This is a genomic window from Pseudomonas sp. zjy_15 (genome assembly GCF_043101865.1).
GTDB classification, from domain to species: domain Bacteria; phylum Pseudomonadota; class Gammaproteobacteria; order Pseudomonadales; family Pseudomonadaceae; genus Aquipseudomonas; species Aquipseudomonas putida_Y.
Map to the genome: position 1 here is coordinate 1 of NZ_JBICII010000007.1, position 43,078 is coordinate 43,078.

Genomic DNA, 43,078 nt, shown 5'->3' on the forward strand with positions numbered 1-43,078 from the left:
AATTCCTGCAGATTTTTACCGAATGTTTAGCCTATCCAACCCTGAGAAAGTGCTAACCAGCTAATTATTGGTGCTTTTTTCTTTATCTCTCAAGAATTGTAGGAATCGACCTTCTAGTCTTAGTAAAAAATCCTACATTAACTTTCCTCAACAAATCCCGAGAAGATCTTGAACCCCAAAAAAAACAAGTGCTACAACAGTGACGCGCTGAAAGGCACACTCAAACCAACTCTATAGGAGCACTAGCCACGGGACGTCGTCGTTCTGAAATCCACACTCTGCAGATCTCACGCGTGATGAACGACACATTCACCGATTCCGAGGTTGAATTTCTCAACCTTCTGTAAAGACAAACCAGAAGGGCCTTAGCTCCTTCTGGCTCTACCAAGGATCAGTACCCGCTTTTCACCCTCCGCATACCGATCTCAGCGTGCGCGGGCAAGTCAAGCGAACACTGATCAACTTGGAAAAACATAACAAGATCGCATTCTATCGCACACTTTATGAGCACCCGAATCTCGCTACAGTTGTTCAGGTGTTCATAACCGGACTTGAACGCTTCCACCTGATCAGATCAGGTATTCCAATCGCGCCACAGAGTGCACTCAAAGTGCATAAGGCAATGACATGCAAATCTATAGAGGAATGCTCGCCGCCCTCGGCGCGACACTGTTCCTGAAAATCGCGACCGTCGTACCTGCTCTAGTCTTGGCCGACATCATTGACAACCTGGCCACCTCAGCCGCGTCTTCCCAGCTTCTGCTAGGAGCCTTCATATGCCTTGTCGCATTACAAGCCTCTATGACCCCTCTACAAGCCTGGTGCCTGGCGCGGCTTTGCCAGGAACGCGTGAAGCAACTTTCCATCCGCTGGTGCCGCGAATTGCTGGACAAGCGCTTCGAGGCCTATGGACAACTCCATGGCGGAACACTGGTAAAAGTACTGGATAGGGGCATTACCGCACAGGAGCGGTGGTTGGGCTTTCTGATTGGCTCGGCATGGCCGGTGCTAGCCGAAGCTGCAGTGCTGATAACGCTCTTCGCTTACCTGGGGGCTACTTCGGTATTGATCGGCCTCATCCCTTTGAGCCTGGCCTACCTGTGGGCCAACGATCGCCTGGTGCGCTGGCGCCGGCCACATATCGAGGCAGTGAACGCGCGCGAGGATGAACTGGCGGAACAATGGGTGGATACCTTCGCCAGCGCGGCAACGGTCAAACTGGAAAAGGCCGAGGATGCTGCAATGCTCCCGGTCAACCAGACACTTTCGCACTATGCCGACTCAGCAGTGCAGGTAGCTCACAGTGGGGGTTGGATTCAGAGCCTGCGCACCCTGTTCATAGGCCTGGGCAGTGGCGGTTTGCTCATGTGGGGTATCCATGATCAGGCTCTGGCAACACCGCAATTGAGCCTGGGCGAGCTGGTTGCTCTCTTCACCTTGGTGAGCGGATTGCTGGCAGGGGTTGCGCAACTTGCTGAGGCCTGGCGATTGCTAGACCAGTTTCGGCTAGACAAACGCAAACTCGAACACTGGCTCCAGTTCCCCTCGTTCGGCCCAGCATGCACTACTGAGGCGAAGTCCCAAGACAAGGACGCTGGCCTAAGCATCGCCCCGTGCCAGTTGAGCGCTCGAGATACTGTACAACTTCACATCGAAGAACCCTTGGTACTGCACAAAGGAGAACGGGTCGCACTGATCGGGCCCAGCGGATGTGGTAAGTCGACACTTCTGCATACGCTGGCGGGAACGATATTCCCGTTGCGCAAGGATGTGCACCTGCACGGCAGGTGCCTGGCGTCGCTCGACGCTAGTGAACAATTCAGTCGATTACGACTCTGCCCTCAGGATGCGCATTTCATACCCGGCCCCCTGCCCCGCGCGGTGCTGTTCGAGCAAGCTCATGATCGCGCTCAAATCGAACGATGGCTTGAACGGTTGGGCCTGAGCAAAGACTGGTACGAACTTGATCTGGATGCACGCGCAGAATCGATATCGGGCGGCGAAGCACGCAGGCTGACGCTGCTACGCCTTCTTAATCAGCCTGGGGAATTCAATTTCTTTGACGAGCCCACAGCAGGGCTCGATGCCGCGTCGGCAGAGCGTACCTGGGACCTGTTGTTCGAAGCATTTAAAGGGCGAGGGCTGATTTGCGTGACGCATGATCAGAGCGCACTGTCGCGGTTTGACCGGGTGATCACCCTGAGCGAGGGGCGGATCATCAGCCAAGGGCAAACGAACATCGCTCAGATTTCAGAGCTAGCAGGCGCACCGCAAACCTCGTAGGAGCGGCCTTGCTAGCTCAATGGGTTATTCATCATCATCAAAGTTGTACATCCCCGGCGCCAAGTTCTCGAACCGGGTGTACTTGCCGATAAACGCCAAACGCACGAAACCGATGGGGCCGTTACGCTGTTTACCGATGATGATTTCCGCCACGCCCTTGTGCTCGGTTTCAGGGTGGTACACCTCGTCGCGGTACACGAACATGATCACGTCGGCGTCCTGCTCGATTGCACCGGATTCACGCAAGTCGGAGTTGACCGGGCGTTTGTTCGGGCGCTGTTCCAGCGAGCGGTTCAGCTGCGAAAGGGCAATGACCGGGCAGTTGAATTCCTTGGCCAGGGCCTTGAGCGAGCGGGAAATCTCGGAAATTTCGTTGGTACGGTTGTCACCGGCCGACCCCGGGATCTGCATCAGCTGCAGGTAGTCGACCATGATCATGGCGATTTCGCCATGCTCACGGGCCAGGCGGCGGGTTCGCGCGCGCATTTCCGAGGGGCTGATACCCGCCGTATCGTCGATGAACAATTTGCGGTCGTTGAGCAGGTTCACTGCCGAGGTCAGGCGCGGCCAGTCGTCGTCGTCCAGCTGGCCGGAACGGACCTTGGTCTGGTCGATACGCCCCAGGGACGAGAGCATACGCATGATCAGCGACTCACCTGGCATCTCGAGGGAGAACACCAGCACCGCCTTGTCGGTACGCAGTACGGCGTTTTCCACCAGGTTCATGGCGAAGGTGGTCTTACCCATCGACGGACGACCCGCAACGATGATCAGGTCGGCTGCCTGCAGGCCGCTGGTCTTCTCGTCCAGGTCGGTGTAACCGGTGGAGATACCGGTGATGTCGCTGTCGGAGTTGAACAGCGTATCGATACGGTCGATGGCCATGGTCAACAGTTCGTTGACACCCACCGGGCCGCCGGTTTTTGGCCGGGCCTCGGCGATCTGGAAGATCTGCCGCTCGGCGTCGTCGAGGATTTCTTCGGCGTTGCGCCCTTGCGGGTTGAAGGCGTTGTCGGCGATGTCGGTACTGATGCTGATCAGTTGGCGCAACGTGGCCCGCTCGCGAATGATCGCGGCGTAGGCCTTGATGTTGGCTACCGAGGGAGTGTTCTTGGCCAGCTCAGCCAGGTAGGCCAGGCCGCCGACTTGCGAAGACAGGCCTTCCTTGTCCAGTTGCTCGTGCAGGGTCACCACGTCGAATGGCTGGTTGGCGTCGGCCAACTTGTGCACGGCACGGAAGATCAGCCGGTGGTCATGCCGGTAGAAATCGCCATCCGACACTTGGTCCAGCACCCGCTCCCAGGCGTTGTTGTCCAGCATCAGGCCACCGAGTACGGCCTGTTCGGCCTCGATGGAATGCGGCGGCACCTTCAGGGCTGCGGTTTGCAGGTCTAGCTGTTCGGAAGTGGTGATCTCGTTCATGGCCACGAAAGAATTCTGGAGGACGAAAAAGACAAAGGGCACGGCCTGTCGAAAACAGGACCGTGCCCGATGTTAACCGCCTGACTCGCAAGGAGCCAGCCAGTTAGCGCAGCTTAGGCAGCTACGACGACCACGCGTACGGTGGCTTCAACGTCGCTGTGCAGGTGCACGGCTACGTCGTATTCGCCAACCTGACGGATGGTGCCGTTCGGCAGACGAACTTCAGCTTTGGCCACTTCAACGCCGGAGGCGGTCAGGGCGTCAGCGATGTCGTGGGTGCCGATCGAACCGAACAGCTTGCCTTCGTCGCCAGCGGTGGCAGTGATGGTCACTTCCAGCTCGGCCAGTTGGGCAGCGCGGCTTTCAGCCGAAGCTTTCTTGTCAGCGGCTGCTTTTTCCAGCTCGGCACGACGCTCTTCGAACGCAGCCAGGTTGGCGGCGTTGGCAACGGTGGCCTTGCCGAATGGCAGCAGGAAGTTACGGCCGTAACCAGCCTTAACTTTTACTTTGTCGCCCAGGTTGCCCAGGTTAGCGACTTTTTCCAGCAGGATCAGTTCCATTTGGTAAAACCTCTTAACTTTTAACCTTCACCGTTCGCGGAGTCTTTCCCCGGAGGGGACTTGCGACCGCGAAAATCAATCAGGCTGTCGACAATGGCCAAAACCATCAGCAACGGATAAATCAGCTGCATGATCAGCGGCAGCGTCACGTACATCCCCACTAGCCAGAAACCGGCCAGTCGGCCCTGTGCCACCAGCCCGTGCATCAAGGCGATGCCGGCCAGCACCAGTACCAGGCTCGAGGCAGATGCCAGGATGATGAACTGCGGCCCGATAAACGGAGCCACCACCATCACTGCCACCAAGGCCGCCGTGGCCTGTTTCGGCAACTTCAGCGCGCGAAACTCGCGACCGAAGCCTCCAGGGTTGTACAACGCTGCCTGCCAATAGCGCGCCAGCACCAAGGCCAACACACTGAACAATTGCACCGTCACTGCAGTAGAAGCGACCAGCACAGGGCGGATCAGCTCATCGGAGAGTACCGGTTGCCCCTCGATTTTCGGCATGGCTTCGGCAAACGCCTTGGCCAGCACGTCGAAGGTTTGCGCCAGCGCCAGATCGAGCACGAGGCTGAAAGCCACGGCGAACACGGCACTGAGCAGCAACACCCGGCTCCACGGATGCTCGGCACGCAACATGGCGGCCAGGGCCAGGGCACCCGCAATCACCAGAAAGGTGATGGGATCGCCCATGACCCACACGGCCAGCCCGGCCAGCAGGCCGCCAGCGATGACCGTTGTAGCATCCTTGAACCCACGCCGCAGCAGCACAAGGCTGCACGCAGCGGCACTCAACCAGAACAGCAGCGGCAGTACCGCACTGATGACCACCACCAGGGTGGCCTGCACACGACCGCGCATGATGAAACTTGCTAACGCTCGCATGCTAACCCCTTACTGCTTGTCGACGACCCGGTCTCAGCGGCCGTGGCTGTCGGTGTAGGGCAGCAGGGCCAGGAAGCGGGCGCGCTTGATAGCGGTAGCCAGCTGACGCTGATAACGAGCTTTGGTACCGGTGATACGGCTTGGAACGATCTTGCCGGTTTCGGATACGTAAGCTTTCAGGGTGTTGAGATCTTTGAAGTCGATCTCTTTCACGTCTTCAGCAGTGAAGCGGCAGAATTTACGACGACGGAAGAAACGTGCCATTTAATAGGCTCCTCTAAAGGTCCGTGGATTACTCGTCAGCGTTATCGCTGGAGTCGCTGTCATTGCTGTCATCGCCTTCGGCGGATTCAGCATGCTCAGGACGCTCACGACGCTCACGGCGCTCGCTGCGGTTTTCTTCAGCCTTCAGCATCTCGGACTGGCCGGTAACGGCTTCGTCGCGACGGATGACCAGGTTACGGATAACGGCATCGTTGTAGCGGAAGTTGTCTTCCAGCTCGGCCAGGGCCTTGCCGGTGCACTCAACGTTCAGCATCACGTAGTGAGCCTTGTGAACATTGTTGATTGCGTAGGCCAGTTGACGACGGCCCCAGTCTTCCAGGCGGTGGATCTTGCCACCATCTTCTTCGATCAGCTTGGTGTAACGCTCAACCATGCCGCCGACTTGCTCGCTCTGGTCCGGGTGAACCAGGAAGATGATTTCGTAATGACGCATGAATGCTCCTTACGGGTTAGTAGTCTGCCAGCGAATCTGGTCAGACAAGGAGTGAATGACACTGTATGTCTTGCACGGAGGGGAGGCACATGAGCGCCTGCCAGCTCGGCAAGGGGCGCAATTGTAGAGAAGGCGTGCCGCACACGCAAGGCAATTGGCGAATATTTGAACAGCCTGAGATATTCAGAATGTGTCAGCCCCTATTCGCGGGCACGCCCGCTCCCACAGGCTCACTGCTGCCTCTGGCATTGCAGATTACCTGTGGGAGCGGGCGCGCCCGCGAATAGGCCGATACAGGCTGAAGATCAGCGCTTGGCCTGACGCTGACGCACGGCTTCGAACAGGCAAACCCCGGTCGCCACCGACACGTTGAGACTGCTGACACTACCCGCCATCGGCAACTTCACCAGGAAGTCGCAATGCTCGCGGGTGAGCCGGCGCATGCCCTTGCCTTCCGCCCCCATGATCATCACCAGTGGCCCGGTCAGGTCTTGCTGGTAGATCTCCTGCTCGGCCTCGCCAGCGGTACCCACGACCCACAGGCCACGCTGCTGCAACTTCTCAAGCGTACGCGCCAGGTTGGTCACAGCCACCAGCGGAATGACTTCTGCCGCGCCACAAGCCACCTTTCGCACAACCGGCGTCAGCGTTGCGGACTTGTCCTTGGGCACGATCACTGCCGTGGCACCGGCCGCATCGGCGGTACGCAGGCAGGCGCCGAGGTTGTGCGGGTCGGTCACGCCGTCCAGCACCAGGATCAGCGGCGGGGTTTCTGTGCGCTCAAGCAGCTCTTCGAGCATCAGCTCGCCCCACACCTGGCTCGGGCTGACCTCGGCAACAACACCTTGGTGCACGCCTTCGACCCAGGCATCCATCTCACGGCGCTCGGCCTGGCCGACCGGCACGCGGTTTTCCGCGGCCAGCGCCAGCAAGGTCTCGAGGCGTGGCTCGCTGCGCCCTTCCGACAGCCAGATCTGCTTGACCCGCTTTGGATGGTGCTGCAGCAATGCCTGCACGGCGTGTACGCCGTAGATCTTTTCCAGCTGACTCATGAATTGCTCTTGCTTTTGCGTGGCGCGCCGGACTTCGGCGGGCCTTTACGGTGCTTGGTCGGTTTGCCGGACGGCTTGCCACCTTTCTCGGATTTGCTGCCAGCACTGCTGCGCGCGTCGGTCATCAACGCTTTCTTCATCTCGCGGCTTTTACGCACTTCAGCGTTACGCTGCACAGCATCCTTGGGGAAGTACGCTTCGGACGCTTCGCTTTTGCGGCTGCGCGGCTTGGGCGTGGCTTTCGCTTCAGTTACCGGCTGCTGCTCGGCTTTTTCGGCAGCCGGCGCGGCGCCACGCTGCTTGCGGCCAATCGGTGCGGCGAGGGTCTTTTCCGACACTTCGAAGTCGATCTTGCGCTCATCCAGATCAACACGCATGACCTTGACTTCGATGGTGTCGCCCAAGCGGAAGGTGCGACCGGTACGCTCGCCGGACAGGCGATGGTGTACCGGGTCGAAGTGGTAGTAGTCCCCCGGCAACGCACTGACGTGCACCAGGCCCTCTACATAGATATCGGTCAGCTCGACGAACAGGCCGAAACCGGTCACTGCCGTGATCACACCCGGGAAGGTCTCGCCAACGCGGTCTTTCATGAACTCGCACTTGAGCCAGTTGACCACGTCACGGGTGGCTTCGTCAGCCCGGCGCTCGGTCATCGAGCACTGCTCGCCGAGTTGCTCCAGGGTGTTTTCGTCGTACGGGTAGATACGCGCCTTGGGGATGCTCATGGCGCCGGCACGCTTGACGTGCGGGGTATCGACCTTGGAGCGGATGATGCTGCGGATGGCGCGATGCACCAGCAGGTCCGGGTAACGACGAATCGGCGAGGTGAAGTGGGTGTACGCCTCGTAGTTCAGGCCGAAGTGGCCGTTGTTCTCGGTGCTGTACACGGCCTGGCTCAGCGAGCGCAGCATCACCGTCTGGATCAGGTGGAAGTCCGGGCGACCGGCGATGCTCGCCAGCAGGGCCTGGTAATCCTTCGGCGACGGGTCCTTGCCCTTGTGCAGGCTCAAGCCCAACTCCCCAAGGAAGGCACGCAGCTTTTCCAGGCGCTCCGGTGGAGGGCCGTCGTGCACGCGGTACAACGCCGGTACACCGTGCTTCTGCAGGAATTCGGCAGTGGCCACGTTGGCCGCCAGCATGCATTCCTCGATCAGCTTGTGGGCGTCGTTGCGCACGGTCGGGCGGATTTCAGCGATCTTGCGCTGATCACCGAAAATGATGCGGGTTTCCTGGGTTTCGAAGTCGATGGCGCCCCGCGTGTGACGCGCGTCCACCAGCACCTTGTACAGGTTGTACAGGTTCTTCAGGTCCGGCACGACGTCCTTGTACTCTTCGCGCAGCGCCTTGCCCTCACGGGTACGCGAGTGCTCGAGCATGCTGCTGACCTTGTTGTAGGTCAGGCGGGCATGGGAGTGGATCACGCCTTCGTAGAACTGATAGTCGACCATCTGGCCGGCTTTGTTCATGGTCATTTCACAGACCATGGCCAACCGATCGACGTGCGGGTTCAGCGAGCACAGGCCGTTGGACAGCTCTTCGGGGAGCATCGGCACCACGCGCTCGGGGAAGTACACCGAGTTGCCGCGCTGCTGGGCTTCGACATCCAGGGCAGAGCCCAGACGCACGTAGCTGGACACGTCAGCAATGGCCACGTACAGGCGCCAGCCACCGGAGAACAGACGCAGCTTGCCCAGCGGTTCGCAATAAACGGCATCGTCGAAGTCGCGGGCGTCTTCACCGTCGATGGTGACGAACGGCAGGTGGCGCAGGTCGACACGCTTCTCTTTGTCCTTCTCCTCGACTTCGGAGCGGAACTTGCGCGCTTCCTTGACCACCTCATTGGGCCACACATGCGGAATGTCGTAGCTGCGCAGGGCAACGTCGATTTCCATGCCCGGCGCCATGTAGTTGCCGATGACCTCGACCACATCGCCTTGCGGCTGGAAGCGCGGCGTTGGCCAGTGGGTGATCTTGATCTCGACGAACTGGCCGATCTTGGCACCGCCGTTACGTCCGGCAGTCACCAGCACTTCCTGCTGGATCTTCGGGTTGTCCGGGGTTACGTAACCGATGCCGCCTTCTTCGAAATAGCGGCCGACCACGCTTTCGTGGGCACGGGAGATGACTTCGACCAGCACGCCTTCACGGCGGCCACGGCGGTCGACACCGGAGACGCGGGCCAGGCCACGGTCGCCGTCGAACACCAGTCGCATCTGCGACGGACTGAGGAACAGGTCTTCGCTGCCGTCATCGGGAATAAGGAAGCCGAAGCCGTCGCGGTGGCCGGAGACTCGACCGCAGATCAGGTCCAGCTTGTCTACCGGGGCATAAGTGCCGCGCCGGGTATAGATAAGCTGGCCATCGCGCTCCATGGCACGCAGGCGGCGGCGCAGGGCTTCGATCTGGTCTTCTTCATACAGACCGAACTCTTTTGCCAGCTCCTCGCGGGCAGCAGGTTCGCCTCGGTCGGCGAGACGCTGCAGGATCAGCTCACGGCTGGGAATGGGGTTGTCGTATTTTTCCGCTTCGCGAGCGGCCTCGGGATCGAGGGATTGCCAATCGGCCATCAGAAGGGGTTCACCTTGGGGTATATAGATAGGAATTCTGGCATAGGCGTATTGAAACCGGAAATGTCTGCCTTGGACAGCCCCCGCTGCAATGCATAAACAGCAGAAATAGGCTCGTGGAATCAACGAGTTGAATTTTTTGAATTTTTTTTCGATTGGGGGCTTTACAGCCCTGGGTAGCGTCCGTATAGTGCGCACCACAACGACGGACAACCCCGAAGTTGTAGTAGAGATGAACGACGCTGTAAAGCATCAAGTAACCTCGAATGTGTGCCCAGGTGGCGGAATTGGTAGACGCGCTGGTTTCAGGTATCAGTGACCGCAAGGTCGTGGAAGTTCGAGTCTTCTCCTGGGCACCAAGTATTTTCAAGTAACAGATGACCAAGGATCTGTTACTACTGCGTGAAAGCGAACGATAGTCGCCTTCTGCAGATGATGTAAAGCTTTGCCCAGGTGGCGGAATTGGTAGACGCGCTGGTTTCAGGTATCAGTGACTTAACGGTCGTGGAAGTTCGAGTCTTCTCCTGGGCACCATACAAAAACCCACTAGCTTGCTAGTGGGTTTTTTCTTGCCTGCGATTTTTGTGCCTCCCCCTCCCCGATACGCGCACGTTGCAGGAGCGGGTTCACCCGCGAAGAGGCCCCTGCAGGCAACCCCTCCCAACCCCTTGCACCATGGTCTGACCATGAATTTCTCGTCACCCGGCCACTTGAGAAACAATTTCGTTTACCATTGTTTCCAAATATGTAGCCGTAAGCGAGGAAGTACCCGCATGACGATCCGCCCGCAACCGCTGATGCGTACCCTGGCCGCCGCAGTGCTGAGCCTGGTCATCGGCGCTCCGGCCGCCATGGCAGACGCACCGGTCGCGCTGACCATGTACAACGGTCAGCACAAGGAAATCGGCGAAGCCATTGCCAAGGCCTATGAGGCCAAGACCGGCATTCACATCGACATCCGTAAAGGCAGCAGCAACCAGCTGGCCAGCCAGATCATCGAGGAAGGCGACCGCTCGCCGGCCGACATCATCTACACCGAAGAGTCCCCGCCTCTGAACAACCTGGGCGAACTGGGCCTGCTGGCCAAGATTGACGACGCTACGTTGAACATGATGCCCAAGGAGTACGCTGGCGCCAACGGCACCTGGATGGGTATCACCGCCCGTACGCGCATCGTGGTGTACAACCCGAAGAAAGTCGACGAGAAAGACCTGCCGACCACGGTGATGGACTTCGCCAACCCTGAGTGGGAAGGCCGCGTCGGCTACGTACCCACCAGCGGTGCGTTCCAGGAGCAGGCCGTGGCCATTCTGAAGATGCACGGGCGCGAAGCCACCGAAGAATGGTTGACCGGTCTGAAAGCCTTCGGCAAGACCTACACCAACAACATGGTCGCCCTCAAAGCCGTGGAAAAAGGTGAAGTGGCTGCGGTACTGGTGAACAACTACTACTGGTACGCGCTTGAACGCGAACGCGGCAAGCTGGACACCAAGCTCTATTACCTGGCCGACGGCGATGCTGGCAACCTGGTCACTATCTCCGGCGCGGCCGTGGTCAAGGCCAGCAAACACCCGAAAGAAGCCCAGGCCCTGCTCAACTGGATGGCCAGCGAAGAAGGCCAGCGCGTGATCACCCAGACCACCGCCGAGTACCCGCTGCACAAGGGTATGGTTTCTGACCGCGGCCTGAAGCCGTTCGACGAACTGCGCCCGCCGAAGATCTCGCCAGCTGACTTGGGCAATGCCGAGGAAGCCATCGAACTTGAGCGTGAGGTCGGCCTGCTCTGATGACTGCCGCCCTGTCCGAACCGGTGCCGGTACGCTTCGTACCGCGCCGCAAGCGCCCTTCCATCTGGGTAGTGCTGCCTGTGCTGTTCCTTGTGGCAATGAGCTTGCTGCCACTGGCTTATGTTGCCATCAAAGCCTGGGAGGCCGGCTGGCGCGAAGCTTTGCACCTGTTGTGGCGGCCCTTTGTCTGGGGGCTGATGCGCAACACCCTGATGCTGATGGTCGGGGTGACGCTGACCTGCATGGTGGTCGGCCTGGCACTGGCCTGGCTGCTGGAGCGCAGCAACCTGGCCGGCCGCCGGTTGTGGGGCGTGGTGCTGTGCCTGCCATTCGCCGTGCCGTCGTTCGTCAGCAGCTTCACCTGGGTGTCGCTAAGTTCGGACTTTGAAGGCCTGGGCGGCGCGATCATGGTCATGGCCCTGTCCAAGTACCCGCTGGTGTTCCTGCCCGTTGCCGCGACCCTGCGCAACCTCGACACGTCGCTGGAGGAGTCGGCACGCACCCTGGGTTGCAGCCGCTGGGGGGTGTTCAGCAAAGTCACCCTGCCGCTGCTGTGGCCGTCGATGCTCGGCGGTGCGCTACTGATTGCCCTGCATATGCTGGTAGAGTTTGGCGCATTGTCGATCCTCGGCCTGCAAACCTTTACCACGGCGATCTACCAGCAGTTCGAACTGGAGTTCAGCAACGCCAACGCGGCCATGCTGTCTGCCGTGCTGCTGGCGATGTGCCTGGCAATGCTGTGGCTGGAACTGCGGGTGCGCGGCAAAGCCCGCCATGTACGTATCGGCCAGGGCGTAGCGCGCCGTGCGCAACCGGTGCGGCTGCGCGGCTGGGCGGTACTGGCGCAACTGTTCTGCGTGGGCCTGGCGGTGCTGGGCAGCGGCATTCCGCTGGCGATGCTCGGTTACTGGCTGAGCGTGGGTTCGTCGGCGGCATTCCCGGTGGCGGCCATCTCGAAGGCGTTGTTCACCTCGCTGTCGGTGTCGCTGGGCGGTGCCGGCTTTTGTGTGCTGCTGGCTCTGCCTATCAGCTTCCTGGTGGTGCGCTACAAGGGCCGCCTGGCGATTTGGGCTGAGCGTCTGCCCTACCTCCTGCACGCCCTGCCCGGCCTGGTGATTGCCCTGACCCTGGTGTTCTTCGCCCTGCACTACGTGCCGGCGCTGTACCAGACCACGGCGCTGCTGCTGCTGGCCTACGCGCTGCTGTTCCTGCCGCTGGCCCAGTCGCCGGTGCGCACCGCGCTTAACAAGGCTTCGCCGACGCTGGAAGAAGCCGCACGCACCCTGGGCGCCAGCAGCTTTGCCGCATTCTGCCGGGTGACCTTGCCGATCATCTTCCCGGCCATGGCGGCGGCCTTCGCCCTGGTGTTTCTGGATGCCATGAAGGAGCTGACGGCTACCCTGCTGCTCAGCCCGACCGGCATGACCACCCTGGCCACCGAAGTGTGGGCGCACACAGCCAATGTCGAGTTCGCGGCAGCGGCGCCGTATGCGGCGTTGTTGATTGTGGTGTCAGGGTTGCCGGTGTATTTGCTGACTACGCGGATGTATTTGAACAAGGCTTGAAAGCTTGCCCAGGCCGCCATGTGGCCTGGGCACAAGCCTGAGTGCCTAGACTTCATCACAAGTTCACTTTAAAACTCCCACTAGCCAGTTGAAAGCAAAGAACAAGGTCGTAGATACTACAAGCCCCACCCAAGAGGGTAACAAAACTCTTTCCATAGACCTTGGGAAACTCTCGAGATCTGAAATATCTGCCACACCTTTTCGAACAAACAACCCTGGAATCATGAGCATATTTGCCGCCAGGCAAGTGCGCATTAATTTTCCAGCAAGGCCAGCCGCTAAAAAGCCCCCTATTATCCTGAATATACTTGCATTTCGCTAAAGCTTTTTCGATAGTTTCTATAGATCGACAAGAAAAGTAAATCATCACACACACGCTGATTGACATACAAGCGAGCAGGATAGATGCGATTATCGTCAATGCTTCGGTACTCATTTTCGCACTCTCATAAATCACTGCGCATCAGTTGGTACGTCTGGTGTACAGCCTGTTAACCAAGAAGCAGGCTTATGTTGAACAAGGTCTTGAAGAGTTCGGAACCGAGACCGGCAGGTCAGGGCTTTGCTTCGCAAAGCCCGAAAACTGGGGTATCAGTTGGTGACTGCTTGAGTGCTTAAAAAGCAATGGGTTGCATTCTGTTTGACCAGAGCTTACCTCAAGCACTCTATCCAAACAAAAAAAGAACAATCAGTGCAATCAGCAAAATTTGTACAGTCCACAAGCGCACTAACAGCCTTTGCAGGTCGGCGGAAACCTTAGCAATATCATTGCGATCTAATAGGCCCTTTCGAACGCTAAAATATTTCATAGACAGCATTGCAGAAATTGATCCTAGCCGCATGACTTTCCCAAGCAGCCCAGCATGAGAATATATTTCTCTGTTCACAGCCACCATTCGGCTATTTGACAAGATTGATTCGATACGATCCAGATATCGATACGCAACGAATACCCACACACCAAACATCAAAAACGGCGAGATAATTACAAACACACCAAGCACTGCCAGGTGCAAGTTACTCATCGCACTGCCTCATACAAAATCTCCCCCACGCTTTCTCCCAATACCTCACCAAACTCACCGCCAGCAATACCTCCAGCCGCTCCCCCCAATACCGCACATGCGAAAGTTGCCGTTCCACCGGTGGGAATACCTACAGCAACACATGCTATTGGCCCCAATAGGCCCCCGACATGTCCACCCATTCCTCCTAGCCCCAAGCTCGCAACTAGCGAACTCCTCTCGACATACTCAGCCTTTCTGCACTCCTCCTCCCGCCCAAGCACGCAAGCGTTACGAATTGACAGTTCGGTTGACGCCACATCAAGCGCCATCCCTAAATACGTCCCTTTTTTATCCAATTAGCCGCCTTCGCTACGCCAGATATTTTTTCTGTATACCCTTCAATCTCACCACCGTGAAGAAATCTTTTGGTGGATATATCCAGCGCATGCTTGATTTTACCCCCATTGTGCAGCCCCGCCCCATACGCAGCCATACTATCAAGCTGCGCCTCCAACTTTAAAAACAGCGCTGTGCGCTTCGAGTAGAATTCATCACGAGCTTTCAACGTACCTTTAAGCAAATAATCTCGATGTAGCTGCTCTATCTCCTCTAACGTTTTCTTGATAGCTTCAAGATGCTTACTCCAAGCGTCACTAGCAGTACCAGCCCCGATGGAAGCACGGGCCAGTAAGCTCTGCAGCAGCTCAAAATTCTCCAGAAGGAACCCGTCAAACCCACCGCCGTTCAATTCGATGTCAAGGTGTATACCTAACGCCTTACCCATGAGAAATGCCTCATGAGCAGTACAGGACGGCGTGCTTGGGTCACCCACAATTATCAGCTCGCCAGGGAATACGACAGTGTTGACGACATGCGCATTCAGCACATCAAACTTGGCCCGCTGATTCGCGTTCATGGGTGTACCGGCCTTCAGCGACTCATACGACTGCGCATGCGGATTAATGAAGCTGCGCGCCTCGGACATGGTAGTACCTCACGCATACTTCTTGTTGTTGATGCGGTCCCATCCGCCCGTGACGTTGCCGCCAGCGCTGCCGTCGAGGCGTTTCTGCAGCGTGTAGGTTGTCTTGATGCGCCCGTAGTTCAGCTGCACGACTTCCACTGGCACCCCAGCGCTGGCGCTTTGGGCGTAATCGGCAATGATCACTTCTTCCAGGACGACTTCGTAGTACTTGAGCTTGTCGCCACCCGCACGACACAGCACGAGCTTCACTTCCTTCAGGTGCTGCCCGGCACAGTTCGCCTACAGCAGCTTGCAGCTGGCACTGTCCAGGTACTAAGTGAAGGTGAAGTTGGTGAGTGTGGTGCGGCCTGACGATGCGCCGCCCGCGGAGCTTGCGGTGGCAGAGGTGCTCTGGTTGGCACCGAACTTGTAGCCGATGATTTCGATCCAGTTGGCGTACTGCTCATCCAGTGCTTCGCCAGTGATTTCCGCGATATGAACATAAGCATCGAAAGCCATGCTTACCTCTCCCTGGTAAAGGTTCGGCTGATAACGACGATGTTCAGACATCGTCATCCTGAGGTTGCTCCCGAAGTAAAACGGCGGCCGGTACCGACCGCCTTCAGGCTCAATACAACACTAACCCCCGTGTCAGCCCTTGCAACAGCAAATGCCCTATCAAGGAATATTTGGGAAATCTCCTACAGATTCGACGATGATGACGATTTGGTCAGTTTCGATGCTGCTTAAAGCTTCTCCAGCATTTTCCTTACGATCAGGCCATGCACCATGCCGACCGGCAGCATGTACAACCGGCCAAAAGTATTGAGGCACAGCACCGATGTGGTCATGCTTAAGCTTTGCCCGTACACATCCATGCAGACCATCACCGCCAAGTGCGTGTCGCGCGAAGTCAGCACCAGCTGCTGGTCGCTGATGGTCTCGACAGTGAAGAAGTCCAGGCGCTCACCGACGGCTGGCACATGCGTTGGATCGCCGCGAGTGAAGCCGTGGATATCGGCGACATTGAAACGGCGTGAGATGAAGTCGCGAATGCGGAAGGCCCGGGCCAGCCAGCAGGGGACGTCCGAGGTCATAGCGCAGTAGGCTTGCAGGGCGGTCATCGGGTCAGTGAGCTGTACGCTGTCACTGTGCAGGAAATTCAGGTCGGCCTGGGCGGCGATTAGCTGGGCGGACATTAGCAACTCCTTTTGCCATGTGTCGCCGACAGCATAGCAACACCGCTCAGGTGTGGGAGCGGCCTTGTGTCGCGAAAGGGCCGCATAGCGGCCCCGGCAATTTCCGCATTTATGCAACAAACCTGGGGCTGCTATGCAGCCCTTTCGCGACACAAGGCCGCCCCCGCAAGGGACCGCGCAGGATTCAGGCCCGGAACTGGCCCAGGCTGGCGCGCAGCTGAGCCGCCAGATCATCCAGCACCTTGCTACTGGCCGTGGTCTGCATCACCACCTCAGCCGAGCGTTCGGCCTGGGCATGGATGTTCTCCACCCGCCCCCGCACCGCCTGTGCGCCATGGGCCTGTTGTTCGGCAGCGCGAGTCGCCAAACCAATGGCCGCATGCACCTGCTCCACGGCCGCCTGCACCGACTGCTGGCGGCGCTCGTTGTCACGCAGCACCAACAACCCTTCACTGGCCTTGAGCCCAGCCTGACTGATGGTGGCCACTGCTTCCTTGGCACCTTTTTGCAGCGCGGTAATGTGCGCCTGAATGTCGCCGGTAGAGCTTTGCGTCTTGCTCGCCAGCGCCCGCACTTCATCGGCCACTACAGCGAATCCGCGGCCAGTCTCACCAGCGCGTGCGGCTTCGATTGCAGCGTTGAGGGCCAGCAGATTGGTCTGCTCGGCAATGCCATGGATAACGGTCAGCACCACTTCAATCTGTTCGCTCTGCTTGGCCAGGCGCTCGATCACCTGAGAGCCCGTTTCGACCTGCCCGGCAAGGTTCTCGATCAGGCTCGCCAGTTGCGTCGAGGAACGACTGTTCTCATCGGTCGCCTGGCGAATGTCCACCACCTGCTGCAACGCCGCCTGCATAGCATGGCTTTCAGCCTGAGCCTCGTCAGCCATGCTCGACAGGTCGCGCAGGCTGGCGGCCACTTCGTCACGCTGCAACGCCGCCGCGGCATCGGCACCGGCATTGCGCTGGGCCATGGTGCCGATCTCGACGCCGGTACGCTGGGCCACCTCGCCAGCCTCGCGGACGATGGGCTGCAGCTTGTCGACAAAGCGATTGACCGCCGACGCCATGTCGCCGATCTCGTCGCGGCTGTCGAGGGTCACGCGCTTGGTCAGGTCGCCTTCGCCAGCGGCAAGGTCGTTGAGCGCTGCGATCAGCAGGCGCAGTTTGCTGAGCACGCGGCGGCCTAACACCAAAGCGACCACCAGCAGCACACCCAGGCCCACCACCACCAGGCCCAGACCAATCCGCCAGCGCAGCTCGGCAGCCGCATCGCGCACGGTCTGTGCAGTGTTGGCCTGCATCGCGGTGGCGCTAGCCTGCGCGACTTCCAGGCGCTCGCGCAGGGCCTTGCCACTGTCGGCAGCCGCCGCGCCCAGGCTATCGCCAACCAGTTGCTCGCCACTGGCGATCAGGGCACTGAAGCGCTGGTCGAGCGCCTTGAGTTCCTGGTCAATGCCGGCTGTAGAAACCCCCATCAGGACTTTGCCGATCTCGGCGCCATTGGGGTTGATGGAGGCTTCGACGAAATACACCGACGGATCACGACGCGCGGCATCAAGCACCTTGTCCAGCGCACGCTCGCCCTGGCCTTTTTCCAACAAGGCCTGGTTGATCGGGTTTTGCCGGTTGAGATAGCGAGTCAGGTGCTGACCCTGAGCGTCGTCGTACACCACGAACAACACGTTCGGGTTACGCTGAGCGCGTCGCGCGAAATCCGAGAGCACCGGCACGTCGTTGTCCCAGATCGCCCGCGGCGCAACCGAAGCCAGCAGTTCAGCCATGTCGTTGGCGGAATCCTTGAGGTTTTTTTCCAAGGTGCTGCGCAGTTGCTGCTGTTCGCTTTGCAGGCGCTCCGACAACCCTGCACTCAGGCGCTGGCGGGTACTGCTGGACAGGCCGTCGAGCCCAGAGCGTACATCTTGTCCGGCTTGCTCCAGTTCGCTTGCCAGTTGGCGACTGTCATTACCCAGTCGCTCGCCAAGATCAGCCTCCAGGGCGGTGACTGTGCTTCGGGTGAGCGCAACGGCAACCAGCACCTGCACCAAAAGAGCGATACCAAGGGCAACAAACACAGGCCGCAAGAGGCGGCTTCGTAACAGTGAGAGGATGGCAGACACGGTGTAACCCTCGTGTTTTCTGGCGCCACTATATTGATGGCATCTACAGAAACTTCTTACAGCAAGGGTTGTGCCGTAGGCAGCGGGGAAATGCGCCAAGGTCTAGCAATGAGGTTTCGTGTGCCGGCCCTTTCGCGGGTGAACCCGCTCCAACAACGGCCTTGGCCCAACCGCCGTTGTGTACCCACACCCAATCAGTGTAGGAGCGGGTTTACCCGCGAATACGGTAGCGGCGGCAACGGTGGATTGCCGGTGGATTGGCCAGCCCCAGCATACCCACAAATGAAAACGCCGCAGCCCTTTTCAGGGCCACGGCGTCAGATCAGCCTGCCGGGCAGATCAGGCGAACGGATGACGCAGCACGATGGTCTCGTTGCGGTCCGGGCCGGTCGAAATGATGTCGATCGGCGCGCCAACCAGCTCTTCGATGCGCTTGATGTAGTCACGCGCAGCTTGCGGCAGCTCTTCCAGGGTTTTCACACCCAGAGTCGACTCGCTCCAGCCTGGCATCTCTTCGTACACCGGCTCCAGGCCGATGTAGCTGTCGGCATCGGAAGGCGCGTCGATGACGGCACCGTTCTCGTTCTTGTAGCCAACGCAGATGTTGATGGTTTCCAGGCCGTCCAGTACGTCCAGCTTGGTCAGGCAGATGCCCGAGATGCTGTTGACGTCGATGGCGCGACGCAGGATGACGGCGTCGAACCAGCCGCAACGACGGGCACGGCCAGTGGTGGAACCGAACTCGTGACCACGCTTGGCCAGGGTAGCGCCGGTCTCGTCGAACAGTTCGGTCGGGAACGGACCGGAACCCACGCGAGTGGTGTAGGCCTTGGTGATACCCAGGATGTAGTCCAGGTACATCGGGCCAACGCCGGAACCGGTGGAAATACCGCCAGCAGTGGTGTTGGAGCTGGTGACGTACGGGTAGGTGCCGTGGTCGATGTCCAGCAGCGAGCCCTGGGCACCTTCGAACATGATGTCCTTGCCGGCGCGACGCAGGTTGTGCAGCTCGGCGGTGACGTCGAGCATCATCGGCTTGAGCTGTTCGGCGTAAGCCATGCACTCGTCCAGCGTCTGCTGGAAGTCGATGGCTGGCTCTTTGTAGTAGTTCACCAGCTGGAAGTTGTGGTAATCCAGCAGCTCACCCAGCTTGGCAGCAAAACGCTCGCGATGGAACAAATCACCCACGCGCAGGCCGCGACGTGCCACCTTGTCTTCGTAGGCTGGGCCGATACCACGGCCGGTGGTGCCGATCTTGGCTTCGCCACGGGCTTTTTCGCGGGCCTGGTCCAGGGCCACATGGTACGACAGGATCAGCGGCGCAGCCGGGGAAATACGCAGACGCTCGCGCACCGGTACGCCTTTCTCTTCCAGCTTGGTGATTTCACGCATCAGTGCATCCGGGGCAACGACCACGCCGTTACCGATCAGGCACTGTACGCCTTCACGCAGGATGCCGGACGGAATCAGGTGCAGAACGGTTTTTTCACCGTTGATCACCAGGGTGTGACCCGCATTGTGGCCACCTTGGTAGCGCACTACGGCGGCAGCATGTTCGGTCAGCAGATCGACGATCTTGCCTTTGCCCTCATCACCCCACTGGGTGCCCAGGACGACGACATTCTTACCCATTACATTGGTCCTCATTCACGCAAACTTGGTTGCCGGCCTGTTGCCGACGCAGAAACTCACTGGGCCAGCGGCAGAACCTGCCAGCGCCCGTCTTGCTGAATCAATTGCCGATCACAATCCGCCTCGAGAGCAGCACTCAACGGCTGGCCAGGCAGAGCCTGAACCACACGCTGGCCCTCGTTGCGCAACTGGCAGACTTGCTGCCAGAGGGCCGCGTCGCCACTGTCCGGCATCCAGATGCCGCCAGTTGGCAATACGACCTCCGCTCGCCCCAGTGTGACCAGGGTCTTCAAATCCGTGGAGAAACCAGTGGCCGGGCGCGCCCGGCCAAAATCGGCGCCAATATCGTCGTAGCGCCCGCCTTGGGCGATCGATTGGCCTTCGCCCGGCACGAACACGGCGAACACCACGCCGGTGTGATAGTGGTAACCACGCAGCTCGCCGAGGTCGAAGTACAGCGGCAGGTCCGGGTAGCGAGACGCCAGGCGATCAGCGATCGCCAGCAGGTCGTCCAGCGCCGCCAGTACGCTGGCCGGGGCGCGACCGAGGCGCACGCGGGCTTCAGCCAGTACTTCACGACCACCGCACAGTTCGACCAGGGCGCGCAGCATGCTGCCCAGGTCTTTCGGCAGGTCGGCGGTCAGCGTCTGCACTTCATCGACAGCCTTGCGCTGCATGGCGTCGAACAGCTGCTGTTCGACCGCGCCAGACAGGCCGGCGGCACGGGCCAGGCCGCGGTAAATACCGACATGGCCCAGGTCCATGTGCACATCCGGCACATCGGTCAGCTGCAGCGTGGCGAGCATCAGGCTGATGACCTCGACGTCACTGGTAGGGCTGGCATCGCCGTACAGCTCGGCACCCAACTGGATCGGGCTGCGCGAGGTGGACAGGGCACGCGGCTGGGCGTGCAGCACGCTGCCGGCATAGCACAGGCGGCTCGGGCCTTCACGGCGCAGTGTGTGCGCATCGATACGCGCCACCTGCGGGGTGAAGTCGGCGCGGAAGCCCATCAGGCGGCCGGACTGCGGGTCCACTACCTTGAAGGTACGCTGATCCAGGTCCTGGCCGGCGCCGGTAAGCAGCGACTCCAGGTACTCGATATGCGGGGTGACGACCAGTTCGTAGCCCCAACTCTGGAACAGGTCCAACACCTGGCGACGCGCGATCTCGATGCGCGCAGCCTCAGGTGGCAGTACTTCCTCGATGCCATCTGGCAGCAGCCAGCGGTCTACCGTTGCCATTACGCCATTTCCCCTCTGGTCCGGGCGGCTTGCCAGCAGGCAAGCCGTCAGAAAAGCCGGTATCGCGCACAGCAGCGGGCAGCACTGATCCCAGCGCAGCCACCGTACCCGACACCCTCAAATTGCCTTGCGAGCTGACCAAACTGTCGACCGGCGCTGTGCCAATCAACCTTGCAGACGCAAAAAAGCCGGGAAATTTCCCGGCTGCCTCATCATACACCCCTTTTCATTCAGGATGCACCCCGCCTGGTGCATTAGCTGCCAGGCGGGGTGCCGCTGCATGAAAATCAGGGCCTGAGCATCAAGGCCTGCTCTTGTCCAGGTAACGGAAGAACTCGTTCTTCGGATCCAGGACCATCACGTCGCTCTTGCTCGAGAAGCTCTCGCGGTATGCCTGCAGGCTACGGTGGAACGCATAGAAATCAGCGTCCTGGCTGTAGGCCTTGGCATAGATAGCGGCCGCCTGGGCGTCACCATCACCGCGGGTTTCTTCTGCTTCGCGATAAGCCTCGGCCAGCAGCACACGGCGCTGACGGTCGGCATCGGCACGGATACCTTCGGCCAGCTCGTTACCCTTGGCACGGTGCTCGCGGGCTTCACGCTCACGCTCGGTGCTCATGCGATCGAACACGCTGCGGTTGACTTCCTTCGGCAGGTCGATGGCCTTGACGCGCACGTCGACCACCTCGATGCCCAGCTCCTTGCTCGCCATGCGGTTCAGCGATGCAGTGATGTCAGCCATCAGCGCGTCACGTTCACCGGACACCACTTCGTGCAGGGTACGTTTACCGAACTGGTCGCGCAGGCCACTTTCCAGACGGCGCGACAGACGCTCGTCGGCGATCTGCTTCATGCCGGACGTGGCGGTGTAGAAGCGTTCAGCGTCCTTGACGCGCCACTTGGCGTAGGCGTCGACCATCACCGCTTTCTTTTCCAGGGTCAGGAACCGCTGGGTAGGAGCATCGAGGGTCATCAGTCGGGCGTCGAACCTGCGCACCTGGTTCACGTACGGAATCTTCACGTGCAGGCCGGGCTGAACATCCGCCTCGACCACCTTACCGAAGCGCAGCAGTACCGCACGCTCGGTCTGGGACACGATGTAGAAGCTGTTCCAGGCCACGATGGCCAGGACCACGGCGGCGATCAGGGCGATCAGCGATCTATTGCTCATCAGCGGCTCTCCCTAGTACGCAGTTGCTGCTGTTGCTGTTGCATGTCCTGCGCGGCACGGGCGGCCGCATCGTTGGCCGATGGCGACACGCTGGTGGTTGGCATGGACGGCCTGCGGCTGCCTTCGACCATCTTGTCCAGCGGCAGGTAGAGCAGGTTGTTCTGCCCGTCCTTGGTTGCCACCATGACCTTGCTCGAGTTGCTGTAGACCTCTTGCATGGTCTCCAGGTACAGACGCTCACGGGTTACGTCAGGTGCCTTGCGGTATTCGACAAGCAGCTTGGTAAAGCGGTCTGCCTCACCCTTGGCGCGGGCGATGACTTCGTCGCGGTAACCATTGGCGTCCTCGATGATGCGCTGCGCCTGACCACGGGCTTCCGGCACCACGCCGTTGGCATAGGACTCGGCCTGGTTGCGGGCACGCTGCTCGTCTTCGCGGGCTCGGATCACGTCGTCGAAGGCTTCCTGCACTTCACGCGGGGCTGCCGCGCTCTGTACGTTGACCTGGGTAACGGTGATACCGGTGCGGTAGTTGTCGAGGAAGCGCTGCAGGCGTTCGCGAATATCCACGGCCATCTGCTCACGACCCTCGGTCAACACCTGGTCCATCGAAGTGGAACCGACCACGTGGCGCAGAGCACTCTCGGTGGCGTGCTGCAAGCTCACCTCAGGCTGGTCGACGTTGAGCACGAAGTCCTGCAGGTTGCTGATCTTGTACTGGACGGTCAGCGGCACCTCGACGATGTTCTCGTCTTCGGTCAGCATCTGGCCCTGCTTGGTGTAGGCACGCTCACGCGTGACGTTTTCCATGTACTTGCGATCAATCGGCGGGAAGTAGATGTTCAGGCCGGGACCGACCGTCTCATAGTACTTGCCGAAGCGCAGCACAACCGCCTGCTCCTGCTCGTCGACCACATACACGGCGTTGTACAGCCAGATTGCAGCCAGCACCGCCAGGCCGATGCCCAGCAGGCCCAGGCCACCGCCCTTGCCGACATTGCGGTCACCGCCGCCACGTTTCTTGCTGCCGCCGAACATGCCATTCAGGCTGTCCTGCAGTTTGCGGAAGGCCTCGTCCAGATCCGGTGGACCTTTCTTGTCACCACCGCCGCCACCGCCACCACGGCGGCCGCCCCAGGGATCCTGATTGTTCGAGTTGCCACCCGGCTCGTTCCAAGCCATAGCGCTCTCCATCTGATAAAGCAAAGACGCGCCCACGGCGCGCCGTCCAATGCTACAGAATGCCTGTCACTGCTGCCCGGCGACCTCGACGAGCATTTATTGCAAAGTGTGTTGCTCGACAAACACTTGCGGCTCCATGCCTTCGCGGCTGACCAGGCGATTCAGTTCGACCATGGGCAGTCGCACGCTCAGCAGGCTGCGCCCTTCTTCATCATGCTCTTCACTCTGCACGGCCCCCAAGGCAAAGAATTGCGCGCGCAAGCGGGCAAAACGCTGCTCCAGACACAGGGTACCGACAAACAGATCATCCCCCAGCAACTCGGCAACCGCCTGGCCAACCAGCTCCAGGCCACGCCCATCGCGTGCCGATACCCAGACCCGTTCCGGCTTGCCATCGGCATTGCGCTGGATCTGTGGCTCGACATCTTCGAGCAAGTCGAGTTTGTTGTACACCTCAAGGATCGGCAACCCCTCGGCACCAATCTCGCCCAACACCGCCAGCACCTGCTCGATCTGCTCCATGCGCTCAGGCTCATGGGCGTCGATCACATGCAGCAACAGGTCGGAGTTGCTCGACTCTTCGAGCGTAGCCCGAAATGCCTCGACCAGCTTGTGCGGCAGGTGGCGAATGAAGCCTACGGTATCGGCCAGCACGATCGGCCCCAGGTCGTTGAGCTCGAGCCGGCGCAGGGTCGGGTCGAGTGTGGCGAACAGCTGGTCCGCGGCATACACCTCGGACTCGGTCAGGGCGTTGAACAGCGTGGACTTGCCGGCGTTGGTATAACCCACCAGCGACACCGACGGAATATCCGCGCGCTTGCGCCCGCGACGCGCCTGCTCGCGCTGGCTGCGCACTTTCTCCAGGCGTGACTTGATCTGGCGTATCCGCACCCGCAACAGGCGGCGGTCGGTTTCCAGCTGGGTTTCACCCGGGCCGCGCAGGCCAATACCACCTTTTTGTCGCTCAAGGTGAGTCCAGCCGCGCACCAGCCGCGTGCTCATGTGCTCCAGCTGGGCCAGTTCGACCTGCAGCTTGCCTTCATGGGTACGCGCCCGCTGGGCGAAGATATCGAGGATCAGCCCGGTACGGTCGAGCACACGACACTCGAACACACGTTCAAGGTTGCGCTCCTGACTGGGCGTAAGGGTGTGATTGAAAATCACCAGATCTACCTGTTCGGCATGGACCAGGTCGTGCAACTCTTCGACCTTGCCACTGCCAATCAGGTATTTGGCGGAAGGCTGATGCCTTGTCACCGTGACCAGCGAGACGATGTCGGCCCCGGCCGACAATGCCAACTCCTGAAACTCCTGCGGGTCTTCGCGCGCCTCAGGGTTCTGACCTTCCAAGTGAACGAGCAACGCCCGCTCACCACCACCGTGGCGCTCAAAGAACAATGCAGGCTCCTATCAGGCGTTGCCTGGCTCGCTGTCGCCGTGCTCGCTGTCGGTCGGGCTTGGCAGGCGGACCGGACGGGCCGGAACTACGGTCGAGATGGCGTGCTTGTAGACCATCTGGCTGACGGTGTTCTTCAGCAATACCACGAACTGGTCGAACGACTCGATCGAGCCCTGCAGTTTGATACCGTTGACCAGATAAATGGATACCGGGACCTTTTCTTTTCTCAAGGTGTTCAAGTAAGGGTCTTGTAGCGAATGCCCTTTTGACATATGCCGCACTCCTGTAAGGATAAATAATAGAAAATCAATAAAATCGATAAATTAGGCCGCCCCTTCGCAAGAATAGACGGCAATCAGCAGGGACTCAGCTCAATATGGAGATGGCCCCAAGGTATTTCAAGGTGCGGGACAGATTGTCGCAGGCCAGGCTGTCAAGCCAGTGCACTTCAGGCCAGCCACGCAACCAGGTGAACTGCCGCTTGGCCAGCTGCCGGGTAGCAATGATACCGCGTTCACGCATCTCATTCTCAGTCAGCTTGCCATCCAGGTAATCCCACACTTGCCGATAACCCACTGCCCGTATAGACGGCAGCCCGGCGTGCAAGTCACTTCTGGCTCGCAGCGATCGGACCTCGTCAACGAAGCCCTGTTCCAGCATCTGCGAAAATCGTAACGCAATTCGCTGATGCAAAATGTGACGATCTGTAGGAGCAATCGCCAAACTGGCGACAGTATAGGGCAAATGTCCGCCAGCGCCTGCGTCTGCGCCGCGACTTTCCGCGAATTGACGCCGACGATGAACTGTCATGCTCTCGCCGCTCACCCGGTATACCTCCAACGCCCGGATCAGCCGCTGCGGGTCATTGGGGTGGATACGCGCCGCGGACTCCGGATCAACTTCGGCCAACTGGCGGTGCAGCTCGGCCAGGCCCAGGGCTTCAGCCTGTGCCTCCAGCTCGGCGCGCACCGCCGCATCGGCCGCTGGCATGTCGGCCAAGCCATCGATCAACGCCTTGTAATAGAGCATGGTGCCGCCAACCAGCAGCGGGATCTTGCCGCGCGCGGTGATCTCGGCCATGGCCTCCAGGGCGTCGGTACGGAACTGCGCGGCCGAATAGCTCTCGGCCGGGTCGCGAATGTCGATCAGCCGGTGCGGGTGGGCGGCAAGTATTTCTTTCGACGGCTTGGCCGAACCGATATCCATGCCACGGTAGACAAGTGCCGAATCGACGCTAATCAGCTCACACGGCAGCACTGTGGTCAGTTCGATGGCAAGGTCGGTCTTGCCGGCCGCCGTCGGACCCATCAGGAATATTGCAGGGGGCTTGCCGCTCATTTCATCGACCGCGCAGGAAAAGTTTGTCCAGATCGTCCAGGCCCATCTGGGTCCAGGTAGGACGGCCATGATTGCACTGGCCGCTGCGCTCGGTGTTTTCCATGTCGCGCAGCAGGGCGTTCATCTCGGGAATTGCCAGGCGCCGGTTGGCGCGTACGGCACCGTGACAGGCCATGGTGCCGAGCAGTTCGTTGAGGTGCGCCTGAATGCGATCACTGGTGCCGTATTCCATAAGGTCGGCAAGCACGTCCTGCACCAGGCGGTTGGCTTCGGCCTGCTTGAGCAAGGCCGGGATCTGGCGAATCGCCAAAGTTTCGGGGCCCAGGCGCTGCAATTCGAAGCCCAGCCGCTGGAACCACTGTGCATGCTCTTCGGCACAGTCGGCCTCACGCTGGCTCAGGGCCAGGGTTTCCGGCACCAGCAGCGGCTGGCCGCTCAGGCCCTCGCTGGCCATGGCCACCTTGAGGCGCTCGTACATTATCCGCTCGTGGGCGGCGTGCATGTCCACCAGCACCAGGCCAACGGCGTTCTCGGCCAGGATGTAGATGCCCTTGAGCTGCGCCAGCGCGTAGCCTAGCGGGGGAATGTCGCCCTGGCTTTCGGGCAGGGCCGTCGCAGGCGCTGCACCGGTTTCCAGCGGCTTGTAGAACTCACGATACACCGCCTGTGCCTCTGCGGCCGGCAGCGGCTGCGAGGGGCGTGGGGTGTACTGATACTGGTAACCGGCGCCACTGCCACCATTGGAAAATGACTGCTGTGGGGCTCGAGGCTGTTCAAGCACCGGCGAGGCCAGGCGCATTTCACCCTGGGGCCCGAACTCACCGGCCTGCTGACCAGTCGGGCGCACCAGCTCAGGCACGGCAGCAGGTGCGGCCAGCTGATCTTCCGGGCGTACGTCGGCCAAGGCACGGTGCAAGGTGCCATACAGGAAGTCATGCACCGAGCGCCCTTCACGGAATCGCACTTCATGCTTGGTAGGGTGCACGTTCACATCGACGCCGTTGGGCTCCAGCTCCAGGAACAGCACGAAAGTGGGGTGGCGGCCGTTGAACAGCACGTCCCGGTAGGCCTGACGCACGGCATGGGCGACCAGTTTGTCGCGCACTGCCCGGCCATTGACGAAGAAGTACTGCAGGTCTGCCTGGCTGCGCGAGAACGTGGGCAAACCGACCCAGCCCCAAAGGCGCAGGCCGTTGCGCTCGACGTCGATCGGCAGCGCCTGCTCCATGAACCCCGGGCCACAGATGGCACCCACCCGCCGCGCACGGGCGACTTCGTCGTGGGCCTCATGCAGGCTGAGGATGCTCTTGCCGTTGTGGCGCAGGTGGAAGCCGACATCGAAACGGGCCAGTGCCAGCCGGCGGATCACTTCCTGCAAGTGATCGAATTCGGTTTTCTCGGCCTTGAGGAACTTGCGCCGGGCCGGGGTATTGAAGAACAGGTCGCGCACTTCCACAGAGGTACCGACCGGGTGCGCCGCCGGCTGCACCCGCGGCGTCATGTCTCGGCCTTCGGTTTCAACTTGCCATGCCTCGCTGGCACTGGCAGTACGCGAGGTCAGGGTCAGGCGCGCCACCGAACTGATCGAGGCCAAAGCCTCGCCACGGAAGCCCAGGCTCAATACCCCTTCAAGGTCTTCCAGCTCGCGGATCTTGCTGGTGGCGTGTCGGGCGAGCGCCAGCGGCAGGTCGTCGGCAGAAATGCCGCTGCCGTCGTCCCGCACCTTCAGCAGCTTGACGCCGCCCTGCTCTACTTCGACATCGATGCGCCGGGCACCGGAGTCCAGGCTGTTTTCCAGCAGTTCCTTGGCTACGGATGCCGGCCGTTCTACAACCTCGCCGGCAGCAATCTGGTTGGCCAGCCGCGGGCTGAGCAGCTGAATTCGTGAACCGCCACTCATTATTGCGCGGCCAAGGTTGTGGCGGGCACATCGAGGCGCTGGCCAACCTTCAGTTCATCGGTCTTCAGCCTGTTGGTGCTGCGCAGGCTGGCCACACTGACCTGGTAACGCACGGCGAGCATCGCCAGGGTTTCGCCAGGGCGCACGGTGTGTTCACGCGGGCCGGCGGCAATCTTGCCGGTGTCACGCAGCCATGCGATATAGGTGCCAGGTGGCGGGTTCTGCTGGAAGTACTGGCGCACCCCGGTGCGGATCGAGCGGGCCAGTGCCTGCTGGTGGCTGGGCGAGGCCAGCTTGGCTGCTTCGTTGTTGTTCGAGATGAACCCGGTTTCAACGAGAATCGACGGAATATCCGGTGACTTCAGCACCATGAAGCCGGCCTGCTCCACGCGCTGCTTGTGCAACGAGGTGACGCGCCCCATGTTGCCCAATACCTTCTGCCCCACGTTGAGGCTGGAGCTGAGCGTAGCTGTCATCGACAGATCAAGCAGCACGCCAGCGAGCATGCGGTCCTTGTCGTCGAGGCTGACATTACCCGCACCACCGATCAGGTCGGAACGGTTTTCCGTGTCGGCCAGCCAGCGCGCAGTCTCGGAGGTGGCGCCACGATCGGACAGGGCGAACACCGAAGCGCCAAAGGCCGCACGCGACGGAGCCGCGTCGGCGTGAATCGAAATGAACAGGTCGGCGCCTTTCTTGCGGGCAATTTCGGTACGCTTGCGCAGTGGGATGAAGTAATCACCGGTGCGGGTCAGCTCTGCGCGGAAACCTTTTTCGCTGTTGATCTGACGCTGCAGTTCTTTGGCGATCTGCAACACGATGTCTTTTTCGTGCTGGCCACGCGAGCCGGAAGCGCCAGGGTCTTCGCCGCCATGCCCGGCATCGATGGCAACCACGATGTCACGCTTGCCACTGGGTACCGGTGGCAGCTTGATCGCCGGCTGGGCCGGCGTCACTGGCACCGCCGGCGTGGTCGCAGGCGTTTGCACCGGGGCCCGTGCAGGCGGCGGCGCGCTGGCCGCGATAGCGTCAGCTTCCTGGTCATAAAGGTCGACCACCAAGCGGTTGCCGTACTGTGCATTGGGCGCCAGGGTGAAGCTTTTCGGGGTTACCGACTTTTTCAGATCGACCACAACCCGAAGGTCGGTTGGCGTACGCTGGGCCGAACGCACATTGCTTATCGGCGTGTTGGAGGTGGCCACATTCAGTGGCGCGGCCAGTGTTGCGCCATTGATGTCGATGACCAGGCGATCGGGCGCGCTCAGGGTGAAGACACTGTGCTGCACGGGGCCAGACAGGTCGAAAACCAGCCGCGTGTTGTCCGGTGCGCGCCACAGGCGCATGCTCTTGACTTGAGTGACGGCCAGAGCCTCAACGGTCACCGTTGTCAGCAGCAGCCCAACGATGGCGACCAGTGCGCGTATGCGCATACCTACCCCACTTACTGTTTATAGTGTTCGGCCAGTGCCACGCACCAGGCCTCGCCGCGAGCCCCCTGCGGCGAAAGGTTCAGCGAGCGTCCACTCGCTTGGGGGCTTATGGTAATGGTCAGGTCAGGCTTTGGCAAAACGCCCGCACCCTTTTGTGGCCATTCGAACAAGCACAGCGGGTCGCCTTCGAAATAGTCACGAATACCCATGAACTCAAGCTCCTCCGGGTCGACCAGGCGATACAGGTCGAAGTGAAAGGCTCGGACCTCGCCGATTTCATAGGGTTCGACCACGGTGAACGTCGGGCTTTTCACAGCACCAGTATGGCCCAGACCGCGGATCAGGCCACGCGACAGGGTAGTTTTACCCGCACCCAGGTCGCCTTCAAGGAAAATAACACCGCGACCACCGGTCACTTCGGCCAGTGCTGCACCGAATTTGACCGTGGCCTCTTCATCGGCCAGAAACAAATTTAAGCCAGACACGCAGAATGCTCCTCCAACAACTCACGAATGACCGGCGCCAGATCACTGGCCGCCAGGCCTCTACCTTTTATCCCAAGGCGCTCGCCGGCACAGGCGTGCAACCATACCCCCAGACAGCCCGCACCCCAGGCATCCAGGCCTTGGGCCACCAGTGCCGCCAACACGCCAGTCAGCACATCGCCCAGACCGGCGCCGGCCATCGCCGGGTGCCCGCGCTCGCACACCGCCAGTTGCCCGCTCGGAGCTGCCACCAATGTGCCAGCACCCTTGAGTACACAGACGCTGTTATAACGGCGCGCCAGCTTGCGTGCGGCGCCAGGGCGGTCGGCCTGCACCGCCTCGGTGGAAATGCCCAGCAGCCGTGCCGCCTCCCCCGGGTGCGGGGTAAGGATGCTGCCACTGGGCAGGGCCAGCGGGGTGCGCGCCAGCAAATTCAAGGCATCGGCATCCCACACTTGCGGCCGCTCGGCGTTGGCCACCGCCGACAACAGGCTGCGGCCCCACGCCGCCTGCCCCAGGCCGGGCCCGACCACCAACACCGAGGCGCGCTCCAGCACGCCCATCAGCTGGTTGGCCGAACGGGCCCCCAGGCACATGACCTCGGGCAGGCGCGCCAGGCTGGCCGACACGTGCTCGGGCCGGGTTGCCACGCTGACCAGCCCGGCGCCGCAACGCAGGGCGGCTTCAGCGCTGAGCAATACAGCGCCTCCGGTACCAAGGTCGCCACCGACCACCAGTACATGGCCAAAGTCGCCCTTGTGGGCATGCGCATGCCGTGCCGGCAGGCGGGCAACCGTCACGCTGCTGAGCAATTGAGGGGCATTACTGGGGTGTTTGGTCTGCGGCATGGGGTCAAAGGCTCCAATGTCTGGCAGAATTATACGCACCTGAGCCCGTATTGCCTTGCCCATCCATGCCTGCCTCCACACCTGACCTCGCCCAACTGGCCCAATCGATCAAGATGTGGGGCCAGGAACTCGGTTTTGCCCATGTCGGCATCGCCGGGGTCGACCTTGGCGAACACGAACACCACCTGCAGCGTTGGCTCGACGCCGGCTATCAGGGTGAAATGGAATACCTGGGCGCCCACGGCAGCAAAAGGTCACACCCGGACCAACTGATCCCCGGCACGGTACGCGTGGTCTCGCTACGCATGGACTACCTGCCCGGCGACACGCAGATGGCACAGCGCCTGGCCCAGCCGGAGAAGGCCTACGTGTCGCGCTATGCGCTTGGCCGGGACTACCACAAGCTGGTGCGCAAGCGCGTTCAGTTTCTTGCCGACCGCATCCAGGAAGCCATCGGCCCGTTCGGCTACCGCGCCTTTGTAGACAGCGCCCCGGTACTGGAAAAAGCCCTGGCCGAACAGGCCGGGCTGGGCTGGATCGGCAAGAACACGCTGTTGCTCAACCGCAAGGCAGGTAGCTATTTCTTCCTTGCCGAACTGTTCGTCGACCTGCCGCTGCCGGTGGACGAAGCCACCACCAGCGAACACTGCGGGCGTTGCCAGGCCTGCCTGGACATCTGCCCGACACAGGCGTTCGTCGGGCCTTATGTGCTGGATGCCCGGCGCTGCATCTCGTACCTGACCATCGAGCTGAGAGGCGCGATCCCTGTCGAGTTGCGCGCAAAGATGGGCAACCGGGTGTTCGGTTGCGACGACTGCCAGATCGTCTGCCCGTGGAACCGCTTTGCCAAGCACAGCCAGGAGCAGGATTTCCAGCCACGGCACGGGCTGGAAAATACCGATCTGGCAGCGATGTTCCTGTGGGATGAACGCACCTTCCTGCGCAAGACCGAAGGCGGGCCGTTGCGGCGGGCCGGGTACGAGCGTTTTTTGCGCAACCTGGCGGTAGGTTTGGGCAATGCGCCGTCGACGATTCCGGTGATCGAGGCGCTGAAGGCCCGGCGCGACGATGAATCGGATCTGGTGCGCGAGCATGTGGAATGGGCGCTGGCCCGACACGACATTTCCTAGCCACACAATCTTTGTAGGAGCGGGTTCACCCGCGAATGCTGTGGCAGTGGCAAAATTGAACGCCTGGTAGAAATTGGCCGACAGGCCCGGCCCTTTCGCGGGTAAACCCGCTCCTACAGGGCTGCATCAGCCTATTGCTGGTCGTTGTAGTGGAACTTGGGCATTTCCCAGTGGAAGCGAATCGCCAACAGGCGCACCAGGAAACCGCCAAACAGTGTCAGCAACATCGCCTGCTCCGCCGGCACCTTGAAATACACGCAACCCAGATAGAACCAGGCCGCCGCAAATGACACGCTGGCATACAGCTCTCGGCGGAACACCAGCGGGATATCGTTGCAGAAGATATCCCGCAGGATCCCGCCAAACACCCCGGTGATCACCCCGCTGATCGACGCCACCAGCATGCCCTGCCCCATCTCCAGCGCCGTCATGCAGCCAATCAGGGTAAATGCCACCAGCCCCAGGGCATCGAGCACCAGGAACAGCGAGCGAAGGCGGCGCATCATTGGCGCGATGAAAATGGTCAGCAGCGCCGCAAAACTGGTCAGCACCAGGTACTCCGGGTGCTTCACCCAGGTCAGCGGGTAGTGCCCGAGCAGTACATCACGCACCGAGCCGCCCCCAAGCGCAGTGACGCAGGCGATCAGTACCACGCCAAACCAGTCCATGCCGCGACGCCCGGCAGACAGCGCGCCAGTCATGGCTTCGGCGGTAATGGCGATGAGGTAGAGCATCAACAACATGGTGCGGGTCCGTGCAGGAAAGGCGCGCAGTCTAACCAGTTGCCCAAGGCACCAAAAGGGGGCACAGATACAATATCTGCGCCGTTTCGACTCACAGCTTGATGAAGTGCTCGCGATAGTGACGCAGTTCGGCGATCGATTCGCGGATATCGTCCAGCGCCAGGTGGGTATTGCCCTTCTTGAAGCTGTCACGCACGTTCGGCGCCCAGCGCGCGGCCAATTCCTTGAGGGTGGAGACATCCAGGTTGCGGTAGTGGAAGTAGTTTTCCAGGTTGCGCATGTGGCGGTAGAGGAAACGACGATCCTGGCAGATGCTGTTGCCGCAGATCGGCGACTTGCCTTTAGGCACCCACTGCTCGAGGAAGGCGATGGTCTGCGCCTCGGCTTCGGCCATGCTGACCTTGCTCTCGCGCACGCGCTGGGTCAGCCCCGAAGCACCATGGGTGCGGGTATTCCACTCGTCCATGCGCGCCAGCACTTCGTCACTGTGGTGGATGGCGATTACCGGCCCTTCGGCCAAGGTGTTCAGCTCGCTGTCGGTGACGATGGTGGCCATTTCGATGATAACGTCGCTGTCCGGATCCAGGCCGGTCATTTCCAGGTCGATCCAGATCAGGTTCTGTGGGTTTTGCATGCAGGGGCTCCTCATATAGGCGGTCATATTAGCCTAGTGGCCAAGGCGCGCCCATTCACGGCATAAAGCTGGGCGGAATAGTCCAGCGGCTGGCGTGCTAAACTGCCTGCCGTTTTCAATGCCCACGCCGGGCCTCTCTTACGGTACCTTCATGGCCAAACGCCAGCTCAATCGCCGCCAGAACTGGCGGATCGAAAAAATCCAGGGTGAGCGCGCCGCTCGCGCGGCCAAACGCGAGCAGCATGCACTGCAGGAACTGGAGGGTGGTGACCTGGGGCCGGAGCAGCTTGGCCTGGTGATCGCACACTTCGGCGTACAGGTAGAAGTGGAAGCCCAGGACGGCGAAACCGCGGGCCAGGTGTTCCGCTGTCACTTGCGTGCCAACCTGCCAGCACTGGTCACCGGCGACCGCGTGGTATGGCGTGCGGGCAATCAGGGCATTGGCGTGATCGTGGCGCAGATGCCGCGCAGCACCGAGCTGTGCCGGCCGAACAACCATGGCCAGCTCAAACCCGTAGCTGCCAACGTCGACCTGATCGTGATCGTGTTCGCCCCGGCGCCGGAACCACACCCGAACCTGATCGACCGCTATCTGGTAGCGGCCGAACACGCCGGCCTGCGGCCGCTGCTGCTGCTGAACAAGGCCGACCTGATCAACGAAGAGAACGGCCCCGGCCTGCATGCGTTGCTGGAGGTCTACCGCGAACTGGGTTACCCGCTGCTGGAAGTATCGGCACACCAGGGCGACGGCATGCAGCGCCTGCAGCAGCTACTCGACGGCCACATCAGTGTGTTCGTCGGCCAGTCAGGGGTAGGTAAGTCGTCGCTGGTCAACAGCCTGCTGCCGGACGCCGGCACCCGCGTCGGCGACCTGTCGGAATGGTCTGGCCAGGGTACCCACACCACCACCACGGCCCGGCTGTACCACTTCCCCAACGGCGGCGACCTGATCGACTCGCCGGGCATTCGCGAGTTCGGCCTTGGCCATGTCAGCCGCGACGACGTGGAAGACGGCTTCATCGAGTTCCGCGACCTGTTCGGCACCTGCCGCTTCCGCGACTGCAAGCATGACCGCGAACCGGGCTGCGCGCTGCTCAAGGCACTGGAAGAGGGGCGTATCAAGCCGCAACGCATGAACAGCTATCGCTCGATCATCGCCAGCCTGGCAGAAGACAGCTACTGAAACGCTCGAATTGAAAGTTGCCGCAATCCCTTGTAGGAGCGGGTTTACCCGCGAATAAGGTGGCGACTGCAACGGTGAACGGCGGGTGGAAATTGGCCAGCAGGTCCGGCCCTTTCGCGGGTGAACCCGCTCCTACGACGGCCTGCGCCCAATCACCGATGCGTATGTAGGAGCGGCTTTAGCCGCGAACACCGGCAACGCCGGTGCCATTCACCGCGCTGGAGGCTTCGCGGGTAAACCCGCTCCTGCAGTGATCGCGCCAGCGTTCAAGTGCTGGGTAGCACAGTTGCCCACACAAAAAGGCCGCTTACTGCTCCTTGGCGTCATCCATCTTCAGCGTGCCCTCTTCAAAGATGTTCAGCTTCTGGCGCAGCTCACGCGGTTGCATCGGTGTCTGTTCAGTTGCCCCTGGGGCAGCCGGCGCCGAAGCCCCTGGCGCAGCACCACTGGCTGGCGCTGCAGGAGCAGTTGGCGGTGTTTGCGGCGCACCCTGCTCACCCTCGATGTTGCGCTGGGCTTTCTTGGTCAGCACGATGATGTCGATGCGGCGATTGACCGGGTTGAACGGGTCCTCGCGGTCGAACAGCGATGACGAGGCGTAACCCACCACCCGCGCCACCTGGCTGTCCGGGTAACCACCGGCCACCAGTGCACGACGCGCGGCGTTGGCGCGGTTGGCCGACAGCTCCCAGTTACCGTACTCGCCCGTGCCAGCATACTGCTTGGCATCGGTGTGGCCGCTGATGCTGATCTTGTTCGGCACCGCCTTGATGGTGTCGGCCATGGCCAGCAGGATATCTTCGAAGTAGGGCTGCAGGCGCGCGCTACCGATGTCGAACATCGGCCGGTTCTCGGCATCCATGATCTGGATACTCAGGCCATCCTGGGTAATCTCAAACAGGATCTGGTCCTTGAACTTCTGCAGCTGCGGGTTCTCTTCCACCTTGTTCTGCAGTTCCTGCAGCAATAGCTCCAGACGCTCGCGCTCGACCTGCTCGGCCATGGTCTCGACCTGGTCCTTGCTCAGCTGAGTGGGGGACTGCTGCGTCGGCTCGGTCTTCACTTCCGGATTGATGGTTTTGTCCGGCGCCATTTCCGGTGAACCACCCAGGTCGATGACATAAGGCGTGCCACTCTCGGAGAAACCGATTGGGTCCTGGAAGTAGCCGGCAATGGCGATCTTCTGCTCAGGCGTGGCCGTGGACAACAGCCACAGCACCAGGAAGAACGCCATCATCGCCGTGGCGAAGTCGGCAAAGGCGATTTTCCAGGCGCCACCATGGTGGCCGCCGCCAAAGCGCTTGACGCGCTTGACGATGATGGGCTGATTGTTCTCCATGACTCAGCGACCGCGAACCGCTTGTTCCAGTTCGGCGAAGCTTGGGCGGTGCTTGGGGTACAGCACCTTGCGCCCGAACTCGACCGCCAGCGAAGGTGGCATGCCCGACGCCGAGGCCACCAGCGAAGCCTTGATCGATTCGTAGAGGTTCAGTTCTTCCTTGGCATCGTGCTCCAGGCACTTGGCCAAAGGACCGAAGAAACCGTAAGCCGCCAGAATACCGAAGAAGGTACCCACCAGCGCCGCACCTACGTGCATGCCGATGGCCGCCTGGTCGCCATCGCCCAGCGAGGCCATGGTCACCACGATACCCAGTACCGCCGCAACGATACCGAAGCCGGGCATACCGTCGGCGATGCCGGTCACCGCGTGGGACGGGTGCTCCAGCTCTTCTTTCATGCTCAGCAGTTCCATGTCGAACAGGCCCTCGAGCTCGTGCGGGGCCATGTTGCCGGTGGACATGATGCGCAGGTAGTCGCAGACGAACGCAGTCATGCGCTCATCGGCCAGTACCGTCGGGTACTTGGCGAAGATCGGGCTGGCAGCGGCGTCCTCGATGTCGGCCTCGATGGCCATCATGCCTTCGCGACGGCTCTTGTTGAGGATTTCGTATACAAGGCCCAGCACCTCCAGGTAGAAGGCATGGCTGAAGCGCGAGCCGAACATCTTTATCGACTTCTTGATGACATGCATGGTCATGTGGCCAGGGTTGGCCTGCAGGAATGCACCGAAGGCCGCACCGCCGATGATCAGTACTTCGAACGGCTGGATCAGCGCTGCGATCTTGCCGTGGGAGAGCACGTAGCCGCCGAGCACGCTCGCGAATACGACGATGATGCCGATAATTTTAGCCATAGGTTCAAAGCACTTGCTGTCGTGGTCAGGGGAAGAGACGGGAGCTTTAAAACTCTTCTTCTACTTATCGGCAGAACTGCGCCAGACTATAGCCACTCAATGCGAAAAGCCAGTTCGGACTGATGTCAAAATGCCAATTGAAACCAAGGTGCCCACTCAGGCCCCGCGTACGCTAGAGGCCTGGGTAAAGCTGCTCGAGAGTGTTCGCATCCCCGTGCCGAAGCACAGCTACGACCGGGTCATGGCCGCCATCCACGATAACCGCCGCTCGCTGCGCGATATCGCCGAACTGATGCAGGATAGCCCGGCACTGGTGCTGTCAGTGATGCGCGAAGCCAATCACCCCACCAATGCCAGCCTCGCCGAGCCCGCCGAAAGCCTGGAAGTCGCACTCAACCGCCTGGGCCTGGAGCGCAGCGAGCAGCTTCTCAAACGCCTGCCGGCACTGCCCGTGGAGGAGATTCCGCCGGTACTGTGCCAGTTCCAGATGATCAGCCAGCATGCGGCACAGCAGGCCAGCGGCCTGTTCGCCAGCCGCCTGGCACGGCTGTGGCAAGAGATTCACTGGGGCAGCCTGCTGTTCCTGTCGCCACTCTGGCCACTGGCACTGGCTTACCCCAAGCTGCTCGACACCTGGGAACTGCGGGTTATTCACAAAGGTGAAGACGCCGCCCACGTCGAGGAAGAACTGTTCGGCGTGCGCATCATGGCGCTGTGCCAGACCATGGCCGAGTATTGGCGCCTGCCCCAGTGGGTCACCCAGGGCTATCGCCTGCTGCTGGAAGAGCGCGAGCAACTGGCCCAGGTGCTGAGCATCGCCCGCGACGAAGACCTGCTCAGCCAACAGCACCGCCTGGATGCCGAGCCCGGCTTGCGACGTTGGTTCAACCAGCCGGCCAATACCGTACTGCTGGCCAACAACCTGGCCCTGGCGGCACAGGTCGGCTGGGACAACCCGCACCTGCTGCGCTGGCAACTGCTGACCGCGCTGTACCTGCAAACCACGCTGGAAGACGTGCAGCAGCAAGTGCACCAGCAGGCGGCTGCCAGCGCCCGCCGCCACGCCCGGCATGCCCTGTTCCACCCGGCCGAGGCTTTGATCTGGCCGTGGCACCAACGCCGCCCTCACCCGGACATGCTGGCCCCGCCTCCACCCAGCAGCGACGACCTGGCGCGCTGGCGCACGCTGTGCCAGCACCTGCTGGCCCAACCCAGCCCGTTCACCAACGCCGTGCACCTGGCCACCCAGGCCCAGGAAGCCCTGCTGGCCTGCGGCATGCAACGCATCATGCTGCTTAGCCTGGACAAGGCCAGCGACTACCTGCGCGTGCAGCAAATTGCCGGTCTGCCCAAGGAGGCTGGGGCCCTGGCCCTGCAGGTATCACAGAACAAGCTGCTGCAAAAGCTGCTGAGGCAGGCCGGGCAGCTGCGCATCACACCGGAAAACCACAGCCAGTTCTCGGCGCTGATGCCTGCCCCGCTGCGCGCTTTGTTTCGCAGCGAGCATGTTCTACTTCGCTCGCTGGCCGCGAACGACCAGGTGCTGATGCTGCTGGTCGCCGACCAGGGCTGCCGGCCGATGGCCGATATCAGCGTGCAAGCCTTCGGCAAGACCGCGCAATGCATCGAGCGGGCCTTGTCGGTGTTTACCAACCGCAAGGGTTGAGCCTTGCGCTACAATCGCCCCTCTTTCCACACTGGAGACCGTGGATGACCGACTTTTCCGGCCTGCCCCTGGTGATCGAAGCTGCAGACCTGCTGCCACGCCTGGATTCGCCGCAACTGATCCTGGTCGACCTGAGCAGCGCCAACCGCTATGTCAGCGGGCATATCCCCGGCGCGCGCTTTGTCGAAGGCAAGCGCACCCAGCTCGGCCAGCCCCCGGCGCCCGGCCTGCTGCCGGCCCTGGGCGAGCTCGAGAAGCTGTTCAGCGAACTCGGCCATCGCGCCGACGCCGTGTATGTGGTGTACGACGATGAAGGTGGCGGCTGGGCCGGGCGCTTCATCTGGCTGCTCGATGTCATCGGCCACAAGCGCTACCACTACCTCAATGGCGGTATACAGGCCTGGCCGGCAGACAAGCTGTCCACCCAAGTGCCGGCCAGTGGCAACGCCCCGGTCCGTCTGCACATCGACAGCGCACCCACTGCCACCCGCGAGTACCTGCAAAGCCGCCTGGGTGCCGATGACCTGGTCATCTGGGACGCGCGCGGCCCGCAGGAATTCAGCGGCGAAAAAGTGCTGGCAGCCAAAGGCGGCCATATTCCCGGCGCGATCAACTTCGAGTGGACCGCCGGCATGGACTTCAACGACCACCTGCGCATCCGCCACGACATCGCTGAAGTCCTGGAGAAGCTGGGCATCACCCCCGACAAGGAAGTGATCACCCACTGCCAGACCCACCGCCGCTCCGGTTTCACTTACCTGGTGGCCAAGTCCCTCGGCTACCCACGCGTCAAGGCCTACGCCGGCTCGTGGGGCGAATGGGGCAACCATCCGGACACGCCTGTAGAAGTCTAAGGAACCTGCATGAAACCCCGTCTGTTCATCATCAGCCAGTACCTGCTGCCGCACCACCTGCTGTCGCGGCTGGCCGGCTGCATCGCCGAGTGCCGTGTGCGCTGGTTCAAGAACGCCTTCACCGCATGGTTCGCCAAGCGCTACCAGGTCAACATGAGCGAGGCTCTGGTCGAAGACCTGAGCGCTTACGAGCACTTCAATGCGTTCTTCACCCGCGCCCTGAAGCCAGGCGCCCGCCCTTTGGACGAAACCCCGGGCGCCATCCTGTGCCCGGCCGACGGTGCGGTCAGCCAGCTCGGCCCGATCGAGCACGGCCGTATCTTCCAGGCCAAAGGCCACGGTTTCAGCGCGCAAGAGCTGCTGGGCGGTGACCCGGCCATGGCCGCGCCGTTCATGGGCGGCGAGTTTGCCACCATCTACCTGTCGCCCAAGGACTACCACCGCGTGCACATGCCGCTGGCCGGCACCCTGCGCGAAATGGTCTACGTGCCGGGCCGTCTGTTCTCGGTCAACCAGACCACCGCAGAGAATGTCCCCGAACTGTTCGCCCGCAACGAGCGCGTGGTCTGTCTGTTCGATACAGAGCGCGGGCCAATGGCCGTGGTACTGGTCGGTGCGATGATCGTCGCCTCGATCGAAACGGTATGGGCTGGGCTGGTCACGCCGCCCAAGCGTGAGTTGAAGACCTTCCGTTACGACGAAGCCAGCCGCGCCCCGATCCACCTGGAGAAAGGTGCCGAACTAGGCCGCTTCAAGCTGGGTTCGACTGCCATCGTGCTCTTCGGGCCAGAGCAGGTGAAATGGGCCGAGAGCCTGGGTGCTGGCTCAGCAGTGCGCATGGGGCAACAGTTGGCGGCACCCGTGCAGGCTTGATTCGATCCATATGGAAAGGCCCTGCAAATGCAGGGCCTTTTTCATTGGGGCCAGCATGCGGCCCCAGATTCACGGATCAGCCGCGGGCGTCGCGGTCACGCAGGCCCAGCAGATACAGCACCCCATCCAGCCCCAAGGTGGAAATCGCTTGCTTGGCCGACTGGCGCACCAGCGGCTTGGCACGGAACGCCACGCCCAACCCGGCCAGCGACAGCATCGGCAGATCATTGGCGCCATCGCCCACAGCGATGGTCTGCTCCAGTTGCAAGCCTTCCTCACTGGCCAGCTTCTTCAACAGTTCGGCCTTGCGCTGGGCATCGACAATCGGCTCAACAGCCACGCCGGTTACCTTGCCATCGACCACTTCAAGTTCGTTGGCGAACACATAGTCGATACCCAGGCGCGCCTGTACCTGACGAGCGAAGTAGGTAAAGCCACCGGATAGAATCGCAGTCTTGTATCCCAGGCGCTTGAGCTCGGCAAACAGGTTCTCGGCACCCTCGGTCAGGCGCAGCGATGCCCCGATCTCGTCCAGCACACCCACATCCAGGCCCTTGAGCAGAGCCATGCGCTCTTTGAAGCTGGCGCGGAAGTCCAGTTCACCGCGCATGGCGCGCTCGGTGATCGCCGCCACCTGCTCCCCCACACCCGCTGCCTTGGCCAATTCGTCGATGACTTCGGCCTCGATCAGCGTGGAGTCCATGTCGAACACCGCCAGGCGGCGGTTGCGGCGGAACAGATCGTCCTTCTGGAAGGCGATGTCGACACTCAGTTCTTCAGCCAGGGCAAAGAAGTCGGCGCGCAGGGCCTGGGCATCGCTCGGCACGCCACGCACGGAGATCTCGACGGCTGCCTTGCCCTTGTCGATTTCTGTATCCAGCGCCACCCGGGCCGACAGGCGCTCCATGCGCTCGATGGTCAGGCCGTACTGGCTGATTACCGCACTCACCCGCTGCAACTGCTCGGGAGTGATCTTGCGGCTGAGCAGGGTAACGATGTGACGCGCTTCGCCATGCCCATCGGCCCAGTGCTGGTAGTCCGCCTCGGAAATCGGCGTGTAACGGGCCTGCAGGTTCAGTTCGTGGGCTTTGGCCTGCACGCTTTGCAGCAGCGCGGTAGCCACTTCGTTGTCCGGGATGTCGACCAGGATGCCAAACGACAAGGTGCCGTGCATGACCGCCAGGCCGATGTCGAGGACACTCACACCGCCCTGCAGCAGGACGCCGGTGATAGCCGCAGTGAGACCGGGACGGTCCTCACCGGTGATGTTGATCAGGACGATTTCGCGCACAACCTGGCTCCGACTTCGATGAAAAATGCGCATTCTACCGATTTTCCATGACCATCGGGCGCCAACGATACTTTGCCGACAAAACCCGGCTCGCTATACTCCCCCCACTTTCATGCCATTAAGAGCCGAGCTCTGTGAACCGGCCCACGCCAGTCAAACCAGACAACTTCTTCCTGATGATCTATCGCGCCCTGAGTCAACGTCGCGTGCCGCTGGCACTGCGCATCGCCTGCACCAACATTTTCCTGGTGGCGCTGGCGCTGGTGATCTACGCCTGCGTGATGGGCCTGCAGTTCAAGCAGGCCATGCATGAGCAGGCAGATGCCCTGGGCCAGAGCCTGACCACCCAGACTGCCACATCGGCAACCGAGCTGCTGGTGTCCAACGACATCCTCAGCCTCAACGTGCTACTGGGCAACCTGGTGAAAAACCCGCTGGTGGCCCATGCGGCAATCTACAGCGTGGATAACCGCATCCTCGCCGAAGCTGGCCAGCGCCCGCGCAACAGCCTGCTGGGCGAGGCCGAAGGCCTGTACCAGACCAAGATCACGTTCCAGGACGTGATGGCCGGGCAACTGCGCATCAGCCTGGACATGAGCCAGTTCCAGCAGCCGATGCTGATCAGCCTGCAGAGCATGGGCATTCTGGCCGCCATCCTGCTGGCCCTGGCCTTGGCCCTCAGCTTGCGTCAAGGCCGCTTCATCACCCTGCCACTGCTGCAGCTGCGGGTATGGCTGCGCGACCCGCAGCCCTATACCCCGGCCACCGACCGCCAGGACGAGATCGGCGACATCGCCCGACAGCTGCATGCACGCCTGGCCCCGCCTCCGCCACCAGAGCCGGAGCCCGAGGAAGAAGACGACGAGCAATTCGACGACCTGCACGCAGCTGCCCCGGCACCCAAGGCCGTACCGCGCACCAAGGTCGCCCTGGAAGACGAAGATGACGACGCAGCCTTCGCCGGCCTGCTGGACGACGACACTGCCCCCAAGGCCGCCGCAGAGGTCGAGTCCGACGAGCCGCAGTACAGCGCCGTACTTGCCGTGCAGCTGGGCTCGCAGGAGCAACTGCGCCGCCTGCCACGTACACGCCTGGACGAGCTGACCGAGCGCTACCGCGATTGCCTGGAGCACGCGGCTTCGCTCTATGACGGCGAAACCCACACACTGAACGACGGCAGCACCCTGGTGCTGTTCCACAGCCGCGAATGTGGCGAGGACTACCTGACCAACGCCATTTGCTGTGGCGAACTGTTGCGCGCCTTGGGCCACGCCTTGCAGATCGAGGTAGCCGACAGCGGCATCACCCTGCAACTGCAGCTAGGCCTGGTCTTGGGCAACGACCTGCATGGGCTGGAACTGGTTGACCTGCTGATAGCCGAGAAGGTCCAGGATGCCCTGGCGCTGTCGCAGCACAGCCGCAACCTGTTGCTGGTAGAGCGGCAGATCAACGATGATGCCCTGATTCGCCAGCGTGCGCGTATTCGCCCGATCGCCAGCCCCGAAGGCGCGTGCTGTGTGGAGCGCCTGATGGAGCCCTACCCGTCAATGCTGGAACGGCAACTGGCGCGCATGCATGAGCACCGCGCCTGACAGGCATACGCTGCATCTACAGCGCATGTCTTGAGCCAGGCTGGTTGCCTTGCGATCACCTGCCTGGCGCAATATCCAGCCAGTAGCACAAACACCGGTAGGAGCGGGTTTACCCGCGAATACGGTGGCGGCCGCAACGGTGAACGGCGGGTGGAAATTG

Annotated in this window: 35 protein-coding genes, 2 tRNA genes and 5 pseudogenes; 12 read left to right on the forward strand and 30 right to left on the reverse strand. The window is 61.2% G+C overall.

Going from position 1 to position 43,078, the window contains the following annotated elements; translation table 11 throughout:
• The first annotated feature begins 627 nt into the window (after positions 1–627).
• Entirely contained in the window at positions 628–2,283 is a 1,656-nt protein-coding gene (locus ACF8EF_RS00590) for an ATP-binding cassette domain-containing protein (RefSeq protein ID WP_392460323.1), read from the forward strand.
• A 24-nt stretch (positions 2,284–2,307) separates the two neighbouring features.
• Here ACF8EF_RS00590 and dnaB read toward each other — a convergent pair whose 3' ends face one another.
• The 7 genes from dnaB to rnr all read right to left on the reverse strand — a co-directional run bounded on the left by dnaB (position 2,308) and on the right by rnr (position 9,489).
• Complete coding sequence (gene dnaB / locus ACF8EF_RS00595; RefSeq protein WP_021783887.1) at positions 2,308–3,705, reverse strand: replicative DNA helicase; 1,398 nt, start codon at positions 3,703–3,705, stop codon at positions 2,308–2,310.
• A 113-nt stretch (positions 3,706–3,818) separates the two neighbouring features.
• On the reverse strand, positions 3,819–4,265 hold the full coding sequence (gene rplI, locus ACF8EF_RS00600) for a 50S ribosomal protein L9 (RefSeq protein ID WP_003249568.1): 447 nt from the start codon (positions 4,263–4,265) through the stop codon (positions 3,819–3,821).
• A gap of 20 nt (positions 4,266–4,285) precedes the next feature.
• On the reverse strand, positions 4,286–5,149 hold the full coding sequence (locus ACF8EF_RS00605) for a hypothetical protein (protein ID WP_176683153.1): 864 nt from the start codon (positions 5,147–5,149) through the stop codon (positions 4,286–4,288).
• Between the two features lie 33 nt (positions 5,150–5,182).
• Positions 5,183–5,413 (reverse strand): 30S ribosomal protein S18, encoded by a 231-nt coding sequence (gene rpsR, locus ACF8EF_RS00610; protein ID WP_003249563.1) that lies wholly within the window; start codon positions 5,411–5,413, stop codon positions 5,183–5,185.
• 28 nt (positions 5,414–5,441) lie between these two features.
• Entirely contained in the window at positions 5,442–5,867 is a 426-nt protein-coding gene (rpsF, locus tag ACF8EF_RS00615; protein ID WP_021783885.1) for a 30S ribosomal protein S6, read from the reverse strand.
• Between the two features lie 305 nt (positions 5,868–6,172).
• Positions 6,173–6,919 carry a 23S rRNA (guanosine(2251)-2'-O)-methyltransferase RlmB gene (gene rlmB, locus ACF8EF_RS00620; protein WP_003249554.1) on the reverse strand — a complete coding sequence of 249 codons (747 nt, stop codon included), beginning with the start codon at positions 6,917–6,919 and terminating at the stop codon, positions 6,173–6,175.
• The gene (rnr, locus tag ACF8EF_RS00625; RefSeq protein ID WP_176683152.1) at positions 6,916–9,489 is read right to left on the reverse strand and encodes a ribonuclease R; all 2,574 of its coding nucleotides are present in this window, start codon (positions 9,487–9,489) and stop codon (positions 6,916–6,918) included. Before rnr ends, rlmB begins: the two co-directional genes overlap by 4 nt.
• Positions 9,490–9,761: 272 nt before the next feature.
• On the opposite strand from rnr, the gene ACF8EF_RS00630 reads away from it, so the two are divergent.
• The 5 genes and pseudogenes from ACF8EF_RS00630 to ACF8EF_RS00650 all read left to right on the forward strand — a co-directional run.
• A tRNA-Leu gene (locus tag ACF8EF_RS00630) sits at positions 9,762–9,848 on the forward strand.
• Between the two features lie 88 nt (positions 9,849–9,936).
• A tRNA-Leu gene (locus tag ACF8EF_RS00635) sits at positions 9,937–10,023 on the forward strand.
• 239 nt (positions 10,024–10,262) lie between these two features.
• Entirely contained in the window at positions 10,263–11,276 is a 1,014-nt protein-coding gene (locus ACF8EF_RS00640; RefSeq protein ID WP_392460324.1) for an extracellular solute-binding protein, read from the forward strand.
• Positions 11,276–12,841: an iron ABC transporter permease gene (locus ACF8EF_RS00645; RefSeq protein ID WP_003249548.1), complete on the forward strand. Its 1,566-nt coding sequence runs from the start codon at positions 11,276–11,278 to the stop codon at positions 12,839–12,841. Before ACF8EF_RS00640 ends, ACF8EF_RS00645 begins: the two co-directional genes overlap by 1 nt.
• Positions 12,842–13,296: 455 nt before the next feature.
• Positions 13,297–13,451: pseudogene (locus ACF8EF_RS00650) on the forward strand (IS110 family transposase); the annotation flags it as partial.
• 55 nt (positions 13,452–13,506) lie between these two features.
• Here the strand turns inward: ACF8EF_RS00650 and ACF8EF_RS00655 are convergent.
• From ACF8EF_RS00655 to ACF8EF_RS00735, 17 genes and pseudogenes are all read right to left on the reverse strand, one after another.
• Entirely contained in the window at positions 13,507–13,866 is a 360-nt protein-coding gene (locus tag ACF8EF_RS00655; protein WP_392460325.1) for a hypothetical protein, read from the reverse strand.
• Positions 13,863–14,833 (reverse strand): annotated as a pseudogene (locus ACF8EF_RS00660) (hypothetical protein). Before ACF8EF_RS00660 ends, ACF8EF_RS00655 begins: the two are co-directional and overlap by 4 nt.
• Positions 14,834–14,842: 9 nt before the next feature.
• Positions 14,843–15,331 (reverse strand): annotated as a pseudogene (locus tag ACF8EF_RS00665) (Hcp family type VI secretion system effector).
• Between the two features lie 227 nt (positions 15,332–15,558).
• Positions 15,559–16,011: a DUF2867 domain-containing protein gene (locus ACF8EF_RS00670; protein ID WP_392460326.1), complete on the reverse strand. Its 453-nt coding sequence runs from the start codon at positions 16,009–16,011 to the stop codon at positions 15,559–15,561.
• A gap of 184 nt (positions 16,012–16,195) precedes the next feature.
• Positions 16,196–17,080, reverse strand: a complete 885-nt coding sequence (locus tag ACF8EF_RS00675; protein WP_392460334.1) for a methyl-accepting chemotaxis protein — start codon at positions 17,078–17,080, stop codon at positions 16,196–16,198.
• Positions 17,054–17,794, reverse strand: a pseudogene (locus ACF8EF_RS00680) (HAMP domain-containing protein); the annotation flags it as partial. The pseudogene ACF8EF_RS00680 and the gene ACF8EF_RS00675, both read right to left, overlap by 27 nt.
• A 675-nt stretch (positions 17,795–18,469) precedes the next feature.
• Complete coding sequence (locus ACF8EF_RS00685) at positions 18,470–19,762, reverse strand: adenylosuccinate synthase (RefSeq protein WP_003249542.1); 1,293 nt, start codon at positions 19,760–19,762, stop codon at positions 18,470–18,472.
• A gap of 56 nt (positions 19,763–19,818) precedes the next feature.
• A complete protein-coding gene (locus ACF8EF_RS00690) occupies positions 19,819–21,006 on the reverse strand; it encodes an ATP phosphoribosyltransferase regulatory subunit (protein ID WP_392460328.1) in 1,188 nt (395 codons plus the stop codon).
• Positions 21,007–21,307: 301 nt separating this feature from the next.
• The gene (gene hflC, locus ACF8EF_RS00695; RefSeq protein WP_014592592.1) at positions 21,308–22,177 is read right to left on the reverse strand and encodes a protease modulator HflC; all 870 of its coding nucleotides are present in this window, start codon (positions 22,175–22,177) and stop codon (positions 21,308–21,310) included.
• Positions 22,177–23,358 carry an FtsH protease activity modulator HflK gene (gene hflK, locus ACF8EF_RS00700; protein ID WP_176683145.1) on the reverse strand — a complete coding sequence of 394 codons (1,182 nt, stop codon included), beginning with the start codon at positions 23,356–23,358 and terminating at the stop codon, positions 22,177–22,179. Before hflK ends, hflC begins: the two co-directional genes overlap by 1 nt.
• Positions 23,359–23,454: 96 nt before the next feature.
• Positions 23,455–24,756: a ribosome rescue GTPase HflX gene (gene hflX, locus ACF8EF_RS00705; RefSeq protein WP_012274456.1), complete on the reverse strand. Its 1,302-nt coding sequence runs from the start codon at positions 24,754–24,756 to the stop codon at positions 23,455–23,457.
• Between the two features lie 12 nt (positions 24,757–24,768).
• On the reverse strand, positions 24,769–25,029 hold the full coding sequence (gene hfq / locus ACF8EF_RS00710) for an RNA chaperone Hfq (RefSeq protein ID WP_003249532.1): 261 nt from the start codon (positions 25,027–25,029) through the stop codon (positions 24,769–24,771).
• A 94-nt stretch (positions 25,030–25,123) separates the two neighbouring features.
• Positions 25,124–26,095, reverse strand: coding sequence for a tRNA (adenosine(37)-N6)-dimethylallyltransferase MiaA (miaA, locus tag ACF8EF_RS00715; RefSeq protein ID WP_176683144.1), 972 nt, complete (start codon positions 26,093–26,095; stop codon positions 25,124–25,126).
• 1 nt (position 26,096) lies between these two features.
• Complete coding sequence (gene mutL, locus ACF8EF_RS00720; RefSeq protein ID WP_084851629.1) at positions 26,097–27,995, reverse strand: DNA mismatch repair endonuclease MutL; 1,899 nt, start codon at positions 27,993–27,995, stop codon at positions 26,097–26,099.
• Positions 27,995–29,425 carry an N-acetylmuramoyl-L-alanine amidase gene (locus tag ACF8EF_RS00725; RefSeq protein WP_176683143.1) on the reverse strand — a complete coding sequence of 477 codons (1,431 nt, stop codon included), beginning with the start codon at positions 29,423–29,425 and terminating at the stop codon, positions 27,995–27,997. The genes mutL and ACF8EF_RS00725 overlap by 1 nt, the downstream gene beginning before the upstream one ends.
• Before the next feature lie 11 nt (positions 29,426–29,436).
• Positions 29,437–29,910, reverse strand: a complete 474-nt coding sequence (tsaE, locus tag ACF8EF_RS00730) for a tRNA (adenosine(37)-N6)-threonylcarbamoyltransferase complex ATPase subunit type 1 TsaE (RefSeq protein ID WP_003249523.1) — start codon at positions 29,908–29,910, stop codon at positions 29,437–29,439.
• A complete protein-coding gene (locus ACF8EF_RS00735) occupies positions 29,898–30,758 on the reverse strand; it encodes an NAD(P)H-hydrate dehydratase (protein ID WP_176683142.1) in 861 nt (286 codons plus the stop codon). Before ACF8EF_RS00735 ends, tsaE begins: the two co-directional genes overlap by 13 nt.
• A 65-nt stretch (positions 30,759–30,823) precedes the next feature.
• On the opposite strand from ACF8EF_RS00735, the gene queG reads away from it, so the two are divergent.
• Positions 30,824–31,888: a tRNA epoxyqueuosine(34) reductase QueG gene (gene queG / locus ACF8EF_RS00740; protein ID WP_209963120.1), complete on the forward strand. Its 1,065-nt coding sequence runs from the start codon at positions 30,824–30,826 to the stop codon at positions 31,886–31,888.
• 131 nt (positions 31,889–32,019) lie between these two features.
• Here queG and ACF8EF_RS00745 read toward each other — a convergent pair whose 3' ends face one another.
• On the reverse strand, positions 32,020–32,631 hold the full coding sequence (locus tag ACF8EF_RS00745; RefSeq protein ID WP_003249516.1) for a trimeric intracellular cation channel family protein: 612 nt from the start codon (positions 32,629–32,631) through the stop codon (positions 32,020–32,022).
• Between the two features lie 91 nt (positions 32,632–32,722).
• A complete protein-coding gene (gene orn, locus ACF8EF_RS00750; protein WP_176683140.1) occupies positions 32,723–33,265 on the reverse strand; it encodes an oligoribonuclease in 543 nt (180 codons plus the stop codon).
• Positions 33,266–33,416: 151 nt separating this feature from the next.
• Here orn and rsgA point away from each other — a divergent pair, with 151 nt between their 5' ends.
• Positions 33,417–34,448: a small ribosomal subunit biogenesis GTPase RsgA gene (gene rsgA / locus ACF8EF_RS00755; protein ID WP_392460329.1), complete on the forward strand. Its 1,032-nt coding sequence runs from the start codon at positions 33,417–33,419 to the stop codon at positions 34,446–34,448.
• 307 nt (positions 34,449–34,755) lie between these two features.
• Here rsgA and motB read toward each other — a convergent pair whose 3' ends face one another.
• Both motB and motA read right to left on the reverse strand, forming a co-directional pair.
• Complete coding sequence (gene motB, locus ACF8EF_RS00760) at positions 34,756–35,787, reverse strand: flagellar motor protein MotB (protein ID WP_392528945.1); 1,032 nt, start codon at positions 35,785–35,787, stop codon at positions 34,756–34,758.
• A gap of 3 nt (positions 35,788–35,790) precedes the next feature.
• Entirely contained in the window at positions 35,791–36,642 is an 852-nt protein-coding gene (gene motA / locus ACF8EF_RS00765) for a flagellar motor stator protein MotA (protein WP_176683137.1), read from the reverse strand.
• Between the two features lie 130 nt (positions 36,643–36,772).
• On the opposite strand from motA, the gene ACF8EF_RS00770 reads away from it, so the two are divergent.
• Genes ACF8EF_RS00770 through asd form a run of 3 tightly spaced genes read left to right on the forward strand, consistent with a single transcriptional unit; the run spans position 36,773 to position 40,035 of the window.
• The gene (locus tag ACF8EF_RS00770) at positions 36,773–38,308 is read left to right on the forward strand and encodes an HDOD domain-containing protein (protein WP_392460332.1); all 1,536 of its coding nucleotides are present in this window, start codon (positions 36,773–36,775) and stop codon (positions 38,306–38,308) included.
• Between the two features lie 44 nt (positions 38,309–38,352).
• Positions 38,353–39,162 (forward strand): rhodanese-like domain-containing protein, encoded by an 810-nt coding sequence (locus ACF8EF_RS00775; RefSeq protein ID WP_176683135.1) that lies wholly within the window; start codon positions 38,353–38,355, stop codon positions 39,160–39,162.
• A 9-nt stretch (positions 39,163–39,171) separates the two neighbouring features.
• Positions 39,172–40,035, forward strand: coding sequence for an archaetidylserine decarboxylase (gene asd, locus ACF8EF_RS00780; protein ID WP_392460333.1), 864 nt, complete (start codon positions 39,172–39,174; stop codon positions 40,033–40,035).
• A gap of 76 nt (positions 40,036–40,111) precedes the next feature.
• Here the strand turns inward: asd and serB are convergent, their stop codons facing one another.
• On the reverse strand, positions 40,112–41,326 hold the full coding sequence (gene serB / locus ACF8EF_RS00785; protein ID WP_176683133.1) for a phosphoserine phosphatase SerB: 1,215 nt from the start codon (positions 41,324–41,326) through the stop codon (positions 40,112–40,114).
• Positions 41,327–41,460: 134 nt separating this feature from the next.
• Between serB and ACF8EF_RS00790 the strand changes: the two genes are divergently transcribed.
• Positions 41,461–42,918, forward strand: a complete 1,458-nt coding sequence (locus ACF8EF_RS00790) for an AhpA/YtjB family protein (RefSeq protein ID WP_176683132.1) — start codon at positions 41,461–41,463, stop codon at positions 42,916–42,918.
• Here ACF8EF_RS00790 and ACF8EF_RS00795 read toward each other — a convergent pair.
• Positions 42,871–43,078 (reverse strand): annotated as a pseudogene (locus ACF8EF_RS00795) (hypothetical protein); the annotation flags it as partial. The gene ACF8EF_RS00790 and the pseudogene ACF8EF_RS00795 overlap by 48 nt on opposite strands.

What these genes read in the sequence shown, in the direction of transcription:
- hflC (WP_014592592.1), bottom strand. Translation starts at nt 22,177, where the DNA reads ATGAGCAATAGATCGCTGATCGCCCTGATCGCCGCCGTGGTCCTGGCC.
- rplI (WP_003249568.1), bottom strand. Translation starts at nt 4,265, where the DNA reads ATGGAACTGATCCTGCTGGAAAAAGTCGCTAACCTGGGCAACCTGGGC.
- rlmB (WP_003249554.1), bottom strand. Translation starts at nt 6,919, where the DNA reads ATGAGTCAGCTGGAAAAGATCTACGGCGTACACGCCGTGCAGGCATTG.
- ACF8EF_RS00640 (WP_392460324.1), top strand. Translation starts at nt 10,263, where the DNA reads ATGACGATCCGCCCGCAACCGCTGATGCGTACCCTGGCCGCCGCAGTG.
- ACF8EF_RS00605 (WP_176683153.1), bottom strand. Translation starts at nt 5,149, where the DNA reads ATGCGAGCGTTAGCAAGTTTCATCATGCGCGGTCGTGTGCAGGCCACC.
- ACF8EF_RS00725 (WP_176683143.1), bottom strand. Translation starts at nt 29,425, where the DNA reads ATGCGCATACGCGCACTGGTCGCCATCGTTGGGCTGCTGCTGACAACG.
- motB (WP_392528945.1), bottom strand. Translation starts at nt 35,787, where the DNA reads ATGGAGAACAATCAGCCCATCATCGTCAAGCGCGTCAAGCGCTTTGGC.
- rsgA (WP_392460329.1), top strand. Translation starts at nt 33,417, where the DNA reads ATGGCCAAACGCCAGCTCAATCGCCGCCAGAACTGGCGGATCGAAAAA.
- ACF8EF_RS00670 (WP_392460326.1), bottom strand. Translation starts at nt 16,011, where the DNA reads ATGTCCGCCCAGCTAATCGCCGCCCAGGCCGACCTGAATTTCCTGCAC.
- motA (WP_176683137.1), bottom strand. Translation starts at nt 36,642, where the DNA reads ATGGCTAAAATTATCGGCATCATCGTCGTATTCGCGAGCGTGCTCGGC.
- asd (WP_392460333.1), top strand. Translation starts at nt 39,172, where the DNA reads ATGAAACCCCGTCTGTTCATCATCAGCCAGTACCTGCTGCCGCACCAC.
- miaA (WP_176683144.1), bottom strand. Translation starts at nt 26,095, where the DNA reads ATGAGCGGCAAGCCCCCTGCAATATTCCTGATGGGTCCGACGGCGGCC.
- ACF8EF_RS00735 (WP_176683142.1), bottom strand. Translation starts at nt 30,758, where the DNA reads ATGCCGCAGACCAAACACCCCAGTAATGCCCCTCAATTGCTCAGCAGC.
- ACF8EF_RS00645 (WP_003249548.1), top strand. Translation starts at nt 11,276, where the DNA reads ATGACTGCCGCCCTGTCCGAACCGGTGCCGGTACGCTTCGTACCGCGC.
- rnr (WP_176683152.1), bottom strand. Translation starts at nt 9,489, where the DNA reads ATGGCCGATTGGCAATCCCTCGATCCCGAGGCCGCTCGCGAAGCGGAA.
- ACF8EF_RS00590 (WP_392460323.1), top strand. Translation starts at nt 628, where the DNA reads ATGCAAATCTATAGAGGAATGCTCGCCGCCCTCGGCGCGACACTGTTC.
- queG (WP_209963120.1), top strand. Translation starts at nt 30,824, where the DNA reads ATGCCTGCCTCCACACCTGACCTCGCCCAACTGGCCCAATCGATCAAG.
- rpsF (WP_021783885.1), bottom strand. Translation starts at nt 5,867, where the DNA reads ATGCGTCATTACGAAATCATCTTCCTGGTTCACCCGGACCAGAGCGAG.
- hflK (WP_176683145.1), bottom strand. Translation starts at nt 23,358, where the DNA reads ATGGCTTGGAACGAGCCGGGTGGCAACTCGAACAATCAGGATCCCTGG.
- ACF8EF_RS00675 (WP_392460334.1), bottom strand. Translation starts at nt 17,080, where the DNA reads ATGGCGTCGGCGGTCAATCGCTTTGTCGACAAGCTGCAGCCCATCGTC.
- ACF8EF_RS00655 (WP_392460325.1), bottom strand. Translation starts at nt 13,866, where the DNA reads ATGAGTAACTTGCACCTGGCAGTGCTTGGTGTGTTTGTAATTATCTCG.
- ACF8EF_RS00770 (WP_392460332.1), top strand. Translation starts at nt 36,773, where the DNA reads ATGCCAATTGAAACCAAGGTGCCCACTCAGGCCCCGCGTACGCTAGAG.
- mutL (WP_084851629.1), bottom strand. Translation starts at nt 27,995, where the DNA reads ATGAGTGGCGGTTCACGAATTCAGCTGCTCAGCCCGCGGCTGGCCAAC.
- orn (WP_176683140.1), bottom strand. Translation starts at nt 33,265, where the DNA reads ATGCAAAACCCACAGAACCTGATCTGGATCGACCTGGAAATGACCGGC.
- ACF8EF_RS00745 (WP_003249516.1), bottom strand. Translation starts at nt 32,631, where the DNA reads ATGTTGTTGATGCTCTACCTCATCGCCATTACCGCCGAAGCCATGACT.
- hfq (WP_003249532.1), bottom strand. Translation starts at nt 25,029, where the DNA reads ATGTCAAAAGGGCATTCGCTACAAGACCCTTACTTGAACACCTTGAGA.
- ACF8EF_RS00685 (WP_003249542.1), bottom strand. Translation starts at nt 19,762, where the DNA reads ATGGGTAAGAATGTCGTCGTCCTGGGCACCCAGTGGGGTGATGAGGGC.
- dnaB (WP_021783887.1), bottom strand. Translation starts at nt 3,705, where the DNA reads ATGAACGAGATCACCACTTCCGAACAGCTAGACCTGCAAACCGCAGCC.
- rpsR (WP_003249563.1), bottom strand. Translation starts at nt 5,413, where the DNA reads ATGGCACGTTTCTTCCGTCGTCGTAAATTCTGCCGCTTCACTGCTGAA.
- ACF8EF_RS00690 (WP_392460328.1), bottom strand. Translation starts at nt 21,006, where the DNA reads ATGGCAACGGTAGACCGCTGGCTGCTGCCAGATGGCATCGAGGAAGTA.
- ACF8EF_RS00775 (WP_176683135.1), top strand. Translation starts at nt 38,353, where the DNA reads ATGACCGACTTTTCCGGCCTGCCCCTGGTGATCGAAGCTGCAGACCTG.